Consider the following 57,671-nt stretch of genomic DNA (forward strand, 5'->3'; position numbering starts at 1 on the left):
CATAAATTTCTATAACTGCTCTTGGTTTTGTACCAATGGTAGGATTTTCGAAGTAGAATGAACTAAAAGTTGTACGAATGGTTGTGTTTCAAGAAAGTTTTAAAAAGCGGACAATGGATAAGTTTTAGACTTTTTTTTACCAGAAATACACAATTTTCTACCAACGATACAATTGCAAATAAACCACACTATTTCTATGATTATTTTTAATGTAAAATCAACAAACAATCATATTGAAAATCAGCATCATGAAAAAGACTACTATTTTTCTATTACTATTTTTCACCACAATCACAATGCGAGCGCAAGTCGGAATTAACACCACAATTCCGAATGCTCAATTGGATATTCGTTCGAGTAATCAAGCAACACCTACCAATACCGATGGAATTTTAATACCGAAAGTGGATACTTTTCCCGCTACTAATCCAACAGCAGCACAGCAAGGAATGTTAGTGTATTTAACCACTACATCAGGAACAGATTTACCTGGGTTTTATTATTGGAATAATGCAACGGTTGATTGGATTCCGTTAGGAAACGGAATCAATAACTGGACTACTACTGGAAATACAGGAACCAACCCAACAACCAATTTTATTGGAACCGTAGATAATGTCGATTTGATTTTTAAACGGTTTAATGTGCAGGCAGGGAAAATAGCAAACAGCAATACTTTTTTTGGACGTTTAAGCGGAAGCGTGGCAACAGGAAACAACAATACCTACATCGGAACCGAAGCAGGTAGAGATAATCTGGCTGGTCAACAAAACGTATTCATCGGACGACGCGCGGGAACATTCGGAACTACTGGCTCCGATAATATTTTAATAGGAAATGGGGCCGGAATTTTAAATGAAGCCAATCAAAATTCTTTTATTGGCTCTTTTTCAGGAAACGGAACGTCTACTGGAGCAAACAACACTTTTATGGGCTATTCTTCTGGAGCTGGCAATGGAACAGGTAGTCAGAATGCTTTTTTTGGCAGTTTTGCTGGAAATGCAAATTCGATAGGAGTGGGAAATACTTTGTTAGGAACCAATTCAAATGTAGGTTCCAATAATCTTAACAATGCTTCTGCTATTGGTTATAACGCAATGGTAGCAGCCAATAATTCAATGGTTTTGGGAAGTATCAATGGTGTTAATTCGGCTACGGCTTCCACTTCTGTCGGAATCGGAACTACAATTCCAAGAGGTGTTTTAGATGTAACGTCTTCCGTTAATGGAGTATTAATTCCACGTGTAGCTCTAACTAGTACTCTTGTTCAAGCACCAATTGCTAATCCGCAAGGCGGACCTTTAGAAGTAAGTACGCTAGTTTATAATACAGCAACTTTAGGAGTAAGTCCAAATAATGTGTATCCAGGTTTTTATTATTGGAACGGTACCAAATGGATTCGTTTTGATGTAGATGGTGAAAACAATCCCAAATATTACGCAGCAGTTGGAGTAACACCAATACCAGCAATTCCAAATATTTATACACCATCACCACAAATGTCAATCACATTTACTCCAAAAGATGATGTTGTAATAGTACATTTTTCAGCCAATGGGTTTGCCTCATTTAGTGGGTGTCAAGAAAACCTTATTTTTTTTCAATTACTACTCAATGGAGTACCCGTTACGGGTTGGCAATCCACAGCGGAAAACCCATTGGGTGTTACCAATATTAGACCTGTATGGATGTCAAATATGCACATTCCAGTTACAGTTACTATTGGTGTTCCACAAACGATTTCCATCAATTGGATGACTCCTTGTAATGGTTTAGGAAGTGCTGTTGGAACGCCATTAGCTGCGGGTTCAGGTGGGGCTTATTATGCCAACAGAGTTTTAACGGTTGTCGACCCGAATGGCGGAGGCGGAATAGTAGGAACTCCACCAGTAACTACCAATATGTGGGCGTTAAATGGAAACTCAGGAACTAATCCTGCTTCGCAATTTATAGGAACTGTAGATAATCAACCACTTGTATTTAAAACAGGTTCTCTTGAAGCCATGCGTATTGACATTTTTGGGAATTTAGGTATAGGAACAGCACTTCCCACTTCGCCTCTTCATGTAGCTGGAAAAATTAGAATGGTAGACGGAACTCAAGCTAATGGGCGCGTGTTAACTAGTGATGTCAACGGAACTGCCACTTGGCGGAATGCTTCTGATAATGCTTGGGGTTTGACAGGCAATACAGCTACAAATCCTGCAACCCAGTTTGTAGGAACAGTAGATAATCAACCTTTAGTGCTTAGAACCAATAATTTGGAACAATTTAGACTAACCGAAACGGGTGATGTAGGAATAGGAACCACTACTCCGGTAGGTAATTTAGAACTGAGAAAACCCAATCCTATTTTTAGGGTGGCGGCAGATGATTTTAGTTCTAGTTTTTTACAACTTTATGAAATAACAGGCGGAAATCCTTTTGGATATCAGTTTCAATACGATGGCAATTTAGATAAATTGCATCTATGGAGTAAAGGTTTTGCAGGTAACGATGCCATTCGAATGACTTGGTTAAAAGATGGTAAAGTCGGAATTGGAACTGTCAATCCACAAGCACAACTAGAACTTTTAGATGATAACATCACTACCACTTCCACAACTCGAGGAAACCTACATGTGATGACAACCAATCCACAAGGGATTGACGTTGGTGCATCCATTACACTTGGTGGATACTATGATGATTTGGCCACCACTATGCGAGTTTTTGGTTCTGTTGAAGCTAAGAAAGCAAATGCTTCAAGTACCAGTAGTTCGGGATATTTGATGTTTAAAACCAATAATACTGGAATTCTAAGCGAGCGTATGCGGATTACCAATGCAGGTGATGTTGGTATTGGAACTGTTGCTCCAGGCGGACAATTTCAACTATCATTAGACGAGGGCAGAAAACCAGGCACCAATACGTGGACGATTGTTTCAGATCAACGACTCAAAACCATCAACGGGAATTATACTAAAGGATTGAACGAAATTCTGCAACTCAATCCAATTCGTTTTAATTATAAGAATGTAGGTGAGCGCACCTTTGAAAAAGAAGTTTTAGATACTGAATTTGCTGGATTTATTGCTCAAGAAGTGCAACCGCTTTTCCCAGATGCTGTAGGAACAGATGCGGATGGATTTTTGAACTTTAATATTCATCCTATTTTAATTGCATCAGTAAATGCGATTAAAGAATTGAACGCCAAAAATCAAAGATTAGAAGAAGAGAATCAACAATTAAAACAACAGTTGGAATTACTTTTAGCACAACAAAAAAATCAAGAATCACTCAATAAAACCATAGTCGAACGCTTATCAGCATTAGAAATTAAAAACTAAAATGAAAAAGATTTTTTACCTACTTATTTTTCTATTTTTTGCCAATACAATAGAGGCTCAAGTTGGAATTAACACCACAAATCCTGATGCACAACTCGATATTCGTTCGAGTAACCAAGCAACACCCACCAATACCGATGGAATTTTAATTCCAAAAGTAGATGCCTTTCCCGCCACGAATCCAACTGCGGCGCAACAAGGAATGTTAGTGTATTTAACTACAACATCAGGAACCGATTTACCCGGATTTTACTATTGGGATAATGTCACTGTCGATTGGAAACCAATAATTGGGAATAGCGTTGGTACACTCGACCAAGCCTATGATTTTGGTGGAGCGGGAAATGGAAGAACCATCACAGCTGATGCAGGCGCTGTAATCATTAATGGTACAGACGGTTTGGTTTCAACAGGAACAGATGGTAGTGGTGCTGTCGCTCCTTCAGGCGGCGGAGCAAAAATGATTTGGAATCCTAGAAAGTCGGCTTTTCGAGCGGGTCGTGTTACCACAAATCAATGGGATGATGTCAATATTGGTAGTTATTCGGTAGCTTTTGGTGACCGTAGCATTGCAAGTGGTTCTTATTCGTCTGCTTTTGGTTTGCTTTCAATAGCTAGCGGACCCAATGCAACTGCTTTTGGTTTAGGAACTAGTTCTGCAAGCGGAAGTACTTTTGCAGCGGGTTTTAATACTGATGCAGACGGCTATCTTTCAACCGTTTTTGGGGATAGTAATGCCGCTTCAAGTTATGGGGAAACGGTATTTGGTATTGGAGCGACAACCTATACACCTTCAGTTAATGGTGCTTTAAATTTTCGTGCCGCCAACGCCACCGACCGACTTTTCGTTATTGGAAATGCAATTGATGCAAATTCAAACGGTTTTGTTGAAAATCCAGAACGTAGCGATGCAATCATTGTATTAAAAAACGGACTCACTCGTTTACCTTCAACCACCAATGCAATGATTACGGCAGCTGATGGGAAGGCAGTAGTTACAAAGGAATATTTGCAAAGTTCGACTTCGGGTACACTCGACCAAGCCTACGATTTTGGTGGAGCAGGAAACGGAAGAACTATTACGGCTGATACTGGTCCGGTTTTGATAAGTGGAACAGATGGTTTAGTTTCAACTGGAACTTTTGGTACTGGAGCTTTAGCGCCTATTGGAGCAGGAGATAGAATGGTGTGGAATCCGAGAAAAGGAGCATTCAGAGCCGGAAATGCCGCAGGAAATGAATGGGACGATGCTAATTTAGGTCAATATTCTGCTGCGTTTGGTGCAAATCCAACTGCCAGTGGTACTTATTCATTTGCGATTGGAATTGGAAATACAGCCAGCGGAATTGGTTCTTTTTCTGCCGGGTTTAATGCTTTAGCGAGTGGCGACATGTCAACTACTTTTGGTTATGAAACAGTCGCCAGCGGAGAAGGAGCCGTTGCTTTTGGTAACAGTACTGATGCAACAGGTTTTTATTCTACAGCTTTTGGCTTTGGAACAACAGCAAGTGGAGTTAATTCTGCTGCTTTTGGTGTAAATTCAGTTGCTTCGGGTCAGAACAGTATTGCATTCGGACAATCAGCAATAGCAAGCGGTCAATCCTCAACTGCATTCGGGCAATCCACAAGTGCAAGTGGTCTTTACGCAACAGTGTTTGGTCAATCCAACGGAGCGAGTGGAAATATTTCAACGGCTTTTGGCCTTGGGAATTCAGCAAGTGGAACTTTATCCACCGTTTTTGGGGATTTTAATTCTTCATCGGGTAATTTTTCGACCTCTTTTGGTAGTTCAAACAACGCGACGGGCATGTATTCAACCGTTTTTGGGCAAGGCAATGAATCATTTGGTGAAGTTTCTACCGCATTTGGGCAAGGTACAGTAGCTATTGGAGAAAATTCTTTGGTTGCTGGAAGAAATAATCAAGCAGTTAGTTTTGCCGAAACTGTTATTGGAATTGGAGCAACCTTTTATTCACCTTCATTAAACGGAAATACACAATTCAGAGCCGCTAATGCAACTGATCGTTTGTTTGTGATTGGAAATGCAATTGATGCCAATAACAATGATTTAGTTGACTTTGCTGAGCGTAGAGATGCTATGGTCGTTTTAAAAAATGGTAATACAGGTTTAGGTACATCAACACCACTGAACCGTTTGCATGTAGTAGGTAATATTAGAATGGTAGATGGCAATCAGGCAGCTGGACGGGTTTTAACGTCTGATGTTAATGGAGTTGCGACTTGGCAAAACGCCTCAGCCAATGCTTGGGGATTGCTAGGAAATGCTGGTACTAATGCCACCACCAATTTCCTAGGAACTACCGATAATATTGATTTAGTTTTTAGAAGAGGTAATATTATTTCGGGTAGACTCGGCGATAGCAATACTTTTTTTGGCAGAAACAGTGGAGTTGTTAATACAGGCACTTCCAATACTTTTATCGGAGAACGTGCAGGTATTGCAAATGCTTCGGGTAGTTCAAATACCTTTCTTGGTCGACTAGCTGGAGCCAATGGTGCATCAGGAAATGACAATACCTATTTAGGATATGCTTCGGGACTGAATAATACGGGTAATAGTAATCTAATGCTTGGATCTTTTGCCAGTCAAAACACATCTGGAAGTTTTAATGTTTTTCTAGGTTCTAGCGCGGGTTCCAATAATACAACAGGGTCAAGAAATACAACCATTGGATTCCAGTCCGATGTAGGTGCTGGAAATCTTACCAATGCAACTGCCATCGGGAACTTAGCCCAAGTAGACGCAAGTAATTCTTTGGTGTTGGGAAGTATTAATGGTGTTAACGGATCTTTGGTATCAACTAATGTGGGTATAGGAACAACCTCTCCCTTGACAAGACTGGATGTTGTTGATGAAAATACTACCACTACTAATTTAACTTACGGGAATTTACATGTTCGGTCGAATAATGCTCAAAATATTGATGTAGGCGGCGCTATAACTTTAGGAGGATATAACGATGACACTATGTTACAACCACGTGTTTTTGGATCTGTAGAAGGTAGAAAATCAAATGCAACCACAAACAGTAGCTCAGGTTATTTAATCTTCAAAACAAATAATGCTGGAACTTTAGCAGAAAGAATGCGTATAACCAATACTGGAAATATTGGTATAGGTACAACTGTTCCGGGCGGATTATTTGAATTGGCACTTGATCAAGGTAGAAAACCCGGAACCAATACGTGGACGATTGTTTCGGATCAACGACTCAAAACCATCAACGGAACTTACACCAAAGGATTGAACGAAATCCTACAGCTTAATCCCATTCGTTTTAATTATAAAAATATAGGCGAACGTACTTTCGATAAAGAAGTGTTGGATACCGAATATCCTGGTTTTATCGCTCAAGAAGTGCAACCGCTTTTCCCAGATGCTGTCGGAACAGACGCTGATGGATTTTTGAACTTTAATATTCATCCGATATTGATTGCATCAGTCAATGCAATTAAAGAGTTGAATGCCCAAAATGAAAGTTTACAAACGGAAAACGAATCACTCAAAACCGAACTCAATAAGCAAAAAGCCCTTCTCGAGTCAGTGTTACAACGCTTAACGCTATTAGAGCAAAAATAAAGTAGTTAGTAGTAGTTTTTAAAGTGATTAAATCCTCTTTCATAAAATTGAAAGGGGATTTTTTCATCTGTACAAAATAGTTAAAATTAAGGAAGATGGAATGCCCATTTTGTCCATTTCTGATGAATTTACAATTTTTGTTAATGGTCATTTCATACGCTTTTGATCACATACGTCACAATTCCCCAAATGATGAGGTTGTTGTCTTCAGTCACTTTAATGGGTTGGAAAGCACTATTTTCGGGCATTAAATACACACCGTCTTTTTCTATTTTGATGCGTTTTACGGTAAATTCACCATCAATAAAACAAACGGCAATTTTGTTGTTCTGCGGTTCAATACTTCGGTCAATGACCAAAACATCGCCATCGTCAATTCCGGCACCAATCATCGAAGTTCCCGAAGCTTTCGCATAAAAAGTAGCTTCTCGATTTTTGACTAAAACGTTATCCAAACTGATTTTGGTTTCATCAAAATCGGCCGCTGGCGATGGAAATCCCGCTTTGATTCCGCCCGCAATAAACGGCAGCTCGTTGCTGTTTTCAAAATCAGGAAGGAAGAATGTTATTTTATTTTTTGACATAATTTAACCGCAAAGGTGCAATGAAGCGCAAAGTTCACTAAGTTTTTTGGATTTTATGATGGTAAGACTGTACGATTTTAGGATTTTAAAAATTGAGATTTGAAGCTTATTTGTAATTTGTGTTTTTGTTTTTTGGAATTTTAACCTTAGCATTTCACCCTAAGTATATCGTTAATATTCGTGGTGTATTTAGGAGATAAATGCTCTTGTTTCATTGTCCAAGTACGTTCTAAATCTTGACTGGCCAATTTTATTTTGCGTTCGCCCGTGCGTTTGTGAAAATCGTCAATCACTTGCATTAATTTTTGGTGCTTCGGATTTTCTTCTTCAAACAAATGAAATTGCTTGGCGTTCTCCGGAATAATATCGGTCACAATCACGCCCGCTTTTTTATATATTTCACCTTCTTCAAACACTTTCTTCAGCATTTTTACAGCGACCGAACTAATCGTAATGTTCGAATTACTCGCAAACGGCAAGGTTTCCAATACATAAAAGTTATACCGATCGCGCTGCGTTTTGTATTTGTCTTTGCGCAAATACAAAATCACTCCGTTACAACATGATTTTTGTTTGCGTAATTTTTCGGCACAAACGGTTGCAAAAGTTGAAACGCGTTCTTTCATTTGGTCAAAAGTGGTGATGTTTCCAGCAAAACTGCGCGTAATGGCAATGTTTTTCTTGTCTTTCGGTTCTTCCATTTCCAACACCGATTTGCCTTCCAATTCGTATTTCAAACGCAAACCCACAACTCCCATTTCTTTTTTAATAAAGGCTTCGTTGTGCGGCTGAATAAAATCATATGCTGTTAATATACGCTGCATTTTCATTTTCTTAGTCAGTCGAAAACCAATTCCCCAAACGTCTTCAATTTTCGTCCATTTCAAGGCTTTGATTCGTTTTTCTTCCGTATCAATGACATAAATGCCTTGCGTGCGTTCTTGGTATTTTTTGGCAATTTTATTGGCTACTTTTGATAGCGCTTTCGTCTCAGCAAAACCTACACAAATCGGCAAACTCAACCATTTTTGCACCCGACTTTTCATCTGCAAACCGTAGTCGTGAAAATCGTCAATTTTCATTCCGTTAAAATTCAGAAATGCCTCGTCAATGCTGTACACTTCTACATTCGGAGTGAATCCTTCTAAAATTTTCATCACCCGATTACTCAAATCGCCGTACAAGGCGTAATTTGACGAAAAGACGTGTATATTTTTCTGCTTTAATTCATTTCTAACTTTAAACTCAGGCGCGCCCATCGGAATGCCCAAATCTTTGGCTTCATAACTGCGTGAAATGATACAACCGTCGTTATTAGACAATATAACAATGGGTTTTCCAATCAGTTGTGGCTGGAAAACGCGTTCGCACGAGGCGTAAAAATTATTGCAATCGACTAAAGCATACATAGTGTAAAAGTACAAAATTTGTAAGCGAGACAATTGTTAAAAATAGCAGTTGTTGATATGTTTTTAGGAGCAATAAGCTTGGGCTTTCTTGTAGTCGTCGTTCCCGCTTTCCCTCCAAGTTGTTCGTTCCTCACAAGCTTTCCGTCCAATCGGGGCTAGGGAAGAATCGTCTTTTGTGAAAATAGTAGTTCAAACAAAAAAACCACTCAAATTGCTTCAAGTGGTTTTTCTTATATAATTAAGGTGAATTAAATTCAGTTCAATAACGAAGTAACTAAAGTTGGATACAAACCAATTACTACATTCAATAAAATGGCTACTAAGGCAATCACATTGTATACAAAAGCATTACTGTGATTATCATCGGAAGCTTCTTTGGTATACATGGCCAAAATCAGTTTGAAATAATAGCCAATACTGATGATTGAGTTGATTACACCCACAATAACAACTACCAAATAACCCGCTTCAATCGTTTGGGTAAACAACATGAATTTGGCAAAGAATCCAGAGAAAATCGGAATTCCCGCCATCGATAATAACGATGCTGTTAAAATTCCCGCCATTATCGGATTGGTTTTTCCTAAGCCGTTAAAATTGGCAATGTCTTCGTTGTTTTTGCTTTTCGATACAAAAATAATTACAGAGAAAGCGGCAATTCCGGCCAAAGCATACGCAAAAGTGTAGTACAATAATGAACCCGCCGAATTGGAAATGCTCAACAACGTCATCAACATGAATCCGGCGTGCGATATTCCCGAAAAGGCCAACATCCGTTTTACATTTTTCTGACGCAATGCCATGATGTTTCCAACGGTCATCGAAAGTATCGAAACAATTAGAATCACAATTTGCATCTCATAAGTGATTTCGTGATTCAAAGAAACCATTAATTTGTACATGGCAGCAATAGCAACTACTTTTGCTAACGTGCTCATGGTTGCAGTAACTAACGCTGGCGCACCTTCGTATACATCTGGAGCCCAAAAATGAAATGGAACAGCTGCCACTTTAAACAACATTCCAATTAACAATAAAGCAATACCGATGTAAAACCAGCTTGGTAAACCAGCGCCACTTGATATATCGTAAATCTCTACGATATCAAAATAACCGGTTGCTCCGTAAATCAAACAGATACCAAATAAAATGATTCCAGAGGCAAATGAACCCATTAAGAAGTATTTCATTCCAGCTTCGTTGCTTCTTAAATCCAAACGACTGCTTCCTGCAAGAACATAAAGCGCAATCGAAAGCACTTCAATTCCCAAGAAAAACATCGCTAAATTTCCAAACGATACCATACAAATCGCACCCGAAAGCAAGAAGATTTTGATGGCGATATAATCGGAGAATTTGGTCGGATGATCTTTGTAAAAATCACTTCCCAACGCAATGATGAAAACGGTCAATAAAATGAATAAGGTAGAAAATGCAAGTGAAAATTTATTCACCACGATCATGTTGTTGTAATACGAAGCATCGCCAGTAAAACTGTACCATGAATATCCTAAAACAGCTAATAAACCTACAATAGATACAGGGATAATTGCTTTTCTAAAATTAAAAATTTCAGCTATTAGACAAAAAACGCCAAGTGCTATGATTGCTATTAAACTATCCATTATGATATACTGTTAATTTGTTGTAAAGTAGTTTCTATCGCAGGCGAAACCAAATCTGTAAACGGTTTTGGATACAATCCGAAGAACAACAGGAAACCAATAATTACTACTAGAGTAATGGCTTCATTAGTAGTTACATCAGCAAATATCTTTTCATTCGTGGCTCCTAACATTACTTTTTGGAACATTCGTAACATATAGTACGCACCTAAAATAATGGTCGTTCCACCAATCACGGCAAACCAAATATTCACCTGACTTAAACTGTACAATACGGTAAATTCTCCTACAAAGTTGTACGTTCCAGGTAAGGCTACAGAAGCCAAAACTAGAATCATAAACATGGAGGTGAATTTTGGGGTTTGTGAACGAATTCCGCTCATGTCAACAATTTCGCGTGTTTCATAACGACGGTAGATGATTTCAGCACAGAAGAATAACCCAACAATTACAAATCCATGTGCAATCATTTGATATACTGCACCGTTCAATCCGTCGAGTGTTAATGTGTAACATCCAGCAGCAATTAAACCAACGTGAGCTAGCGATGAATACGCCAATAATCTTTTGATGTCTTTCTGGCGTAAGGCAACAATCGAACCGTAAATTACACCTGCAATACTCAACCCAATTAAAATTGGCATATAGGTTTTAGCGGCGTTTGGCGCAATCGGTAACTGCCAACGAATAACACTGTACAATCCCATTTTTAGCATGATTCCCGATAAAAGCATAGTTCCAACGGTTGGTGCTTTTTGGTATACTTTTGCCTGCCAAGTGTGAAATGGAATAATCGGAATTTTGATCGCATAAGCTGCAAAAAACGCTAAGAATATCCAAGTTTGTTCGGTGTCGGATAAGTTTAATTTGTATAAATCGTCTAATAAGAAACTTCCAGAAAGTGTATATAAATAAGCAAATGCGATCAACATGAACAACGAACCTGCCAAAGTATAAATAAAGAATTTCAATACCGCTTTTTTGCGCTCATCAGCATCACCATTACCCCAAATTAATGCGATAAAATAAATAGGTAATAAGGCTAATTCCCAATAGATATAGTATAACAAACCATCTGCAGCCAAGAATGTACCTGTCATAGCAAAAGCCATGAATAATACTAAAGCGTAGAAGTTTTTAGATTTGGTAAACTGATTTCCAAAGGATGAAAATACAATTAGTGGAGTCAATGCAGTGGTTAACAATACCATTGCCAACGAAAGTCCATCTGCTTTGTAGGCAAAAATCACTTTCGGTACATCAATCCATTGAGTAAAATGGTTAATGTTGGTTCCGTTTTGGTATAAGTTCAATAGGTATAAAGTCACTCCAAATGCGCCTAGACTAAAAAGCAAAGCAATTTTTGAAGCCCATTTATCACCAGAAAAATAAGTTGCTATTGAACCAATAAAGAGTACTAATAATAAAGTAGTTACATCCATTGAGAGACTATTTTAACTAAAAATGTATATAAAAATAAATAAAAGATGATGGCAAAGAAACCGATTACAAAGGCAAACAAATAGAAACCGATACTTCCGTTTTGCAATTTTTTTCCTTTGTTTGCAATACCTACAGCCAATGTTCCTAATCCGTAAACCGATTTTGAAAGAGCAGGTTCTAATGTCGTTCTGAAGAAATTAGAAAGACTGTTCAATGGTTTTACGATTAAGAACGTATAGAATTCATCTACATAGTATTTGTTGTAAATTGTTTTTGAAAACCCTTGAATTTGGGCATCTTCAACAGGAACCGATTTTTGTTTCATGAATTTTGAATACGCCATACCAATTCCGATTAACGCTCCAGCCAATGCAACTCCCATCAATATGTATTCTTGCTGACCTAAAGCGTGGTGTTCGTGTTTGGTTTTTAAAATAGGCTCGATAAAATGATTCAACCACATACTTCCTGGTAAATTGATCAATCCGCCAACAGCAGCTAAAGCACCTAAAATGATTAACGGTAATGTGATTAAACTCGGACTTTCATGTAAATGATGTTTTTGTTCTTCGGTTCCTCTAAAGTCGTTGAAGAACGTCAAGTACATCAAACGGAACATATAAAACGCTGTCATAATTGATGCAACAGTACCAACAAACCAAAGAACTTTATTGTGTTCAAAAGCGACCATCAAAATTTCGTCTTTTGACCAGAAACCTGCAAAAGGGAAGATTCCAGCTATAGCCAAAGTAGAAATCAACATAGTTGCAAATGTAATGGGCATCGCTTTGCGCAAACCACCCATTTTTCGCATGTCTTGTTCGCCGTGTAAAGCGTGAATCACCGAACCCGAACCTAAGAACAAACACGCTTTGAAGAACGCATGTGTAATTACGTGGAAAACAGCTACAGTGTATGCGCCCATACCCAAAGCCAAGAACATTAATCCCAATTGAGAAACGGTTGAATAGGCAAGAACTTTTTTAATGTCATTTTGATATATTCCTATCGATGCAGCAACTAAAGCAGTGGTTGCCCCAACTACAGCAATAATGGTTTGTACATACGGAGCCAAATCAAACAAGAAGTTCATTCGCGTAATCATAAAGATTCCAGCAGTTACCATGGTCGCCGCGTGAATTAACGCCGATACTGGAGTTGGACCTGCCATTGCATCAGGTAACCAAGTGTATAAAGGTAATTGTGCCGATTTTCCGGTTGCACCAATGAACAAACACAAAGCAGCAATCGAAATTAAATGGTCAGCATTTACTGGACCTTTTACCATGATTCCTGATTGAATTAATGAATAATCCAATGAATTGAAGCAATACGCCAAAATGAACATTCCGATTAAGAAACCTAAGTCACCAATACGGTTCATGATGAAGGCTTTTTTAGCGGCGTTGTTATAGTCTTGATTTTTATACCAGAATCCGATGAGTAAGTACGAACACAATCCAACACCTTCCCAACCGATGAACATTACTAATAAGTTACTTCCAACCACCAACGTAATCATAAAGAAAACGAATAAGTTGAGGTAAGCAAAAAATTTGTGCATGTTCTCGTCATCGTGCATGTAGCTGATGGAGTATAAATGTATAAGTGAACCAATTCCAGTAACAAACAACAACCATAAAAGCGATAACTGATCAAGAAGAATTCCGAAATCCAATTTAAAATTGCTTACGGTTATCCAATCAAATAAAGAAACTTTAATAGCTTGATGCGATTCGTTTACTTGTAAAAAATAGATGATGCTGATGATGAAAGAAACCACAACAGCTCCAGTTCCGATGAAACCTGAAACCGATTTGGAAACTGATTTTCCGAAGAAAACATTGAATAAAAACCCAAAAAATGGGGTTAATAATAAAAGTAGAATTAAACTGTTTTCCATTTTGGGTTATCCTTTTAAATTTTTCAATTTCGAAATATCAATTGAACCAATATTTCTAAATACGGCTACTAAAATTGCTAATCCTACAGCAACTTCGGCTGCAGCAACTGCCATCGAAAAGAATACAAAAACTTGTCCTTCTGAATCTTGATGATAGGTAGAAAAGGCTACAAATAAAAGATTGACAGCATTCAACATGATTTCGATAGACATGAAAACAATGATTGAATTTCTACGGTACAACACTCCCAATACTCCGATACAGAACAGCAGAACTGAAAGGAATAAGTAGTTTTCGATGCCCACTTCATTTAAAATATTATTCATTTTATTCTTGTGATTTTTCTTTTTTAGACAATAACACAGCTCCAATCATCGCCACTAAAAGTAGGATGGAAGCATATTCAAACGGAACCATGTATTCGTTCAACAATACTTTTCCGAGTACTTTTATCGATTGGTAATCTTGACCTGAGATATCATATTCATCTACTGGAATTGGTTTAGAATTGACAAAAATGCCAATCAAAGCCAAACACAAAAGACAGAAAATAGTTATCGCCCCAATTCGCTTGATTCTTGGTTTGTGAACTTCGTCTTCTTTGTTCAAATTCATCAACATGATGGTAAATAAGAAGAGAATCATTATCGCACCCGAATACACAATTACGTGAACTATCGCTAAAAACTGAGCGTTAAAAAGTAAATAATGCCCCGCAATGGAGAAGAAACAAATTACTAAATAAATCGCACTGTGAATTGGTCTTCTAGTATAGATGGTTAAAAAAGCAGTCGACAAGGTTACCGCAGATAGAATGTAAAAAAGGATAAGAGCTGTTGACATAATTAATTCAGTTTTTTAGTATTTGCCATTGCCATTTCGAGTGGCATTACTAATTTATCTTTTCCGAAAATGAAATCTTCACGGTCGTAATTTGCAGGAACTAATTCTTTTGAAATGGTTAAATAAATAGCATCTTTTGGACATGCTTCTTCACACAATCCGCAGAAAATACAACGCAACATATTGATTTCATAAATTGAAGCGTATTTTTCTTCTCTGTACAAATGTTCTTCTCCTTTTTTGCGCTCTTCAGCTTTCATGGTGATGGCTTCTGCCGGGCACGAAAGCGCACACAAACCACAAGCAGTACAGTTTTCTCTTCCTTGTTCATCGCGCTTCAACATGTGTCTTCCGCGGTAAACCGGACTGAATGGGCGTACTTGCTCAGGATAATGAATGGTTGCTTTTTTTCTGAAAAAGTGCTTGATGGTAATCCACAAACCTTTAACAATTGCAATCAGGTACATTCTTTCTAAAAAAGTCATTTCCTTGTTAGAAACCTGCTTTTTTCTACCTGATAATGATATGTTTTGTATCGATGTTGACATAATTTCTTTCCTTAATTAAAAGCTAAAATGCAAATTCCAGTTATTACTATATTGATGATGGAAAGCGGAATTAATATCTTCCAACCTAAATTCATCAATTGATCGTATCTAAAACGTGGTATCGTCCAACGAATCCACATGTAGAAGAAAATGAATCCGCATATTTTAATAAACAATACAACAATTCCAAGCACATTTGCGATGTTGACACTCCAATTTTCAACTGCCCAACTCATTCCAGGATAGTTATAACCACCAAAATAAAGGATGGCTAAAATGGCTGAAGAGATGAACATATTAGCGTATTCAGCAAATAAATAGAATCCCATTTTCATGGATGAATATTCGGTATGATAACCACCAATAAGTTCTGATTCACACTCAGCTAAATCAAAAGGTGTTCGGTTGGTTTCTGCGAAAGCACAAATCAAGAAGATTAAAAATCCTACAGGTTGGTAGAATACGTTCCAATTCATTCCTGCTTGTTGTTCGGAAATTTCTTTTAAACTCAATGTTCCTGTCATCATTAACAAAGCAATAATGGATAATCCCATGGCCACTTCGTAAGACACCATTTGTGAGGCAGCACGAACCGCTCCCATTAACGAGAACTTATTATTGGATGCCCAACCACCAATCATGATTCCATATACACCAACAGAAACTACTCCGAAAATATACAATAACGAAACATCAATATCTGTGGCTTGAAGCGTCACAGTTCTACCAAACATCTCTAATTTGTCGCCCCACGGAATCACAGCGCTCGTCATCAAAGCCGTACTCATCGCAATTGCTGGTCCAACAAAAAACAAAAATCGATTAGGTGTATTGGGTTCGAATTCTTCTTTAGCAAACAATTTCATACCATCGGCTAGCGGTTGCAATAATCCGCCCCAACCGGCACGATTCGGACCTACACGATCTTGTAAAAAAGCAGCCACTTTGCGTTCTGCCCAAGTAGAATACATCGCCATGATCATTGTGATAGCGAAAACTGCTACTATAAAAATACTTTTCTCTATAATAAATCCACTATCCATTGTTGTTGCTTTCTAGTTTACTACCGTCAATTTTTTCGTTGTAATCGATTTCAGCCATACTGATTTTTTTACGATCAATGTCTCTACCTTGAAGAATTCCTTTTTCGGTTTCGATGACGACTTTATCTAATTTTCTAGTATAATTATTTTGATTGATAACCGAGTCTTTTTCGAATTTACGCGGACCTTCAATTACCCAATCCGAAACGTCTTTTTTGTCGAAGCGACACGTGTTACAAATGAAATCTTCTACTTCATGATACTCGTCTTTACGAGCGGTTACACGTTGAATTTCGTTACCAAACATCCAAAGTGTTGTTTTTCCGCAACAGCCTGGAGTAGTACATTCTCTGTGTGCATTGAACGGTTTGTTGAACCACACTCTCGATTTGAATCGGAAGGTTTTGTCCGTCAAAGCACCAACCGGACACACATCAATCATGTTCCCAGAGAATTCATTGTCAATTGCAGCCGAAACACAAGTCGAGATTTGTGAATGATCGCCACGATTCAATACTCCGTGAACACGGCCATCAGTCAACTGATCAGCCACTTCCACACAACGTTGACAAACGATGCAACGGTTCATGTGCAATTGAATGTACGGACCAATATCTTCGGGTTCGAAGGTTCTTTTTTCTTCAATGAAACGCGTTTCTGATTTTCCGTGTTCGAAACTTAAATTTTGCAAATCACATTCACCGGCTTGATCACAAACTGGGCAATCCAAAGGGTGATTGATTAACAAAAATTCGGTTACGGCTTTACGTGCTTCCGTTACTCTTTCCGACGATTTGCTCGCCACTTCCATTCCGTCTTGACAACCAGTTACACATGAAGCAACTAGTTTTGGCATCGGACGTGGATCGGCTTCGCTACCTTTAGTAACATCCACCAAACAACAACGGCATTTTCCGCCTGTTCCTTTTAGTTTCGAATAATAACACATGGCTGGCGGAACCGATTCTCCACCAATCATACGAGCTGCTTGCAGGATGGTTGTTCCTGGAGCTACTTCAATTTCTTGACCGTCAATGGTTACTTTCATATTTTTTTTGCTCTAAGCTCTAAGCTTTAAGCTCCAAGCATAAGCTTACAATGGCTTATGGCTTACAGCTTATGGCTTACAGCTATTTTATACTGTTTGCTTTGCTACTAAATGCTTTACTTTTTCAAAAGGTTCAGCCACAAAGTGATCTCTATTTTTTATTTTTTCTGGGAAACGAATGTGGTATTCAAACTCATCTCTAAAATGACGAATGGCTGCAGCAACTGGCCATGAAGCCGCGTCGCCTAATGGACAAATCGTATTTCCTTCGATTTTCGATTGGATGCTCCACAACAATTCAATGTCTTCTTCGCGACCTTGACCGTTTTCGATTCTCCACAATACTTTTTCTAACCAACCTGTTCCTTCTCTACACGGAGTACATTGTCCGCAACTTTCGTGGTGATAGAAGCGTGAGAAATTCCATGTGTTTCGTACGATACAAGCACGATCATCATAAACGATGAATCCGCCTGAACCCAACATTGAACCGGTTGCGAATCCGCCATCGGATAAACTTTCGTACGTCATCAAACGATCTTCTCCAGCAGCTGTTTTGTAAATTAAATTGGCAGGTAAAATCGGCACCGAACTTCCTCCAGGCACTAAAGCTTTTAAAGGACGATCCGTTTGCATTCCACCACAATATTCATCTGAATTCATGAATTCGTAAACCGAAACACCCAATTCAATTTCGAAAACACCTTGATTTTTGATGTTACCCGAAGCTGAAATTAATTTGGTTCCAGTAGAACGTCCAATCCCGATTCCGGCATAATCTGCGCCCGAATTGTTGATGATCCAAGGCACCGCCGAAATGGTTTCCACATTATTAACTACAGTTGGATTTTGCCACAAACCTTGTACAGCAGGAAATGGTGGTTTCAAACGAGGATTTCCACGATTTCCTTCTAAACTTTCGATAAGTGCCGTTTCTTCTCCGCAGATGTATGCTCCACCACCAATTTGAACGTACAAATCCAAATCGTAGCCTGAACCTAATATATTTTTGCCCAACCAACCGGCAGCTTTAGCTTCGGCGATGGCTCTTTCTAAAATTTTATACACCCACATGTATTCTCCACGAATGTAGATGTAGGATAAATTAGCGCCAAGAGCGTAACTTGAGGTAATCATTCCTTCAATTAATAAGTGAGGAATGTACTCCATTAAGTAACGGTCTTTGAATGTTCCTGGTTCCGATTCGTCAGCATTACATACCAAATGACGTGGCTTTCCTGATTTTTTATCGATGAAACTCCATTTCATTCCGGCTGGAAATCCTGCGCCACCACGACCGCGAAGTCCAGAAGTTTTTACTTCTTCAACCACTTCGTCTGGCGTCATTTTTTTCAAGGCTTTTTCTACTGATGCATATCCGCCTTCACGACGGTACACTTCATAGGTTTTGATGCCTGGAACATTGATTTTTTCTAATAATATTTTTCTTCCCATGATACTATTTATCGTGTAAAGTGATTTTTCCGTCTTTGCAATCGTCAATCAATTGATCAATTTTTTCTGGCGTTAGATGTTCTTGGTAGAAATCACCCAACTGCATCATAGGTGCATAACCGCAAGCGCCTAAACATTCTACTCCGCGCACTTCAAAAAGTCCGTCAGCCGTTGGTTCGCCAACTTTTACTCCTAATTTGTTACATGTATAATCCATCAAATCTTCCACACCGTTTTGGCAACAAGGAGAAGTTTGACAGAATTCAAACATGTATTTTCCGATTGGACGCTGATTGAACATGGTGTAAAAAGTCACTACTTCGTACACTTCAATCGGTTGAATTTCGAGAATTTCGGCAACTTTATTTTGCAATTCAATACTCAACCAGTTGTCGTGAGCATCTTGCACTTCGTGTAAAACAGGCAATAAAGCCGATTTCTTTTTATCTGCAGGATAATGACTGAGCAATTCATTGATGCGAGCCATCAACGGTTCAGTTATGTTTATCTCTTGTTTGATGTGTGATCTTTCCATTTTTAATTTTAGATTTTAGATTTCAGACTCCAGATTTTGCAATCTGCATTCTAAAATCTGCATTCTTAATTTGTTATGCGTCCAATTCGCCTGCAATTACATTTAAACTCGACAGTATTACGATAGCATCCGATAGCATTGCTCCTTTAATCATCTCAGGATACGCTTGGTAATAGATGTAACAAGGTCTTCTGAATTTCAAACGATACGGAGTTCTGCTTCCGTCGGTTACTAAATAAAATCCTAATTCACCATTTCCACCTTCAACAGCGTGATAAATTTCATCGACTGGAACAGGAACTTCTCCCATCACAATTTTAAAGTGATAGATTAAGCTTTCCATATTGTGGTAAACGTCTTCTTTTGGAGGTAAATAATAATCGGGAACATCAGCGTGAATTGGTCCTTCTGGCAATTTAGCTAATGCTTGTTTGATGATGCTGATGCTTTCCCAAACTTCGGCATTACGTACACAAAAACGATCGTACGTATCACCTGATTTTCCTACAGGAATAATAAATTCAAAATCATCATACGATGAATAAGGTTGTGCAACACGAACATCGTAATCCACTCCAGCAGCACGTAAATTTGGACCTGTAAATCCGTAAGCCATAGCTTGTTCAGCTGAAATCGCACCCACATTTACAGTTCTATCAATAAAAATTCTATTGCGTTCGAACAAGTTTTCAAATTCTTTCCAAGCAATTGGGAAATCCGTCAAGAAAACATCTAATTTTTTGAAGGCTTCTTCCGACCATTCTCTTTCAAAACCTCCAATTCTTCCCATATTAGTTGTCAAACGAGCACCACAAATTTCTTCGTAGATTTCGTAGATTTTTTCTCTGAATTGGAACACGTACAAGAAACCGGTATATGCACCGGTATCAACACCTAAAATCGAATTACAGATTAAGTGATCGGCAATACGAGCCAACTCCATCACAATAACTCTTAAGTATTGAGCGCGTTTCGGAACTTCAATTTTTAGTAACTTTTCTACAGTCATCCACCAAGCCATGTTGTTGATAGGCGACGAACAATAGTTCATACGATCGGTCAACACATTGATTTGATAAAATGGACGATTCTCAGCAATTTTTTCAAAAGCACGGTGAATATATCCCACGGTTGGTTCAGCATCCAAAATACGCTCTCCATCCATCAACAAGATATTTTGGAAAATTCCGTGTGTGGCTGGGTGTGTTGGGCCTAAGTTCAATATAGAAAGTTCGCTACCGTCTTCGTTGCGCGTTTGTTCTATGATTTTAGCATATCGATGCTCTGGTGGTAATAATAAATCGGACATGTATAATGTTGAATTAATTATTTAAGAGTTAACTGGTGTTCTTCCGAAGAAGCGATCGTCTTTGTCGGTTCTTCCGCTGTCTTCCATTGGGAATTCTTTTCGCATCGGATGAGAAACCATTTCATCCATGTTCAAAATACGTTTCAATTGCGGATGTCCGTTGAATTGGATTCCGTAGAAATCCCATGCTTCTCTTTCCATCCAATTGGCGCATAAAAACAAGTCGGTTACGGTCGGCAATTCTGGATGTTCAGGCAAATATACTTTCACTCTAATACGAACATTTTCCACCCAATTATGCAATTGATAGACAACGGCAAACTGGTGTTCGTCGTCGTTATCAGGGAAATGAATTCCGGTTAAATCAGTAAGAAAATGGAAGTTTAAGTCCTCTTGTTCTTTTAAAAAGCGAATGACTTCGTGAATGGTATTTGGAGTTGCTTCAAGAGTGAAAATATCTCTTTTCATTTCAAAATTCAACACATTATTGCCGAATTCTTGAGCTAATTTTTCTTGTATAAAAGCGGTTTCTAATGCCATATTATAGGTTGTAAGAAGCTAATAATTCTTTGTATTCGGGTGAGTTTCTGCGACGAACGGATTCGTTTTTCACCAATTCTTGTAGTTGCATTACACCATCAACAATTTGCTCAGGACGTGGTGGACAACCCGGAACGTATACGTCAACCGGAATTACTTTGTCAATTCCTTGAAGAACAGAATAGGTGTCAAAAACACCACCTGAACTGGCACAAGCACCAACAGCAATTACCCAACGTGGTTCTGACATTTGCTCGTATACTTGACGCAAAATGGGAGCCATTTTTTTAGAAATAGTTCCCATTACCATTAGCATATCAGCTTGACGAGGAGAAAAACTCACACGCTCAGAACCGAAACGAGCTAAATCGTAATGCGATGCCATTGTGGCCATGAATTCGATTCCACAACAAGAAGTAGCAAAAGGCAAAGGCCAAAGTGAGTTGGCACGAGCTAATCCTACTACATCGTTTAGTTTGGTTGCGAAAAACCCTTCACCTGTTACTCCTTCTGGCGGAGCTACCATATTTGGTTTTGAATCACTCATTTTGAATTCGTAATTAATATTATTCCCATTCGAGTGCTTTCTTCTTAATAATATAGAAGAAGCCAATTAAAAGCAATGCCATGAAAATGACCATTTTGATCATTCCTTCCATCCCTAATTCTTTGAAATTGATTGCCCATGGATACAAGAAAATTACCTCTACGTCAAAAAGAACGAAAAGAATGGCAACCAAGAAATATTTTACAGAAAATGGAATACGTGCGTTTCCGACTGATTCGATTCCACATTCAAAGTTTTTGTCTTTGTTTTTTGAATGACGTTTCGGACCTAAAAAGCTAGAGCCGATAATGGTTAAAACAACAAATCCAATGGCTAAACCAGCTTGCATTAGGATTGGTAAAAAGTCGGATTGAGTAGATTGCATAGCTCTAATAAATTAGACGTAATTAAAATAGCTACAAATATACATCGCTTAATTTAATTCGCAAAAATCCATCGCTAAACGTTTGTTATTTATAAGCCAAAAACGCTTATTTAAACTAATTCTAAATAATTGATTTTGTGCATAAAAAAACGCCCCGAGTGAATCGGGACGTTAAACCATTGAGGTAACCAAAAAATAATATATATTAGTCTTCGATAACTACTACTTGAGCAGCTACTTTACCTTTTCTTCCTTCTTCTTCTTCGTAAGAAACTTTGTCTCCTTCGTTTAAGTTTTCGGCCTTAATACCTGTAGCGTGAACGAAAATGTCTTTTCCATTTTCATCATCTGTAATGAATCCGTAACCTTTAGACTCATTGAAAAATTTTACTGTTCCTGTGCGCATTTTGTAATGTAAAAAAAATTAATAATGGTCAAAGATATACTTATTTCTGACATAGCAAACAAATCAGAGGTAAAAAGTTAAAAAAATTACAATAATTTAAAGTTATAATTAGATGATTTTCAATCTTGTATTTGAAATATTAAAAAAAATTAAACAAAAAAAGCAACTATTTATTAATTTTTAAATAGTTGCTTAATTGATATTTGAGAATTTGATAGTTTTTTACTTTACATCCAATTTGATGTGCAATTCGTTCAATTGTAAGTCGTCAATTACAGAAGGAGCATCGATCATCACATCTCTTCCTGAATTATTTTTTGGGAAAGCAATAAAATCACGAATTGTTTCTTGTCCGCCTAAAATAGCCACCAATCGATCCAATCCAAAGGCCAAACCGCCGTGTGGTGGCGCACCAAACTGGAAGGCATTCATCAAGAAACCAAATTGTGCTTCTGCTTGTTCGGGTGAAAATCCAAGTAGTGAAAACATTCTGCTTTGTAGGTCTTTATCGTGAATACGAATCGAACCACCACCAATTTCATTTCCGTTCAATACCATATCATAAGCATTGGCACGTACTTTTCCGGGTTCGGTTTCGATTAATTTCATGTCTTCTGGCTTTGGAGAAGTGAATGGATGGTGCATGGCGTGGTAACGACCGCTTTCTTCGTCCCATTCCAATAATGGAAAGTCCACAACCCAAAGAGGAGCAAACTCATCAGGTTTTCTCAAACCTAAACGCGTTGCCACTTCCATACGCAAAGCCGAAAGCTGTGTTCTGGTTTTATGGGCATTTCCTGATAAAACTAAAATCAAATCGCCTGCCTTGGCATTAGTGATTTCAGCCCATTTTTTCAAATCGTCTTGGTCGTAGAATTTATCTACCGACGATTTGAATGTTCCGTCTTCTTCGCATTTTACATAAACCAACCCAGAAGCACCGATTTGCGGACGTTTTACCCAATCAATCAATGCGTCGATTTCTTTTCTTGAATAATTTCCACAACCTGGAGCGGCAATTCCGACCACTAGTTCTGCCGAATTGAATACACCAAAATCTTTGTGTTGTGCTACAGCATTCAATTCGCCAAATTTCATTTCAAAACGAATGTCCGGTTTGTCGTTTCCGTAGGTTTTCATAGCGTAATCGTAGGTCATTCTTGGGAATTCAGCAACATCAATTCCTTTTAATTCTTTTAATAAATGACGCGTCAATCCTTCAAAAACATTCAAAATGTCTTCTTGTTCCACAAAAGCCATTTCACAATCTATTTGAGTAAACTCTGGTTGTCTGTCGGCACGTAAATCTTCATCCCGGAAGCATTTTACAATCTGAAAATATTTGTCCATTCCGCCTACCATCAACAATTGTTTGAAGGTTTGTGGCGATTGCGGTAAGGCGTAAAATTGTCCTTCGTTCATTCTACTCGGAACAACGAAATCACGTGCGCCTTCGGGAGTTGATTTGATTAAATACGGAGTTTCCACTTCGCAAAAATCCAAATCAGATAAATATTTACGTACTTCCATCGCTACTTTGTGACGAAAAAGCAGGCTGTTTTTTACCGGATTTCTACGAATATCCAAGTAACGGTATTTCATTCGAATGTCTTCGCCACCATCCGTTTCGTCTTCGATAGTAAATGGAGGAAGTAATGCGTTATTTAAAATGTTCAATTCAGATACTAAAATTTCAATAGCACCAGTAGTCATGTTAGGGTTTTTGGATTCGCGTTCAATCACGGTTCCTTTCACCTGAATCACAAATTCTCTTCCTAATGATTTAGCTTTTTCAAAAACGGCTTTATCAGTTCGTTGTTCGTCGAAAATTAATTGTGTAATTCCGTAACGATCGCGCAAATCCACCCAAATCATGAATCCTTTGTCGCGCGATTTTTGAACCCAACCGGCAAGAGTTACTTCTTTGTTGATATGATTAGCGTTTAATTCGCCACAATTATGACTTCTGTACATTGGAATAAAATTTTTGGCAAAAGTAAAAAACAAAAATCAATTACGTAGTGTAAAGTTGAATTGAAATTTTTTGTTAAACAATCCGTTAGTACTACAATTTGTAATATATTTGAATTTGAAACTAAAAAAATAGATATGAAAAAAGTAATGATAGTGTTATTTCTGATAACCAATGCTATTGTGAGCACTGCTCAAGAGACTGTTTCGTTTGTGGCAGAAATAGCCAATAGAAACGGTGATGTAATTTACATCAAAGACGTTAGAAATAAGCCTGTAAAAGAAATTAAGGTAGATGAAAAGGGAGTTTTTTCGGCTACTTTTCCTGTGGAGGATAATTTTTATTTGATGTTTGATGGAGTAGAGTATGCTCAGTTATTTCTGAAAAATGGTTATGATTTAAAATTGACAATGGACGCCAAAAACTTTGATGAGTCGATTAAATTTACAGGAAAAGGTGCCGGTGAAAATAATTATTTAGCCGAAGCTACTATTTTAGATCAAAAATACGATTACGAAGGTTTGTTGGCTTTGAATGAAACTGAATTCAATACCAAAGTGGAGCAAAAGGCTACAGCTGAGCGTACTAAATTGGATCAGTCAAAATTGGATGCTAAATTCGTTGAATTGCAGAAAACCAACATCAATATGGGTGTTCAAGGTATTAAGCAGTATTACAGCGAATCTCAAAAAAACAAAAAATTCAACAATACCAAAGCACCATCTTTTGAATACCTGAACCATGCTGGCGGAAAACTTAAATTAGAAGACCTAAAAGGAAAATACGTTTATATTGATGTTTGGGCCACTTGGTGCGGTCCGTGCAGAGCGGAAATTCCGAGTTTGAAAATGGTAGAAGAAAAATACCACGATAAAAAAATTGCTTTTGTGAGCATTTCTGTTGATGCTGAAAAAGACTTTGAAAAATGGAAATCGTTTGTTACAGATAAAAGTTTAGGCGGAATTCAATTGTATGCTGATAAAAGTTGGAATTCAGATTTTATCAAATCGTTTGCCATTAACTCGATTCCGAGATTCATTTTGTTAGATCCGAATGGAGTAGTGGTTGATGCTGATGCAGCGCGTCCTTCCAATCCGAAGTTACAGGAACAATTGGATAAATTGCTTCAGTAGAATTTGATTTATTTAACACAGATTCCACAGATTTTCACAAAATTAATTGTGAAAATCTGTGGAATCTGTGTTTCAATTAATTCACAATAAGTTTCTTAGTGGAACTGATGTTTTCGCCGTTCAATTTTAACAAATACACACCTGATGAAAGACCTTTTACTGACAGTTGTTCTTCCATAGAAAAAGAGTCAATCGTTTTTTCTAAAATCATTCTACCATTTAAATCAAATAATTGGATTTCTAAAGAACCAGTATAGTTATTGATTTTGATGGTAACATCATCTGATGTTGGGTTGGGATACACCGAAACCACATCGTTTTGAAAATAATCAACTTTTAAAGTACAATTGGGTCCAGGAGCAGGAACAGTAAAGTCTTCCACTTGGTCAGTAGAATCGTCGTTATTTCCAGATGAAGCGTTCAAACCCAATCCACGTCGAGCAAAAACCTCCCAAATCATACAAAAATCTTGTCCACCAGTGGTGGCTTGATCGGCGGCAATCAATGCATCGCGACCGTCTACAAATGAAGGTTCACAAGGTTGCAATTTCAAACCGTCGATAACCAATTGAAGTACTCTGTTGTTTCCGCCGTTACCGTTGTACACATTAGGATCGAAACCGTATTTATCTACATACGCCCAACTCAAATCCCACAACATACTAGCCCAAACCGAACCAACGCCGTGAGGTCGTGCTAAGGTATTGCTGTCTTCAAATGTTAATGAGTTGATATTCATATCAGTAGAATACGGATAGGTGCGAATTCCGTCATCATCAGTGGGTTGATTGATTACAAAAGTTCCGATGCCTCTGCGTTCGCTTCCATTGTCAGTCGCTTTCATCTGAAGCATCAATCCGAACCAGTCCGACCAACCTTCACCCATTTGATCTTGGTTGAACAGACAAAAAGTGTCGTCTGGACCGCCGGTCAATCGGTTGGAAATTCCGTGACCGTATTCGTGTGCAATTACTAGGTTGTCAAAGTCACCATCTACATTGACAAAATCTGAAAAAGGTTCGCTTAAACTCGCGTTTAAAGTTGCATTTTCAATTTGACTAATCAAATAATCACCCACATCTTTTTTCACACTAATAACAGGAATGGTAATTAATTCATTTCCAAAACCACCCAAAAAGAAATTTCCTGGAGAGTTGTTGACCATAATCACAGCTATGGCTCCGGCATCTTGAGCAAATAGAATTTTATCGACAACTCCGCAAAGTCCTCTTCGAATTACAGCTATTTTTCCGCCTACTTCTGCCGGATTAATTAACGGAGAACATCCATCGGCACTATCGCCTTCACCATCATCAACTAAAACCAAATCGGCATTCAAACTTGCAGGCGGATTGGGTAAATCAACATGTCCAAATACAAAACCGTTATCAAAAGCAGTATAACCTCCAGCTGCTATTTCGGGCGAATTTATAGTGATCAAATTAGCGCCTGCTTCCCGTGTCCACAAATACATTTGCATTCTGCCGTTTCCTCCATCAGGCGGCGTTCCGAAATTGGCATTGTTGATTCCGCCACCGTCTTGTGATTGTGCTAAAACGTAATCGTCTCCTTGACCTAAATCTCCGTAATTTGTCATTTGGAAGTTGCCGTTTTCTTCGTCAAAACCATATTGATAAAACACATCGTGCATGATGTTGTTCATGTAAAACAAATTAGTTGTAGCGGCATCGAGATACTCAATCGCTGGTGTATTGATTCCGAGATACGGATAATCGAAAGTAAGAGTTGGTCCGCCATCTGGACTCAAACCTAATTCAGGATCGTCGCTGTCATCTAAGTCGCCAAAAGCATTAACATTGTTGCCTCTAGTAGTAGTAAATTCTGCTCCAGTAACGCCATCGGTATCGTGCCAACCAAAAGGAGAAGCCGAAGCGTTGTGTGGATTGACAACTAATTCTCTCGGACCGTGATTTGGGCTTTCTGTAGTGAATGGAAGCACTCTATACGAACCCGATTGCGTTTCGACTATTGAAGTAGCATTTTGTTTGAATCCTATTTTGTTAAAATGAAATTCGGAGCATTTTTGGTGGTCAATTTCGCCAAAATTACAGGAAATAATTAGATCATTATGTTCTAAAATTTGCCCGTTGCTAGCATTAATTCGAGCGCTCCACATGTGATTTTGGTTGGGAACATCGATGAAAAAATCCCAAGCCAACACCAATTGGTTGTTTTGTTTTTGATACACTAATTGTGCTTTGATGGGTTCAGCTTTGGGTTCGTTAGAAATGATAAAGGTGTGATTGTTTATAGCTTGAACAATCCGGAAATCGTGCGTTGAATTGATTTGTAATTGATTTTTTGCTGAAGATAATGCCTCTAAAACCGACAATTGCGAAACCGAAGTGTTAGTTTTTTGTTGTGCATTTTTGATGAAACGATTGCCAATGTTTATTACTTCGTTTTCTTTCATCCAAACGTTGGATAATGCATTAAAAACGGCAATTCCGTTGCATCTTTGTTGGATGTGGTAATTGGTAATTTTGGTCGATTTGGAAGATGTTTTACTCTTAATTGTCCAATCGGAAACGTCTTGTTGGGTCAGATTCAATTCCGATAAATGACTGTTTAGGTACGACTGAATCTTTTCCTTTTCGTTTTGACCAATCGATAACAGAGGAAATAGTAAGGCGATGAAAAAGTAAGTTTTCTTCATTGATAAGCAATTTTTAAACAAACTTAACTTTTTTTACTTAAATAAAATGATAAACAACCTATAAAAAAGTATACATTAGGTGACTATTTTGCTATAAATCAATGCCTTTCCATCGGTTAGCATCGAAACAAAGTGGCAAATATGGAGTAATCGTTCGTACAAATTGTCTTTTTCCAAATGGTGCTTTTCAGGAAGAATTTTAAGCAATAATTTATCGTAATTCGTGGCTTTTCCTTCGTGGTTGTTGTTGAAAGCAGTAATGAATTTATCCAATAAATTATTGATGATTTGATAACCCGAAAGCTCTTTTTCGATGACTTCGTGACTTTGATAAATGTTTTTGATGCTCAATTTAATAATGTCATCAATTTGGGCTTTGTATTTGCTTTTGTCGGTAAGCGCATACGGAAATTCGCCTTTGAGAATCGCTTCTTCGTTTTCAACAAATACTTTTACGGCATCGTTAATGAGGTTGCCAATGGCCAAGGCGCGTAAATAACTGATTCGATCTTCTTTGGTCGTAAGTGTTTGGTATTTGGCAGTATCGATGGTGTCTTTGACTAATTTTATTAGATATTCTAAGGCATAATCTTCCGAAACTAAACCGAGATTGATTCCGTCTTCAAAATCAATGATTGTGTAGCAAATATCATCGGCAGCTTCTACTAGATAAGCAAGTGGATGGCGTTCGTAACCGATATCATCGCCTGATTTATTTGGAATTAAACCCAATTCATCGGCAACTTCTTTAAAAAATGCCGCATCCGATTGGAAGAAACCGTATTTTTTATCACAAATTTTCGAAGTTGGTTTTTTGGGTAAACTTTCCTTCGGGTATTTCATAAATGCGCCCAAAACGGCGTAAGTCAAACGAATGCTGCCTTCAATTCCGGGACGCGAACTCGTTAAAACAGAAAATCCATTGGCATTTCCTTCAAAATCGATTAGATCTTGCCATTGTTTGGGAGTGAGTTGGTCTTTGAATTTGGAGCCTTTCCCGATGGAAAAATATTCGCCAATGGCTTTTTCACCCGAATGCCCAAATGGTGGATTTCCGATATCGTGTGCCAATGCAGCTGCAGCAACAATCGCACCAAAATCGTTGGCTTGATACCCGTGAACTTCTTGTAAATGCGGGTATTTTTCGATGATTTTTTTTCCGACTAAACGGCCAATGGAACGTCCAACAACCGAAACTTCTAAGCTGTGCGTGAGTCGTGTGTGAACGAAATCGGTTTTGGAAAGTGGAATCACTTGGGTTTTGTCTTGCAAACTGCGAAACGCCGAAGAAAAAATGATACGGTCGTAATCGACTTCGAAGCCCAAACGCGTGTCGTCTTGCTCGATGCGTAGTCGTTTGCCTTTGTCGCCTTGGCGTTTGAGTGATAAGAGTTGTTCCCAGTTCATCATTGTGATTTTAGATTTCAGCTACCAGCTTTTAGCTTTTAGCTTTTAGCTTTTAGCTTTTAGCTTTTAAATTAGTGATAAAGATATGTTATTTTAGTGTTTTTTTCATGCAAATACTGTTGTCAACACCTACGTATTGCCCGAAGTTTTCGATTCTTTGATAACCTAGTTTGGTGTAAAGTGCAATGGCGTCTTTTTGCATGAAACCTGTTTCAAGTAGACTAATTGTGTAACCTTCTTCTTTAGCCCACGTTTCGAGTTCGATTAGAATTTGGGTTGCGATTCCTTTTCCGCGGTGTTCTGGAAGGACGTACATGCGTTTCATTTCAGAAGCATTTTCAAATTCTTTGTAAGCTCCAATTCCCACAGGAGTTTCATTTTCATAGGCAATTAACGCGTTTTTTAACGCACTCGATTTATTGAACTGCGCATAAAATTCGTGGTCGTCACCATCTAAAATACGTAAATAGGCATCGAGTTGAACGACTAATTTTTCAAAGTCAGGATTATCGGACGTGGTGCGTTTGAGCGTAATCATTTTGTATTATTTATCGTTGGTCAAAAAGAAATTTCTAGATTTCTCTGGATATTGATTGTAGCTTTTGTCGCTTGGGTTGGCAATTACGGTTTTGATGTTGATTTCGTCGCCAATTTTAAAACTCGCCACGGTGTATTGGTAATCCAATAAGTATTTTCCGCAGAAAAAATTGCCGTTTTCGTCTTGTTCGATAATGCCGGTGTATACTCCTTTTTTGTCTTTCATAAGTTGTTTTTTTAGCCCCGATTGCAACGGATCCCGATTTATCGGGAGAAGTGGAAAGCGGGAAATAGCTTCAAAAAATCAAAAACAGCCATCTTAATGACAGCTGTTTTCTATTTTCTATTCTCTTTGTTCTATTCTCTAATTAAGAACCACACATTTCACAATCGTCTGGGCCAGCGTTTCGGGCTCTTTCGATCATGGCTGCAAAATCTTCAGCGGTCATTTCGCCGGTTTCATTTGGCGCTTCCACTTCTACGGCAACCGCTTCAGTGATTACAGTTGGTTCTGCTTTTTTATCGTTGTTCAATGTAAACTTAATCGCATCTACTGCCGCTTTGGTTCTCAAATAGTACATTCCGGTTTTTAAGCCGCTTTTCCAAGCGTAGAAATGCATTGAAGTTAATTTAGCGTAGTTCGCATCTTGCATGAACAAGTTGAGCGATTGCGATTGATCGATGAAATAACCTCTGTGACGCGACATGTCGATGATGTCTTTCATAGACATTTCCCATACGGTTTTGTACAATTCTTTCAAGTCTTGCGGAATGCCATCGATGTTTTGTACCGAACCATTGTGACGCATGATTTCTTGTTTCAACGTTTCGTTCCACAAACCTCTTTCTACTAAATCGTTCAATAAGTGTTTGTTTACTACGATGAATTCGCCAGATAATACACGACGCGTATAAATATTAGAAGTGTACGGTTCGAATGCTTCGTTGTTGCCTAAAATTTGCGAAGTAGAAGCAGTTGGCATCGGCGCTACTAACAAAGAGTTGCGTACACCGTGTTCCATTACTTCTTTTCGTAAACCTGCCCAATCCCAACGACCTGAAAGTTCTTCGTCTTTGATGTTCCACAAGTTGTGTTGGAATTCACCTTGTGAAATTGGTGAACCTTTGAACGATGAATACGGACCTTCTTCTTTGGCCATTTCCATGGATGCGGTTACGGCAGCAAAGTATAAAGTTTCGAAAATATCTTGGTTCAATTGTTTGGCTTCGTCGCTAGTAAATGGCATGCGCAACATGATGAACGCATCGGCCAAACCTTGAACACCTAACCCAACTGGACGGTGACGCATGTTAGAGTTTTCGGCTTCTTTTACTGGATAGTAGTTTCGGTCGATTACCTTATTTAAGTTGCGTGTTACGCGTTTGGTAACGTTGAATAACAATTCGTGGTTGAATTTACCATTTTCCACAAACATTGGTAATGAAATCGAAGCCAAGTTACACACTGCAATTTCGTCTTCTGAAGTGTATTCCATGATTTCGGTACATAAGTTAGACGAACGGATTGTACCCAAATTCTTTTGGTTTGATTTTCTATTTGCTGCGTCTTTGTACAACATGTACGGCGTACCTGTTTCAATTTGTGATTCAAGGATTTTTTCCCATAATTCGCGTGCTTTTACGGTTTTCCTTCCTTTTCCAGCGGCTTCGTATGAAGTGTACAATGCTTCAAATTCGTCACCGTAAACATCGCACAATTTCGGACATTCATTCGGACACATTAGCGTCCAATTGGCATCTTCTTCCACGCGTTTCATGAATAAATCGGATGTCCACATTGCGAAAAATAAGTCGCGAGCACGCATTTCTTCTTTACCTGTATTTTTTTTCAAATCGAGGAATTCGAAGATATCAGCATGCCAAGTTTCTAAATAAATAGCGAAACTTCCTTTGCGCTTTCCACCACCTTGATCTACATAACGAGCAGTGTCGTTGAACACACGCAGCATCGGAACAATTCCGTTAGAAGTTCCGTTGGTTCCACGAATGTACGAACCTGTAGCACGAACATTGTGAATAGACAAACCAATTCCACCTGCCGATTGCGAGATTTTAGCCGTTTGTTTTAATGTATCGTAAATTCCGTCGATGCTGTCGTCTTTCATAGTTAATAAAAAGCACGAAGACATCTGTGGTTTTGGAGTTCCGGCGTTGAATAAAGTAGGCGTAGCGTGTGTGAAGAATTTCTTCGACATTAAATCGTAAGTTTCAATTACCGATTCTAAGTCGTTCAAGTGAATTCCCACCGAAACACGCATTAACATGTGTTGCGGACGCTCTACAATTTTACCGTTGATGCGTAATAAATACGAACGCTCTAAGGTTTTAAAACCGAAATAATCGTAATTGAAATCGCGGTTGTATATGATGTGTGAGTTTAAAAACTCGGCATTTTCTTGGATTACTTTGTGTACTTCTTCAGAAAGCAATGGCGCTTCTTGATTGGTACGTGGGTTTACATAGTGGTACATTTCATTCATCGTTTCAGAGAATGATTTGTTGGTGTTTTTGTGTAAGTTAGAAATGGCGATACGCGCTGCTAATTGAGCATAATCAGGATGCGTAACGGTCATAGAAGCCGCAGTTTCTGCCGCTAAATTATCGAGTTCAGATGTAGTTACTCCGTCATACAATCCTTCAATCACTCGCATGGCCACTTTTACAGCGTCGACCATGTCATTCAATCCATAGCATAATTTTTTAATTCTGTCGGTGATTTTGTCAAACATTACGGGTTCTTTGTGCCCGTCTCTTTTTACTACATACATAGGGTTTCGTTTTTTGTGAAATAGAAAATCCCTTCTCTATTTCGGGTTATTTGTTAATAGCTATTAGCTGTCAGGCATCAGCATTTAGCCTTTTTTTTAATAAAGCCTGAATGGATTGTTTAGAGTTTTTTCTTTTAAGCAAGTTCAGCTAATTGCTGATGACTAAAAGCTGTAACTTAGAAATCGGCGTCGAAACTGATTTTACTCGACTCAGAATCGCTGTTCATTACGCCGGCTTTTTGGTATTCGGCCACGCGTTTTTCAAAGAAATTGGTTTTCCCTTGAAGCGAAATCATGTCCATAAAATCAAATGGATTGGATGAGTTGTACACCCGGTCGCAACCTAATTCTACTAATAAGCGGTCGGTTACGAATTCTAAATATTGTGTCATCAAGTTGGCGTTCATTCCGATTAAACTCACAGGAAGTGATTCGGTAATGAATTTGCGTTCGATGTTTAAGGCGTCGGTCAAAATTTCGGTGATGCGTTCTTTCGGAACTTTATTTACGATGTGATTGCGGTGTAAGTGAACGGCAAAGTCGCAGTGCATTCCTTCATCACGAGAAATTAATTCGTTAGAGAAGGTCAATCCAGGCATTAATCCGCGTTTTTTCAACCAGAAAATCGAGCAGAATGATCCTGAAAAGAAAATACCTTCTACCGCAGCAAAAGCAATTAGGCGTTCGGCAAAACTTGGTGATTCAATCCAACGCAATGCCCATTCTGCTTTTTCTTTGATAGCAGGAAACACTTCGATGGCGTGGAATAATTGGTTTTTTTCGGCCTCGTCTTTTACGTACGTGTCAATCAACAGCGAATAGGTTTCGCTGTGGATGTTTTCCATCATTAATTGAAATCCGTAGAAAAATTTAGCTTCCGGATATTGTACTTCGCTTACAAAGTTTTCGGCTAAGTTTTCGTTTACAATTCCGTCAGAAGCTGCGAAAAAAGCAAGAATGTGCTTAATGAAGTACTTTTCATCGGCATTTAATTTGTTGTTCCAATCGTTTAAATCGGTGTGCAAATCAATTTCTTCAGCAGTCCAAATACAGGCTTCTTGTTTTTTGTACCATTCCCAAATATCTTGATGCTTAATCGGGAATATCACGAAGCGATCTTTGTTCTCTTTAAGAATAGGTTCTACGAATGACATAATTCAGGGATTTTTTTAAGGTTTTTTTAACTCTTTTGATGTGTTACAAAGATTGTCATTTGAAAGCAAAAAAGAAAGTCAAACTTATCCACAATTGACTTTAGTTTTTAACAATGCGTAGGAAAAATACTATTTTGCAGGTTGAATGTAAATTATTGGTTAACAAATAGTTATAAATCAAAAAATCGACAAAACCCACTAAAAACAAGGGATTTATCGATTTTGAAAATTAATTTTCGTGAAGTTTTCGCAACGTCGTGTTACGGAATTGTAAATAAAAAAAACCACAGTTTTTCAATTGTGAAAACTGCGGTTTTTAAAATTTGTTTTTGAATCAGATATTACTCTTCTTGCTCAGCATCAATATACGTTTTGTTTCCGTTTTTGTTGATGTAGTATTTTCCGCCACGTGGACCAGTATATACTTTTCTTCCTTTGTATTTTCCGGTTACTTTGTCGGCTACTTTTTTCTCAGCAGCTTTAGAAGCAGCGGTTTCTTTTATGTCTTCTTTTTCTTCAGCTGGAGACAGTTTTTTTACTTTAGCTTTGGCTTTGTTGGTTTCTGCCTTTGCTTTTCCTTCAGCTGATTTGGCTTTACCAGTTGCAGAAGCTTTAGTTTCTTTAGCTTTGGTTTCAGCAGCATCTTTGAAACGTTTGTCTGGAGTACCGTCTTTTTTAAGTTTAGTAGCTTTTGATTCGGCCTCTTTTTTTGTTTTAGTTGCTTTGTCTTTTACTTCAGCTTTTGCTTTAGTAGCTTTTTCTTTTGTTTCTTTTTTCGCTTTCGAAGTTTTCTCTTCGGCTTCTTTTTTTGCTTTTGAAGTGGCTGATTTGGTTTCTTTTTTGGCTTTATCAGCTTTTTCTTTTACTGTTTTTTCAGTTTTAGCTTTGGCTTTTTTAGCTTTAGTTGCAGTTTCTTGTGCATAAAACGTGTTTGAGAAAATAAACACCAAGCACAACAGAATTAGTTTTTTCATTGTAAATTGTAAATTAGGTTATTAAAGATTAAAATTAACAAATTTTTTTAAACAACAACCATTCCAAAACAATAAGTTGTAAAAATCATTCTACAAAAATTAAAGATGCTTTTTTGGGTTCAGACTTTTGCAGCGATAGAAAATGGATGACTTCTAAAAATAAGCTCTCAACTGAACACTTCCGGTATGAATCGCTTGACTGGTTTCGCTTTTTCTACCTTGGTAATTGATGTTGATGTCTAAATACTGCGTCAGGTTTTTCTGGATTAAGAGTCGCCACGTTTGATTTTTCCCAGGTTGCAATCCTTCGAGCATTTGAAAACCAACTGCGGAAAGTGCATTTCCTTCGTACTTATTGTTGTACAGTGAAAATTCTCCGCTGGCTGTGAATTGTTTTTTGCCTGAATACGTAAACGATGTTCCAAACCGATTTTGTTGTAATTTTTCGAAATTGGCGATTTGGTTTTCTTTGATTTGGTATTCGTAAAAAACGTCCCAACTATTGTTTTTATTGAACACGTACGATAATTTCGGATTGTATTGATAGCCAGTAATTTCAAAATTACGCGACGAATACGTATCCGATTCGGTGGTAGAAAAAAGCGTTTTTCCAAGTAAATTAATGAGCCAGTTCTCTTTGTACAAATGCGTATATTGAAATTGATGTGAGTTGTTTTCGCTTTTGAGCAAACCAATGGATAACAAATTTTGGGTCTTACTACTTAAATAGGTGTACGTAACCGAATGTTTTTGCCTTCCTTTATTGTAGTAGAAACTATTTCGGAAAGCCGAACTTAAACCGAGTAACTCGTCTTCGTTGTTGGAAAACGGATTCAAATCAAAATTGCCGCTGTTGCGAATGATTTTTCGATCAATATTGAACGCCGTTTGATTGTAAAAATGCGAAAGAAGTTTTTTGAAACCTGTTGCGTTTTGCCAATTTGCCGGATTAAATGTCAACGATTGTGCAAACTTATTCTGATGGGTTTTGATGAAAATCTGATTGGGTAAAAACACGCGAACGTATTTGGCTTGATCGGGAAAAGGCGCGACTTCAAATTCTTGCAATTCTTGAATTCCGTTGCTGTTGTAGTCGTTCCACATATAAACACCTTGTCCGGGTTCGACTTCTAAATAGGTGAACTCTTGTTGTGGAATGGTTCCCGAAGAAGTTTCATACGAGGTTGATACTTGAATGAAATTTTTGAAATAACTGTCGTTATACAAAAGACGTGAGTTCAGCGAAGGTTCGTCTTTTCGAGTTGCCTCTTCAAACTTTAAATTTCGATAATTGACAAAAAGAGCCAATTCACTTTTATCGGTTTTAAGTAAGCGCGACTTTAAATAATACGAATTTGAAGTGTTGACGCGTTGTACAAATCCGTTTTGTAAACTGTCATTTTTACGGAGCAAATAACCTAATTCTACATATACTTTGGTCGAATCACCGCGACCCACAAAAGTTCCGTATTCTGAAAAACGCTGACTTAAAGCAGAAAGTTGTTGTGTTGCCATCAAGCGTTCGTTGTTGTCTTCCATACGGAAACTACCGCCAACCCAATTTTTTTTGAAATGGAATTTAGTTCGGGTGTCGCTTCGGATGAATTCGGATTTGGAATAATTTCCGTCGCTTTTCAACGCACTCGATTGGTTTTGAAACGTCCAGTTTTTGCTTTTGTAAAAACCATTGATCAGATGACGATTGCCAGAAAAACTATCGGAGAAATCCAGTTTTTCAAATTGATATTTAGCATTTCCAAAGCTGAAATCGTCTTTTTTATAGTTCCAATCCAAACCCGAAATCAATAAACTTTGATTCCCAATTGGAGCGGTAATGTTCCAATCACGGTTGAATTCGATAGTAAACAAACGTTCAATGGTTTTGAAATCTTTTTGAATGAGTTGGTAGTTTCCAAAGGCATCCAAAGTAAACTTTTTGGTCAGCAATCGTTGTTTGAAATTGATTTTCCCAGCTACACCTTTATTATTTTCATCATCGATGGAAGAATACAAATTGACATCATTATTGCTTACTCCAATCTCAAAATCGACAGCAGTTTTTTCAGACGGATTGTATTTTCCTAGAAGTGTGGCAATTTGGATTTTAGTGGGCGCGATGAGTCGAATAATCGGTTCGTAATTTCCTTGTGGAATGCCGCCTATGGGCGCAACGTACTCATAAATTTTGCCAATTGCTTGATTATTGGCAAGAACGTAATTTCCTAAATTATTGCCTACAAGTGAAAATCGAACGCTGTACAAAACATCGTTTGGATTGTTGGAATATTCAAATACTTCTGTGCTGCCAACAAGTATTTTTCGGTAGAGAATTTTGTTTTCAGAATAGCCATCTTCAAAAGCAGAAGGCGCGGTCATCAAATCAGAATTATCGCCTGCGTTCTGTAAAATCGCGACCTGTTCTTCGGAGAGATTCTGCTGTAAAGGTTGGTTTTTTACATCATTTTCCGAATACAAATAACCGCCCAAATTCCATTTTTTAGCGTAATGATGTGCTCCGCCATAGGTTACAAATCGGGTGAAATTACGATCCGAATATTGGTATTCTATTTCGATACGCATTTCGGAAGTAATAGGGAAAAGCGAGGTAAATGTGATTTCGCCTGCGTTGTAATCGATCGTGTATTGTTTGTTTTCGCCACGCTCTTGTAAAATTCCGTTAACAAAAACACGTTCCGAACCCGAGATGATTAAAACGTACAATTCGCCGTTGCTGCCGCGCAGTTTATACGGACCTTGATTTCCTTCTTGACCAACGATCGAACTACGAGCATATTGACCTCGAACGATTGCTCCAGAAGCAAAAACTTCGGTTTTAGTTTCAGGTTTTCCGAAGGTAAATCGGGTGGAAAGGCCTTGTACTTTTTTGTTGAAATTGAGGAATTTTGATTGACGGTTTTCTAGGAATAAATCGCCGCCGCGAACGTTCCATCGCTCGGAAAAAAGTTCGATAAAAATCTGGTCAAATTCGTCCAATCGCTGCGAATAACCACTGTCTTGAAGCGGAATATTACTGTCTTGAATGGAAGCACGCAAACTTACTTTATCCGAAATTTTTCCCGAAATTTGTAAATCGAGATTGGAATTTACGGTTGCATTTTGGTTGTTGCCAAAGGTGATTCCTCGCGTAATGCTTCCCGAAGTGGTCAATCCGTCAAAGGGTTTAAAAAGTGCCGCTTTATTTTGTTTGATGGCGTACAATTGTCCGGAATCATTTGGAACAATAACTGCATCGTCATAAGCAGAGTAAATTTTGGTCAAAAAATCCGGAAAGTTGAGGTAATTGATGGTTAATGAATCGTTTGAGGTGAAGTTTTCATTGAAAAGCAGTGTTCCTTTTTTAAAATCCACTTTGTAATTGGTTGAATCAATTTCAACTCCTTCTTTAGTTACAATTTTAAACGAAGTAGAGTTGATGCTTTTTTTTTCGATGGAAATCGTGTCTTTGGTGAAAGCGATTTTTTTGGTAGCATAGGATGATTTGATTTCCTGAGCCACAGCTCCAGAAATGCAAAACAAAAACACTAATAAAAACCACTTTTTCAGCATAATTAGTATAACTCTAAAAAGTCAAAAGTAGTATTTATAATTGGAAAAATCGGATGGCTTTTGTGATAAAACCTCAAACTTGACTTCCTGACAAAGGAAGTATCTCTTTATGAGATTCCTCACTTTTCGAAAACTCGGAACAGGCTTTCGGAATGACAAGATTGTCTAAAAAAGGTATAGAAAGTATGGAGAAAATTACTCCTTAGTCACAATCTGCATTGTTTCTCTTGAAATTTGTTTTGCTAAATTCGGTTTATTCTTTTAGACCAATTTTTGGGTGATCTTGAAGTGTGAAAAATACCCAAAACCAAAATTTTATCTTCCTTTACAATATAATGAATTCCATAAGGGAAACGCTGAATAAATCGAATCTTCACTGATTTATATCTCTTTTGAAAAGCAGATGGATTTCTTTGAATTTCATTTATTCCCACTTCCAGGCAAAGTTCAAAGTCGTAGGAAAGACCTTCTCGTTGTTCTTCATACCATATCACTATTTCTTCAATATCAAATAATGCTTCTTTTATGAAAACAACAGGAATCATTAACGCACTTTTTTCAAATGGTTTTTCACTTCATTCCAAGTGTAGTATTCTGTCTTTTCTTCTGCTACTTGCTTTAATCTGTGGTCTAACTCTTTTTTGATGTCAGTTGTAAGTTCAATATCCTTTTTAGAAACACTGTCCCACAATTCTTCTGCAAGAGCTATTTTTTCAGCGTCAGAAAATTTTTCTAAATCTTTGATTTTCATTTAAAAAACTTTTTATAAAGATACTAAATTTCTTTACATTATTCTTTAGTTACAATCTGCATTGTTTCTCTTGAAATTTGTTTGACCAAAACTGTTTTGTCTTTTTCAACCATTTCGGCGGCTTCTTTGGTGAAGTGGCGAATGGTGTACAGCGACACATTTTCGTTGAACGATACTTTGAATTTTTTAGAAAGAATGGTTTTCAGTTCATTGAAATTGCCAAATTTATCTTCGATGCAAATGGAGAAACTGATGGCGGTGTTTTGAATCAAACTTACTTTGATTTTGTATTTGTGGAGTAAACCAAATATTTCGCTGATGTTTTCTTCCATGATGAAGGAGAAGTCGATGGACGAAAGTGAGATTAATAATTGGTTTTTCTTAACGATGAAACACGAGGTTTTGGGTTCTAAATCCTGACCTTTAGAAACCGAAGTTCCCGGTAAAAGCGGATTAATGAACGATTTTACAAAAAGCGGAATTTCCTTTTTCTGTAACGGTTGTAAGGTTTTTGGGTGAATGACAGAAGCGCCATAAAATGCCAATTCGATGGCTTCGCGGTAGGAAATTTGATTCAGCAAAACCGCATTTTCAAAATAACGCGGATCGGCATTAAGTACTCCGGGAACATCTTTCCAAATCGTCACACTTTCGGCACTCAAACAATAAGCAAAAATGGCTGCGGTATAATCCGAACCTTCACGACCTAAAGTAGTGGTAAAATTGTTTTCGTCCGAACCAATAAAACCTTGAGTGATGTTGAGTGCTTTTTTCTTAACACCTTTTGAAATTAATTTTTGAGTTTGTTCCCAATCTACATTGGCATCGCGATAGGTTGCGTCGGTTTTAATGAAATTGCGAACGTCAATCCAGTTGTTTTTTAATCCTTGTTCGTTGAAATAATGACTCACAATCGTAGTCGAAACAATTTCACCGAAACTAATCACTTGATCGTAAACAAAATTATAATTGGGCGATTTATTACTGCGTAAAAAATACTCTAAATCGGCAAAATGACTGTTGACAGCGAAGAAAACATCGTGTTCTTCATCGTCGAACAAATCAAGTAAAATTTGGTTGTGGTATTTGCGAACCTCTTGCAGTGAAGCGTGGAATTCATTCGATTTTTCAAAATAATTTTTGATGACAACTTCCAAAGCGTTAGTTGTTTTTCCCATAGCTGAGATCACCACCAATACATCTTCATGACCTACTTTTTGAAGTACATCGTATACGTTTTTTACACCATCGGCGTCTTTTACAGAAGCGCCACCAAATTTGAATATTCTCATATTATGTTTTCAATTTCAAATAAGTTCCAAAGGTAAAAAATTCAAGTTCCAAAAAACAAAAAACAAATCCCAAAAAAGTACAAAAAAAGTGAAAATCCAAAAAAGTAAATTTCAAATCCGAAAGTTTCAGAATTTAGGATTTAGAGTTTGGGATTTATTTGTCATTTGGAGCTTGTCATTTGGTATTTCTGGAAAGAAACTCATTAATTCCTTCTTCGTCCATTTGTGCTACTCGCCAATCGTCGAGAATTTTTGCGCCTGTTTTTTTATAAAACTCAATAGCAGGTGTATTCCAATCGAGTACGTTCCACTCAATTCTTCGAACGTTGTCGCGTTTGCCTTGAGCGATGATTTCGCTGTAAAGAGCAAATCCAGCGCCAGTTCCACGTTGGTTTTCCTTTACAATTAAATCTTCCAAATGAATGGTTTTTCCTTTCCAAGTGGAGTAGCGGTAATAATACAGCGCGATTCCAATGATTGAACCATTAGTTTCAGCAACAAAAGTGTGAAACAATGGGTTTTCGCCAAAACCATCCCGAATCAAATCATCCACAGTTACGACGACCGCATCGGGTTCTTTTTCAAAAATGGCCAATTCTTTTATCAAGTCCAAAACCGCTGGCATGTCGTTTGGAGTTCCTTTTCGTATGATCATAAACGTTTCTTTTTTTGAAGGTTGTAAATGTACTAAAATGAAAATTCCAAATCCCAAGAGTACAATTGGAATTTGGAATTTGTGTTTTTAATTGAAAATATTTAACAGAAGCTAAAATGGTTTTAAGCCGATTTTGGCTTCGAACCTGCCTGTCGGTAGTCAGGTTCACAAATTAAGTAATGCCTTGTGTTTAAATTTGTTCATCTGCGATGAAAATTCGAATAAAATCAAATAGTTTGATTGTTAAATTCGTGAATTCGTGGTCAAGTTTAAAAAACAAAATAAATTGAACCTTTTATTTTTTCTTCTTTTTAGTTGTGGTTTTTTTAACCGGAGTTGTAGTTGCTTTGTTGTTGATTGGTTTTTGAATGTAGGCTTTGTACAATCCATCGGCAATCGCTCTTTTTTTGGCGGTTTCAGCTCTGTTGTTCGGGTCGGGATGCGAACTCATCATTTTGTTGAAAAAGTTGGCTTCGGCATTGCCACTTAATCTGGCTAAAATAGCAAAAGCCGATTCAACTGCATTCACATCATAACCGTTTCGTTTCATAAAATCATACGAAAACGTATCGGCTTCTGATTCTTGTTTACGGCTGTATTTACTGTCTAAAATAGCACTGGCAATCTGACCAATTTGTCCTTCAGTGACATTGGCTACTTTAGTAGAAGTGGAAGAAACTGCGCCCATCAAAGCCGCTTTTCTATAGGCGGTTTTAATTGCATCTTTTGAATCCTGATTGACAACGTGACCAATTTCGTGACCAATTACGGCCAACAATTGATTATCATCCATAATGTCCATCAAACCTGAGAATACACGAATGCTTCCATCGGCAGTAGCAAAAGCATTTACTTCTTTTGAAATGTATACCTTATAATTCAGGGTTAATCCGTTTTCATTGGCGTGTTTTCTAAAAACTCTATTCAATCGTAACGTATAACCGTCTTTTGGTCCGGCAACCACATTCATTGAGTCCATTTTACGCACTGCTTCTTTTGAAAGTGCCGCAGCATCGTCATTGCTAAACGTAAAACTAGCAACGCCATTTTGAAGTGCACCTAAAGTTTTATCAACATCGATTTGGCTCATCATTTTTACACTTGAAAAAGCCGTCAATAGTACTATAAACAAAAATTTAAATTTCATAGATTTTGATTTAAAATTCAGACACAAAGATAAAATAAGTTTGATAAAAAAATGTAGTATAAATTTTACCTGATCTAGGATAAAATTTAATAAAAAAAGCGATATTTGCACAAACAACTACAACGATTTCGTAATGGAAGAACGCAACAAAACCTTAGGTGAATTTATCATCGAAAACCAGAATGCTTTTCAATATTCGTCGGGCGAATTATCCCGAATTATCAACTCCATTCGTTTAGCAGCAAAAGTGGTCAACTACAAGGTAAACAAAGCCGGTTTGGTCGATATTGTAGGCGCAGCTGGAGAGCAAAATGTTCAAGGCGAAGACCAACAAAAACTTGATGTTTACGCGAATGAGGTTTTTATTCAAACCCTGATCAATCGCGAAATTGTATGCGGAATTGCCTCGGAAGAAAACGACGATTTTATTACCGTTGCCGGAAGTGATAACAGTCACAGCAATAAATATGTAGTTTTGATGGATCCGTTGGACGGTTCGTCGAATATTGATGTGAATGTTTCTGTGGGAACTATTTTTTCGGTATTTAGAAGAAAAACACCCATTGGAACACCCGTAACTTCAGAAGATTTTTTACAACCTGGAACCCAACAAGTAGCTGCTGGATACGTGATTTACGGAACGTCAACTATGTTGGTCTATACAACTGGACATGGAGTAAATGGATTTACCTTGAATCCAGCGATTGGTACATTTTACTTATCGCATCCGAATATGAAATACCCAAAAGACGGAACCATTTATTCGATTAACGAAGGAAATTATGTGCATTTTCCGCAAGGAGTAAAAAATTACATTAAATACTGTCAGTTGGAAGAAGGTGATCGTCCGTATACTTCCCGTTACATTGGTAGTTTGGTTTCAGACATTCACAGAAATATGATTAAAGGCGGAATTTACATTTACCCAACCAGTTTTAAAGCACCGAAAGGGAAATTGCGTTTGCTCTACGAATGTAATCCGATGGCTTTTATTGCAGAACAAGCGGGCGGAAAAGCCTCTGATGGCTATCGGAGAATTATGGAAATTCAACCTACCGAATTGCACGAACGCGTTCCGTTTTTCTGTGGAAGCTACAACATGGTTGCCAAAGCCGAAGAATTTATGAAAGAAGCGAAAGAATAAATTTACAATTAGAAATAAATAAAAAAACCTCTGATTTCTCGGAGGTTTTTTATTGTTTGAAAGATATTTTTATTTATTCATGTGCATCATTTCAAAAGTAAATGTGTCTAAATCTACACCCATTACTAATAACGATAATGCTTTGTCAACAATGTAATTTACATTTCCCGGTGTAAAACCTAATGCCAATGCAAATTTGGTCAAAACGTCTTTTTGTTTTGGTCCTAAAACGTGATCTACGTATACCATTCTCGACAAATCATACAAACGCTCCAAACGATGAGCATAAGAATACGGTGGATTAATCGGGTATTTTAATGGATTTTCTAAAATTTCTTCGTATTCTTCTTTTGAAATTTCTAAACGAACCGCAAGTTTGTCTAAAAATGTTTTTTCTTCTGGGCTTAATTCACCATCTGAAGTAGCAACACGAACAATTGCTGAGAAATGACCTTTATTTCTAGTTTTAAATTCGCTATCAAATAAATCTGAAAATGACATAATTATATTGGTTTTATGATGCAAATATAATTCTAATTCCTCAAAAATGGAAATTGTTTTTAAACGATTTTAAGAGTCTTTTTTTGAAGTGATTTAAAATAAATTGTAAGTTTACATTCCAAAATTGCTAAAAAAATCACCTACTATGACAGATTTTTGGATTTATTTCAAAATTGGTCTCAGCCATGTTTTAGATATTAATGGTTACGATCATGTACTTTTTTTAATTGCTCTCACTGTTCCATATGCTTTTAAAGATTGGAAGCGAATACTATTGTTAGTTACATTGTTTACTATTGGTCACACTTTTGCCCTTTTGTTATCGGTTTTTAATATTGTAACGGTAAAAGCAACTTTAGTAGAATTTCTCATACCAATTACCATTCTAGTTACCGCTTTTTTTAATTTATTTACCGCTGGAAAATCATCAAAGCAAGAAAGTATCACTTTTATTGGAGCAATTACGGTTTTCTTTGGAGTGATTCACGGATTAGGGTTTTCGAATTATTTTAAAAGTATTTTACCCGGAAATCCTTCAGAAAAAGTAGTTCCGTTGTTTGAGTTTGCACTTGGAATTGAAGCAGCGCAAATACTTGTAGTTATAGCAGTTTTACTACTTTCCTTTATTGTTCAGACACTTTTTCGATTCAACAAACGCGATTTTACTTTGGTCATGTCGGCCTTTGTCATTGGAGTTGTCGTTCCGCTTATTATCGAAAATCCAATTTGGAAAAGATAATGTTGATTAGATGCAAATCAGTAGTTATATTTGTAAACGCATTTTCTTTTCTAGAGCAGAAAAGACACAGTATGTATTAAATTAACCATAGTGCCTTCGCGCCTTTGCGGCAAAAAATGAAAGAACAAAAACAAAACAAATACGATAAAGCTTATCTCAGAATTGCTGCCGAATGGAGTAAACTTTCTTATTGTCAACGCAAGCAAGTAGGCGCCATCATCGTTCGCGATCGAATGATTATTTCTGATGGTTACAACGGAACGCCTTCTGGGTTTGAAAACTGCTGTGAAGACGATGAAGGGTTAACGCATTGGTACGTTTTACATGCCGAAGCCAATGCCATTTCCAAAGTAGCGCGTTCTACTCAATCGTGCGAAAATTCTACCTTATATATTACACTTTCTCCTTGCAAAGAATGTAGTAAATTGATTCATCAATCGGGAATCAAACGCGTGGTATACAAAAACGGTTACCGCGACACTTCGGGTATTGATTTTTTAGTTAAAGCTGGAATTGAGGTATTGCAAATAGAAGAGTTAGATTAAATTTACGAAATGGAAATAACCAAAAGTATCTTTAACTTCTTCATGATTGCTGGAGTAATTCAGGGTTTTTTGTTTATTTTCATCACTTCTTTTGGCAAACGCAGTCGCGAGAAATCATTGGTTTTTCTGAATTTGGTAGTGTTGTTTTTGTCATTAAATAATCTGCAGATTGCATTGATTGACAATGTTTTTACCGCATCCAATTTTTTTGTTCGAAATCTGCTGATTCCTTTTTATGTTCTAATTGTTCCTTCTTTCTACCTTTTTTTAATTCATTATCTGAAAATTGAAAAAAAGATAACCTCATTTTTCTATTGGACAATCGTGCTTTTTTCACTTGAGATTTTGGCGCGCTTACTTTTGCTTCCTCATTATTACAATCAAGATAAAAATTCGATTATTGCTCGATATGCCCAAATTGAAGAAATAGTAAATGCAGTTTATTCGCTATTTATTTTTGCAAAAGCGATTGAGTTGCTTTTTAAAAGATCGCATTTGTATCAAAATATCTTGCGTTATGATGATATGAAATGGCTCAAAAATTTTTCTTTTTTCGGAAGTTTATTGTTGTTGTTATGGGTTCTTGCGATAGTTTTAAATCTGGATGCATTTTTAAACCCTAAAATAGTAATTTATTATCCGCTGCGATTATTCAGTTCGTTCTTGTTGTATTGGATTGGCTACCAAGGTTTTTTCCGCTATTATTTGACTTCTGAACGTATAGAAATCAGAAGCGTGATTGAACAAGCATCTTCAAAAAATAAACAAGTTAAGTCGTTTGAAGAAAATACTAAGAAAATCGAAAAATTCAATCAAATTGAGAATTACATTACAGAATCCGATTGTTATCTTGATCCCAATTTGTCGTTGAAAAGTCTTTCCGAAGAACTGAATATAAGTGTAAGTTTATTGTCGCAAATCATCAATCAAGGAAGTCAGTATAATTTTTCGGATTACATCAATCAATTTCGGGTGAATAAAGCCAAAGAGTTTTTGAAAGATAAATCGTTTGAAAACTACACCATTGAATCCATCGGATTGGAATGTGGATTCAATTCTAAATCAACTTTTTATGCGGCGTTTAAAAAATTCACGTCACTAACTCCAATTGCCTTTAGAAACCAGTAGGTTAAGTTTGTCCTGAATCATCCAAATCTGTTTTTTTAGGACTTTACTGTTTTTCAAGCACGTTATTTTTGATATCAAATTTAAAAATAATGGATATGAAATTTAAAGTTGTAGTTCTGTGTTTTCTGTTCTCAATGAGTGTTTTTTCACAAGATGAAGTTCAAAAAGTAGAGCCAGAGTGGGATGAATCTATTGCTTTTCATGGTGGGTTTGGGGTTCAAAAATCACTTTTTGCTGAATTGGGAATTTCAAAATTTTCTTTAATGGAAGTAGGTTATTTTCCCATAAGTAAAAGTATGTACTCATCGATAGAATTTTCTCCAACAATCCAACCTCAAGAAGAGAATCACATTTACGGATGGAAAGTAGGATATGAATTCAGTTTGCTTTTTGTTTCTGCAGCTCTCGAAGCAAAATGCCAAACCGATTTTAAAAACAATGATTTTGTAATTACACCAAAATTGGGTTTGGGTGCATTTGGTGTGGTTACTTTCTACTACGGATTCAATATTTCTACCCAGAACAAGCCTTTTTCCCGCATTGGGAATCACCAGTTTTCAATAGTTTGTAACTTGAACAAGAAAATACTGTCTATGTAATAAATTCGAATCAGAAGCTTTAAATTTATTAAAATATTAAGAGGCGTTTTGGTCAAAAACTCAACCTCAATTCATACTTTTGCTTTTATATCTTCGTTATCAAGATATAGTAGTATTCCATGAAAATCAACAAAATATATTTACCTCTATTGTTTTTCTCTTGCGTGGCAATTGGCATCGTCATTGGCGGGTTAATTAATTATCCGATGGACAAACCTTCATTCGGGACTAATAATTACAAAACCAAACTCAATACGTTGATTAATTTCATCGATAATGAATACGTTGATGAGGTACAAACCGATTCGATTGTTGATTTGACGGTGAATAATATTTTGGCCAATTTAGATCCGCATTCGGTATACATCCCAAAAGAAGAGCAAAAGCAAGAAGCCGAAAGTATGCGCGGTGATTTTGTTGGAATTGGAGTTAATTTTTACATGTATAAAGATTCGGTTGCTGTTGTAAAGCCAATTGAAAACGGTCCGGCAGCGCGCGCCGGGATTCGTTCAGGCGATCGATTGTTGTATGCCAATAACTTTAAATTATTTGGAAAGAAAATCCACAACGATACTTTGTTTAAAAAATTAAGAGGTGAAGAAGGTTCAAAATTGACTTTAACTGTCTATCGAAAATCAGAGAATAAAACATTTAAAGTGCAGTTAGAGCGTGGAGTAGTGCCGATAAAAAGTGTGGATACTTATGTGATGTTGAATAAAACGGTCGGTTACATCAAAATCAATCGTTTTGCTGAAACTACAGGGAATGAATTTCATTCGGCATTACTCAATTTGAAACAAAAAGGGTTGAAAGAATTGGTAATTGATGTTAGAGATAATGGTGGCGGATTTTTAGAAATGGCGGTTCAATTGGCCGATGAATTACTAAAAGATGATCAACTTATTGTATTTACCAAAAACAAAAAAGGTAAAATTGACAAAACGTATGCAACGGATGGTGGAAATTTTGAAACGGGTAAAGTCTATGTTTTGATTAATGAAAATTCGGCTTCGGCAAGTGAAATTCTGGCTGGAGCTATTCAGGATAATGACCGCGGAATAGTAGTTGGGCGACGTTCATTTGGGAAAGGATTGGTGCAAAGAGAAATTGATTTTGAAGACGGTTCGGCAGTTCGCTTGACAACTTCACGCTATTATACACCAAGTGGTCGTTCGATACAAAAGCCTTACACAAAAGGCGACAAAGAAAAATACATTAACGAATTTGAATCGCGTTTTGAAAGCGGCGAATTGTACGAAAAAGACAAAATGAAAATTGCCGATTCATTGAAATTCAAAACAAAAAACGGTCGAATTGTTTATGGCGGCGGCGGAATCGTACCTGATGTTTTTGTAGGTTTAGAAGCCAATCACGGACAAGAAAGCGTGGAATACATTTTGAATACGGGCGTTTTAGGACATTTTGTTTTTGAACAATTGGATAAAAATCGAAGCGAATTCAAAGGATTACAAGTACAACAATTGGTTGCAAAAGTGAATAGTAATCCAAATTACATCAAAAACTTCACCACGTATTTAACCAATTTAGGTTTGGAAATCAATTTAGAAAAAAACAGCGCGCTAGTCAATCGCTACATTGCAGCCGAATTTGCACGTCAATTGTTGGGTGAAAGTTATTATTATCAGATTGTTTTAAAAGAAGACAAAATGATCAAAGCAATTGTAAAGTAATTATTTCTTGATGCTATCGTGCACTTGAACATGCACACCGTTATTCCAAAGAGTTAGAATGTCAGTTGCAACTGCAGCACCACTTCCAGCAGCAATAGAGAGTTGACTTCTCCAACCAGCCAAAGTTCCGGTTACATAAATGCCATTGGTTACTTTATGGTCTGTGTTTTTAAGTTGAATTCGATTTTTTTCTGGAATTACTTTTTGATGCGGTATCACATATTCTTCTAAGCCATCAATAGTAAAAGGATTTCCAGCACCAATTCCGATGACAACCAATTTGGATTGGTACGAATTTTTATTAGTGGTAATGGTAAAATTTCCTTCTTCGCCATCAATTCGCATTACTTTTTCACCTTGTATTTGAATAATGTGAGGATACGAATTTTGAAGATGCTCAACACTTTCAACCAAAAGATCAGAACCTAATTTTCCTGCCGAAATTCCGTAAGCATTATTGAACAATGCATCTTGCAAAGAAGAAGCTTTTTGATGTGTGATGATTCCGATTTTTTTATCAGTAACAAACGGTTTGTTTTTGGCTGATCCTAAAATCAAGGCACAAGAAACACCCGAAACGCCACCGCCAATAATTAAAACGTCAAACATAAATAGGTAAATTGAAGCTAGATTTAAAGTACTTATTGCTGTTAGGAAAACTGAAGTTAGTTTTTAAGTTGTTCTTCAATTTTTTTAGACATTCTAAAAATAAGAAGAATAAAAACGGCACAGAAAGAAGCAACAATTCCTATTAAAGCAACAAGGCTGTTTCCTTCGAAAGGTTTTTCAAAATCCAATAAGGTTAAATTAAAACCGATTAAGCCAACTGCAATAAGAATCAATATGATGGTAAAAATTTTCATGGTATAAATTTGGAACAAAAATAACAATTTTTGAATTAAACGAACAAGCCTTTAACATTAGCGGCAAATAATTTAACAGCAATTGCTAGCAAGACAACTCCAAAGGTTTTTCGGATGACTCCTAATCCATTTTTACCTAATACTTTTTCGATTTTAGCAGACGATTTTAAAACGGCATACACTACAAAAATGTTCAGAATTATAGCAATTATGATGTTGATTGTTTCGTATTGAGAGCGCAAAGAAAGTAATGTTGTCATCGTACCAGCGCCAGCAATCAAAGGGAAAGCCAAAGGCACAATGGAAGCTGAAGAATTGGTTTCTTCTTTGTAAATTCGAATTCCGAGGATCATTTCTAAAGCTAAAAAGAAAAGTACAAACGAACCCGCTACTGCAAATGAATGTACGTCAATTCCGATTAGCTTTAACAATTCTTCACCAACAAAAAGAAAAACAATCATAATAACTCCTGCTACAAGAGAAGCTTTTTCTGATTCGATATGACCAAATTTCTGGCGTAATTCAACTATAATCGGAATTGTTCCAACGATATCAATTACTGCAAAAAGCACCATTCCTATGGTTATAATTTCTTTAAAATCCAATCCTAACATAAACGATACATTTAAGTTGCAAAATTAATGCTTTCTTGATTGTTGTAGAGCAAATAGTGAAGTAATTTTCAATTCGAGACTAAGTGCACAAAAAAAGTAAAACCTTTGTACCTTTGGCCAAAAAAAGTCAATTGTTATGTTTCAGTTAGGGAAGACTATAGTTTCGGAAGATATATTAGAAAAAGATTTTGTGTGTAATCTTTCGGCATGTCACGGTGCATGTTGCGTTGATGGTGACGCTGGTGCTCCTTTGAGTGCCGAAGAAACTAAGATTTTAGAAGAAATTTATCCAAAAGTAAAACCTTTTCTACGCAAAGAAGGCATTGAAGCCATTGAGCGATTAGGGACTTGGGTAAAAGGAACTGACCAAGATTTAGAAACACCATTGATTGACAACAAAGATTGTGCGTATGTAATTTTTGATGGGAAAACAGCTTTATGCGGAATCGAGCAAGCGTACAACCAAGGTGTTGTGAGTTGGAAAAAACCTGTTTCATGTCATTTGTATCCCATTCGCGTAAAAGATTTTACCGAGTTTGCTGCTGTGAACTATGATCGATGGGATATTTGTGATGATGCTTGTTCATTGGGTAAAGAATTACAAGTTCCGATATATAAATTTGTCAAAGAAGCTCTAATCAGAAGATTTGGTGACGATTGGTACATGGAATTAGAAAAAGTAGCCGAAGATTTGAATAATGGAAAATAAAATAACGCCTTGAATTACAAGGCGTTATTTGTTTTTAAAAGTGGAGAAGATGGGGCTCGAACCCACGACCTCTTGACTGCCAGTCAAGCACTCTAGCCAACTGAGCTACATCCCCAAAATTTTTACAAATATAAAGTAAAATTGAAAAATCAATTATTTTTAATGTAAAATATTACAAACAATTTAATATTAACTTATTATGAAGAAAAAATGTCTAAATTGTTTTTTTGATTTGAAAAAAAAGCATAATATTGCTTCACTTAAAAAAAACAAATACAAACTATTAACTTTAAACCACTTATGAAAAAAACTACTCTTTCATTATTTTTTGTTGCTTTTATGGGAGTGAGTGCTTTTGCTCAGACTATTGTGAGTACAGCGCCACAAAACAAAAAAGTAATTCTTGAAGAATTTACAGGGGTGAATTGCGTTTATTGTCCACAAGGGCATGCAATTGCAAACACTATTAAAAATTCCAATCCAAACAATGTTTTCTTGATTAACGTACACGTTGGAGGTTTTGCTACACCAGGACCAGGTCAGCCTGATTTTAGAACTCCATTTGGAACAGCTATTGCTAACCAAACTGGTTTGACAGGATATCCTGCTGCTACGGTTAATCGTACTGCTTTTGCAGGCTTGTCTCAAAATGGTGGAACAGGAACTGCAATGAATAGAAACAATTGGACTAATGCATCAAACCAAACATTGGCACAAGCTTCTTATGTGAATGTAGCTACAACAGCTACGATTGATGTGAATACTAGAGTTTTGACTGTTTTGGTTGAGGCTTATTACACAGGTGCCAGCCCAGTTTCTACAAACCGATTGAATGTTGCGTTTTTACAAAACAATACATTAGGACCACAGACAGGTGGAAATATGGGTAGCAATTACAACCACCAACACAGATTGATTCATATGTTGACAGGTCAATGGGGAGAAACTATTAACACTACTACTGCTGGTACTTTTGTGACTAGAACTTACACTTATACAATTCCTGCAGCATACAATAGTATTGTTGCTGAAATGGGAGAGTTTGAAGTAGTTGCTTTTATGGCAGAAACTCAACAAAAAATTATTTCTGGTAACGGAACCACTCCAACTTACACAGGTTTAACTAGTAATGATGCGAAAATCAAAGAAGTTAAAGGTATTGATGCTCAATGTGTGACTTCTCTTCAACCAAAAGTTGAAATTCAAAACTATGGTCAAACACAATTGACTAGTTTGCCAATATCATACTCAATTAATGGAGGAACTCCACAAGTATACAATTGGACTGGAAATTTAAATCCACTTGCTCGTACAACAGTTACATTACCAGCAACAACCTATACTTTACAACCAACAAACACTTTAGATGTTTCTATACCTGCTGATGATAATAATGGAAATAATTCTGGTACAGTTTCATTTGATAAAGCTGGTGAAACAGACAGCTCTGATATTACCATCAAAATCACTTTAGATGCTTATGGATCTGAAACTTCTTGGATGTTAAGAAATTCTGCTGGTGCAATTGTTGCAATTAGCCCTACTTATACTGATGCTGCTGCTGCTGGTGCTTATCCTCAACCTGATATTGACTTAACGTTACCTAACGATTGTTATACTTTTACTATTGAAGACTCTTACGGTGATGGTATGAATAGTGGTTACGGAGTTGGAAGCTACCAAATATTAGGAAATGGTGTTTTAATTTCAGGTGCAGAAGGTGGAACTTTTGGAAGCTCAGAAGCAAAACCATTTAGTGTTGCAAATCCGTTAAGTAATAATGAATTTTCAACCGTGAAAGCTTCTGTTTATCCAAACCCATCTACAGGAATCTTTACATTCACTACTGCATCTAATTTTGATTTAGTAGTTACAGATATTACTGGTAAAGTAGTATTTACAAAAAACAATATGTCTAATAACGATTCTGTAAATTTATCAAACCTTCAAAGAGGTGTGTATTTAGCTAAATTAACATCAGAATCAGTTGAAGAGACAATCAAAATCGTATTAAACTAAAAATAGAAAATGACTGCTATACTCTAAACTCATCTTTAGAGTATGGTAGTTAAAATAAAGAAAAAATGAAAAAGATAATTACTCTTTTAGCTTTGTTAACGTTGCAATTTGGTTTTTCTCAAATCACTCTTGCACGATTAAATTTCACTCCGATTCCAAGTGGATCTGTTATTGCGAATAACCAAACTGGTTATCCTCAAGCTGAAGTTGGGTTTAAAGTAAGAAACACTGGTTCAACAACAACGAACGTTTGGGTAAAGTGTGAGGATTTAATAAATAATGATGGAACAAATTTCCAGTTGTGTTTTGGAGAAGAATGTCTTCCTGAAGTTGCAGAAGGAATAACTTATCCAAGTGTAGGTGTTACTTTAGCTCCAAATGCATCAAATGGTAATTTTGATCACTTTCTAAATGATAACGTAGGAAGTGGAGTTTATCCGCTTGATTTTGTATTCCGTTTTTATCAAACGAATCAAGCGACACAAGGCGGAACAGAAGTGGGTAATTCAATCACAGTTACCTACCGCTATGATCCTAATTTAACAATTGATGAGGTGAATCAATTAGAAACTTCAGGTGTAATTGTTAAATCTACTTTAATTGATAATGAATTGATTTTAGACGTTCTTAAAAGTACTTCTATGGCAGTTTATGATTTGAATGGTAAAGTGGTTTACAATTCTGAGTTGAACTATGGAGTTCAATCCATTGACTTTTCAAATATAAGTTCTGGAGTATATGTAATTAATTTTACAAATGATGAAGGAAATTCATCTACTAAAAAGATAATCAAAAAGTAATAGTTTTTGAAATAAAAAAAAGGCTCGCAATTTGCGGGCCTTTTTTATAATGAGTTGATCCAATTTTCAATGAGTTGTACAGCTTCAGTGTGCCGTTTGGTTCTTCCTAATGGAGGCATAATGTATAACAAGTCGTTTTCGGTATTTACACGATAATGTAGAATCGATTGACCAACATTTCCTGGTGTTACTGTTATGCTGTTATAACCTTCCAAATAATGCGCAGCATGAGCCATTACGCCCATTTTCATAGGGTTAACAGTTTCGTTGAAAGCAAAACGTAAGTTCATCCACGATGGTTCTCCTCCATCAATATGGCAGTGTGCACAGTTCGCGTCAAAATAAGAACGTACTCTTAAATCCAGTGATTTTGAAGTGTCTTTGAAATTAACAGTAGAATTGATGTTAGAAGGCAAATTATTATCCAAATAACCTGTTTCAATCAGTTTGGTTAATTGATTTTTAGAACCTTCAGCGTAGGTCAAATTGTAGTTGATGTTTTGTGGTTTAATTCCAATCGGACTGATAATGGTGTTGTTAAATTTTGCATGACATCGCAAGCATTCAAAATCTACTTCGGGAGTTCTGTAATCAATAGTATGAATCACATTATTGCTGTCTTTCCAACTGATTACTCTTGTTGTGCTTTGGGTTTCTATATAAGCCTCAGTTTGCTCGTCATTCCAAATGTACTCTGCAAATATCCAACCCGTAGATTTTCGTATCATCATACGAGTTTCAATAATTTTTGTGGTATTTGCTGGTTGTACGTTAGTATAATAAAACATTTTAATCACAACAGCTCCAACGGGTAAATCCAAAACCGAATGATCGTTAACGTACGTTGCTTTGGCTCCATTTGGCATCCAAACAAAACGCTTTTTCTCGGCATAATCAGTAAAAAGTTCAGTGGCTGGTTGGTACAAGATAACTCCATTGTTTGGAGTTAAGTTTTTTAATTCGCCTGTAAAAAAATGATAATCGGATAATTTCGGATAAGGAACTTGAGTCAAGTCTACCGAAACATTTGGTAGGTCAATATATTCTTCATCAGAAGAGCTACACGATAGTAAAAAGAACAAAAATCCAAATACTAAACCAATTGTTATTTTCTGAATTTTTATCATTGTGATTACTATTTAGAAAGCCGTATTGAGTGATAATGAAAATCCTGAACTTTCTGGAACAAATCGGCAAACTCCACCCACACATACTAAACCTCCTCTTTGTCTTCCAAAATTCATTGCAATTCGAGTCGATTTTTTTCTGAATGCTCCACCCAAGTTATAATAATGGTTTCTGGCGTATTCTAAGTCATTGCCGTAGTTGTATAAATCAGAAACATAAACAGAGAATTTAGAATTTAGGTTCATCTCTATCGTTGCTCCAGCCCAGTTTTTCTTGTCACTGTCTGCCCACATATGTTCTCCCATAATTCTCATAGAGCGAGTTGGTGTAAATTTGTATGTAGCTTCGGCAGCAACAATGTTTGAATTTACTTCTCCTGATCTACCATCTATGAATTTTTTGTTGTAGTATTGGTTGATGTAACTGAAGACAGATTGCCATTTTGAATCCCATTTTTTGGTAATTTCAATATTGGCGTCTGTAAACATTCTTTTACCAAATCTAAAGAAATCAGTTTCGTAATTTTGAGGATTGAAAATGTAAAAAGTACCACCCAAAGCGTTCCAATTGGAAACGTTTAAGGCTACTTTCATCCCGTTTTTTCCTCCTAATTTACTTCCTTTTTTAAAATCATAGAAAACATCAATTTGTCCGCCAATTTCACCTGCTTTAACAAAATCTACATCTTCTAAAAGTACGCTTGGTTGTGCCTGATAAACGTAAATGTTTGCTAAATTGTAGTGGTGTTGCTTGGTTAAACTCGGAATGAAATTCATCAATCGGTCGTTGAATGTATTTCCTTTAGCATCTCTTTCCGAAAAGAAACTCATGTTTTCTAATCGTCTGAAAGAGGCATCAATACCAAATCCTTTTTTAGAATAACCCGTATTAACTAATAATGCGCTACCCGGTTTTATCAAACGATTGTCAATTTGGCCTGGAGCTTGGACAACAGCATCATGTGTTTTGTAATCAAATTCACTTGAAAAATAAACCGAGTTATGATTCACGTTTATTCTTGCGGCATAACCGTTAGTGACATCATCAAAATTTTGATTTACGATGTCAGTTTTTTCATCTCTTGCAATGTAAGTCAATCCCAGAGAAACATCCGTAGTTTCCATTTTGAAAATTGGTGACAATCCTATTTCAACATCGGCACCATATATTTTTCCTCTACTTACGTCAAATCCGGTTCTTTGTTGACCATAAATGGATTTTAGTGTTAAGTAATCCGTTGGTTTAAAAATGATTCGTCCACCACGTAAGGCATTATTGATACCCAAAGCGCGGTCTTCCCAACTTCTGTACAATAATCCGCTACCAAATTGCTCGTAAAAATAACCAGCGGTAACATCAATTTTTTTATTCTTGTACTGTAAGAAATAAGTCGCTACATTGGTTCCGCTGAATTTCGGATTGTAAATAGCCAACGATTCATCTTCGTTTTTATAATTTTCGCCTTGAATACCAGCCGACCAATTCTTGTATTTAAAATTTAAAAAAAGATAATTATTAGAACGCAGTGGTTGAGCTGGAGCAACAGTTGGATTGTTGAATTCGTCTTTTAAACATTTATCATCCAAAAACCATTGTGAATTGGATTCAAATCCGCCGTTAAATTGAATTTTTTCTTTAGGTTGTTCTTGAGAAAATACGGTAGTAGTTATGAAACTTAAAAATAGTAGTTGAGTTAGTTGTTGTAATTTCATTTTTTATAAAGTCTTCAGTTTTTCAAATAATTCAACTTCACTTCCCGGAACATAACCGTTTTGAATGTGAACTATTTGATTGTTTTTTACTACAATTGTATAAGGAATGTTTACAATTGAAAGTGCTCTTTTTAAATCTTGGTTAGTGTCTAATAAAATTTTATAAGTCCATTCTTTTCCGTTTACCAAAGGTTTTACTCTTTTTTGCGTTCTAGAATCATCGGTTGAAACGGCAATAACTTCAAAATTGGCCTCTTTCTTCCAATCTTCTTGAAGATCGTTCATTTCATCAAGTTCATTAATACACGGTGCACACCAAGTTGCCCAAAAAGAAAAAACATATAATTTGTCTTTTTCATTGAACTCATTTTTCAACGAAACCGACTTACCTTCAAGTGTCGTCAAATTCAAATCGGGAAGGTTATTTTGAGCGAATAAATTAAATCCTACAAAAAGCAATAAAAGAGATAAATTTTTCATAAAATGTTCAATTAGAGTTGCAAATAAATAAATAATATTATTAAGATTAAAGTTTTTTTTGTTTTATTTGCAATCAATAATCATGCAAATTTTTTTTAATATGAAAAAGATACAACTTTTAGCTTTGTTTGCTAGTACAGCTTTGTTTTTCTCTTGTAGTGATACAGTTGTAGTTGAAAATCGTCCAGATCAAAGTGCTACCGCTCCAGCTATTTCTGGCTATTTTAAAAAGAATGTTTTAATTGAGGATTATACAGGTACATGGTGCGGAAATTGTACTCGTGTTGCTTATGCAATTGAACAAGTAAAAGAACAAACCGATAATGTGGTTACTGTAGCGATACACAATGGTAATGATCCGTATCATTTTCCTGGAATTGCTCCATTAAA

51 protein-coding genes and 1 tRNA gene (1 of these 52 running past the window's edge) are annotated in these 57,671 nt (G+C 36.9%); 13 read left to right on the forward strand and 39 right to left on the reverse strand.

The genetic code is table 11. From position 1 onward, the window contains the following. Positions 1 to 248 precede the first annotated feature (248 nt). Both VK161_RS07180 and VK161_RS07185 read left to right on the forward strand, forming a co-directional pair. Complete coding sequence (locus VK161_RS07180; protein ID WP_324214088.1) at positions 249 to 3,329, forward strand: tail fiber domain-containing protein; 3,081 nt, start codon at positions 249 to 251, stop codon at positions 3,327 to 3,329. A 1-nt stretch (position 3,330) separates the two neighbouring features. Further along, the gene (locus VK161_RS07185) at positions 3,331 to 6,930 is read left to right on the forward strand and encodes a tail fiber domain-containing protein (protein WP_324214089.1); all 3,600 of its coding nucleotides are present in this window, start codon (positions 3,331 to 3,333) and stop codon (positions 6,928 to 6,930) included. A gap of 152 nt (positions 6,931 to 7,082) precedes the next feature. Here the strand turns inward: VK161_RS07185 and VK161_RS07190 are convergent, their stop codons facing one another. The 18 genes from VK161_RS07190 to aspS form a co-directional block, all read right to left on the reverse strand. Beyond that, a complete protein-coding gene (locus VK161_RS07190; RefSeq protein ID WP_324214090.1) occupies positions 7,083 to 7,514 on the reverse strand; it encodes a translesion error-prone DNA polymerase V autoproteolytic subunit in 432 nt (143 codons plus the stop codon). 146 nt (positions 7,515 to 7,660) lie between these two features. Further along, complete coding sequence (locus VK161_RS07195) at positions 7,661 to 8,923, reverse strand: Y-family DNA polymerase (RefSeq protein ID WP_324214091.1); 1,263 nt, start codon at positions 8,921 to 8,923, stop codon at positions 7,661 to 7,663. A gap of 254 nt (positions 8,924 to 9,177) precedes the next feature. Then, entirely contained in the window at positions 9,178 to 10,548 is a 1,371-nt protein-coding gene (locus tag VK161_RS07200) for an NADH-quinone oxidoreductase subunit N (protein WP_324214092.1), read from the reverse strand. After that, complete coding sequence (locus VK161_RS07205) at positions 10,548 to 11,990, reverse strand: NADH-quinone oxidoreductase subunit M (RefSeq protein WP_324214093.1); 1,443 nt, start codon at positions 11,988 to 11,990, stop codon at positions 10,548 to 10,550. Before VK161_RS07205 ends, VK161_RS07200 begins: the two co-directional genes overlap by 1 nt. After that, positions 11,981 to 13,894 (reverse strand): NADH-quinone oxidoreductase subunit L, encoded by a 1,914-nt coding sequence (gene nuoL / locus VK161_RS07210; RefSeq protein WP_324214094.1) that lies wholly within the window; start codon positions 13,892 to 13,894, stop codon positions 11,981 to 11,983. The genes VK161_RS07205 and nuoL overlap by 10 nt, the downstream gene beginning before the upstream one ends. Positions 13,895 to 13,900: 6 nt before the next feature. Beyond that, complete coding sequence (nuoK, locus tag VK161_RS07215; RefSeq protein WP_324214095.1) at positions 13,901 to 14,221, reverse strand: NADH-quinone oxidoreductase subunit NuoK; 321 nt, start codon at positions 14,219 to 14,221, stop codon at positions 13,901 to 13,903. Position 14,222: 1 nt separating this feature from the next. Continuing rightward, on the reverse strand, positions 14,223 to 14,738 hold the full coding sequence (locus VK161_RS07220; protein WP_324214096.1) for an NADH-quinone oxidoreductase subunit J: 516 nt from the start codon (positions 14,736 to 14,738) through the stop codon (positions 14,223 to 14,225). 2 nt (positions 14,739 to 14,740) lie between these two features. Continuing rightward, complete coding sequence (locus VK161_RS07225; RefSeq protein WP_324214097.1) at positions 14,741 to 15,286, reverse strand: NADH-quinone oxidoreductase subunit I; 546 nt, start codon at positions 15,284 to 15,286, stop codon at positions 14,741 to 14,743. 11 nt (positions 15,287 to 15,297) lie between these two features. Then, complete coding sequence (gene nuoH, locus VK161_RS07230) at positions 15,298 to 16,329, reverse strand: NADH-quinone oxidoreductase subunit NuoH (RefSeq protein WP_324214098.1); 1,032 nt, start codon at positions 16,327 to 16,329, stop codon at positions 15,298 to 15,300. Further along, positions 16,322 to 17,377 (reverse strand): 2Fe-2S iron-sulfur cluster-binding protein, encoded by a 1,056-nt coding sequence (locus tag VK161_RS07235; protein WP_324214099.1) that lies wholly within the window; start codon positions 17,375 to 17,377, stop codon positions 16,322 to 16,324. The genes nuoH and VK161_RS07235 overlap by 8 nt, the downstream gene beginning before the upstream one ends. Positions 17,378 to 17,464: 87 nt before the next feature. Next, positions 17,465 to 18,832: an NADH-quinone oxidoreductase subunit NuoF gene (gene nuoF / locus VK161_RS07240; protein WP_324214100.1), complete on the reverse strand. Its 1,368-nt coding sequence runs from the start codon at positions 18,830 to 18,832 to the stop codon at positions 17,465 to 17,467. Positions 18,833 to 18,836: 4 nt separating this feature from the next. Then, positions 18,837 to 19,367, reverse strand: a complete 531-nt coding sequence (locus tag VK161_RS07245; protein ID WP_324214101.1) for an NAD(P)H-dependent oxidoreductase subunit E — start codon at positions 19,365 to 19,367, stop codon at positions 18,837 to 18,839. Between the two features lie 73 nt (positions 19,368 to 19,440). Continuing rightward, a complete protein-coding gene (locus tag VK161_RS07250) occupies positions 19,441 to 20,676 on the reverse strand; it encodes an NADH-quinone oxidoreductase subunit D (RefSeq protein ID WP_324214102.1) in 1,236 nt (411 codons plus the stop codon). Positions 20,677 to 20,697: 21 nt separating this feature from the next. Beyond that, on the reverse strand, positions 20,698 to 21,216 hold the full coding sequence (locus VK161_RS07255) for an NADH-quinone oxidoreductase subunit C (protein WP_324214103.1): 519 nt from the start codon (positions 21,214 to 21,216) through the stop codon (positions 20,698 to 20,700). A 1-nt stretch (position 21,217) separates the two neighbouring features. After that, the gene (locus VK161_RS07260; RefSeq protein WP_324214104.1) at positions 21,218 to 21,763 is read right to left on the reverse strand and encodes an NADH-quinone oxidoreductase subunit B; all 546 of its coding nucleotides are present in this window, start codon (positions 21,761 to 21,763) and stop codon (positions 21,218 to 21,220) included. Positions 21,764 to 21,782: 19 nt separating this feature from the next. Beyond that, on the reverse strand, positions 21,783 to 22,148 hold the full coding sequence (locus tag VK161_RS07265; protein WP_324214105.1) for an NADH-quinone oxidoreductase subunit A: 366 nt from the start codon (positions 22,146 to 22,148) through the stop codon (positions 21,783 to 21,785). Positions 22,149 to 22,353: 205 nt separating this feature from the next. Next, entirely contained in the window at positions 22,354 to 22,554 is a 201-nt protein-coding gene (locus VK161_RS07270; RefSeq protein WP_298116537.1) for a cold-shock protein, read from the reverse strand. Between the two features lie 222 nt (positions 22,555 to 22,776). Next, positions 22,777 to 24,528 carry an aspartate--tRNA ligase gene (gene aspS, locus VK161_RS07275; protein ID WP_324214106.1) on the reverse strand — a complete coding sequence of 584 codons (1,752 nt, stop codon included), beginning with the start codon at positions 24,526 to 24,528 and terminating at the stop codon, positions 22,777 to 22,779. A gap of 135 nt (positions 24,529 to 24,663) precedes the next feature. Between aspS and VK161_RS07280 the strand changes: the two genes are divergently transcribed. Further along, positions 24,664 to 25,659, forward strand: coding sequence for a TlpA disulfide reductase family protein (locus tag VK161_RS07280; protein WP_324214107.1), 996 nt, complete (start codon positions 24,664 to 24,666; stop codon positions 25,657 to 25,659). A gap of 76 nt (positions 25,660 to 25,735) precedes the next feature. Here VK161_RS07280 and VK161_RS07285 read toward each other — a convergent pair whose 3' ends face one another. The 13 genes from VK161_RS07285 to VK161_RS07345 form a co-directional block, all read right to left on the reverse strand. After that, a complete protein-coding gene (locus VK161_RS07285; protein WP_324214108.1) occupies positions 25,736 to 28,336 on the reverse strand; it encodes a T9SS-dependent M36 family metallopeptidase in 2,601 nt (866 codons plus the stop codon). Between the two features lie 75 nt (positions 28,337 to 28,411). After that, positions 28,412 to 29,743 (reverse strand): deoxyguanosinetriphosphate triphosphohydrolase, encoded by a 1,332-nt coding sequence (locus tag VK161_RS07290; RefSeq protein ID WP_324214144.1) that lies wholly within the window; start codon positions 29,741 to 29,743, stop codon positions 28,412 to 28,414. A gap of 88 nt (positions 29,744 to 29,831) precedes the next feature. After that, positions 29,832 to 30,281 carry a GNAT family N-acetyltransferase gene (locus tag VK161_RS07295; protein WP_324214109.1) on the reverse strand — a complete coding sequence of 150 codons (450 nt, stop codon included), beginning with the start codon at positions 30,279 to 30,281 and terminating at the stop codon, positions 29,832 to 29,834. Positions 30,282 to 30,287: 6 nt separating this feature from the next. Next, positions 30,288 to 30,506, reverse strand: a complete 219-nt coding sequence (locus tag VK161_RS07300) for a hypothetical protein (protein ID WP_324214110.1) — start codon at positions 30,504 to 30,506, stop codon at positions 30,288 to 30,290. Positions 30,507 to 30,648: 142 nt separating this feature from the next. Further along, positions 30,649 to 33,069, reverse strand: coding sequence for a ribonucleoside-diphosphate reductase subunit alpha (locus VK161_RS07305; RefSeq protein WP_324214111.1), 2,421 nt, complete (start codon positions 33,067 to 33,069; stop codon positions 30,649 to 30,651). A 176-nt stretch (positions 33,070 to 33,245) separates the two neighbouring features. After that, complete coding sequence (locus VK161_RS07310) at positions 33,246 to 34,223, reverse strand: ribonucleotide-diphosphate reductase subunit beta (RefSeq protein WP_324214112.1); 978 nt, start codon at positions 34,221 to 34,223, stop codon at positions 33,246 to 33,248. A gap of 341 nt (positions 34,224 to 34,564) precedes the next feature. Then, entirely contained in the window at positions 34,565 to 35,197 is a 633-nt protein-coding gene (locus VK161_RS07315; protein WP_324214113.1) for a hypothetical protein, read from the reverse strand. A gap of 153 nt (positions 35,198 to 35,350) precedes the next feature. Beyond that, positions 35,351 to 38,764: a hypothetical protein gene (locus tag VK161_RS07320; protein ID WP_324214114.1), complete on the reverse strand. Its 3,414-nt coding sequence runs from the start codon at positions 38,762 to 38,764 to the stop codon at positions 35,351 to 35,353. Positions 38,765 to 39,006: 242 nt separating this feature from the next. Further along, positions 39,007 to 39,309 carry a type II toxin-antitoxin system RelE/ParE family toxin gene (locus VK161_RS07325; RefSeq protein WP_324214115.1) on the reverse strand — a complete coding sequence of 101 codons (303 nt, stop codon included), beginning with the start codon at positions 39,307 to 39,309 and terminating at the stop codon, positions 39,007 to 39,009. Continuing rightward, positions 39,309 to 39,515, reverse strand: a complete 207-nt coding sequence (locus VK161_RS07330; RefSeq protein WP_324214116.1) for an addiction module protein — start codon at positions 39,513 to 39,515, stop codon at positions 39,309 to 39,311. The genes VK161_RS07325 and VK161_RS07330 overlap by 1 nt, the downstream gene beginning before the upstream one ends. A 38-nt stretch (positions 39,516 to 39,553) precedes the next feature. Beyond that, a complete protein-coding gene (locus VK161_RS07335; protein WP_324214117.1) occupies positions 39,554 to 40,807 on the reverse strand; it encodes an aspartate kinase in 1,254 nt (417 codons plus the stop codon). A gap of 175 nt (positions 40,808 to 40,982) precedes the next feature. Further along, on the reverse strand, positions 40,983 to 41,462 hold the full coding sequence (locus VK161_RS07340) for a GNAT family N-acetyltransferase (protein WP_324214118.1): 480 nt from the start codon (positions 41,460 to 41,462) through the stop codon (positions 40,983 to 40,985). A 295-nt stretch (positions 41,463 to 41,757) separates the two neighbouring features. After that, positions 41,758 to 42,609: a M48 family metalloprotease gene (locus tag VK161_RS07345; RefSeq protein WP_324214119.1), complete on the reverse strand. Its 852-nt coding sequence runs from the start codon at positions 42,607 to 42,609 to the stop codon at positions 41,758 to 41,760. Positions 42,610 to 42,742: 133 nt separating this feature from the next. On the opposite strand from VK161_RS07345, the gene fbp reads away from it, so the two are divergent. Beyond that, positions 42,743 to 43,753 (forward strand): class 1 fructose-bisphosphatase, encoded by a 1,011-nt coding sequence (fbp, locus tag VK161_RS07350; RefSeq protein WP_324214120.1) that lies wholly within the window; start codon positions 42,743 to 42,745, stop codon positions 43,751 to 43,753. A 69-nt stretch (positions 43,754 to 43,822) separates the two neighbouring features. Here fbp and VK161_RS07355 read toward each other — a convergent pair whose 3' ends face one another. Continuing rightward, entirely contained in the window at positions 43,823 to 44,254 is a 432-nt protein-coding gene (locus VK161_RS07355; protein WP_324214121.1) for a TerB family tellurite resistance protein, read from the reverse strand. Between the two features lie 145 nt (positions 44,255 to 44,399). Between VK161_RS07355 and VK161_RS07360 the strand changes: the two genes are divergently transcribed. The 5 genes from VK161_RS07360 to VK161_RS07380 all read left to right on the forward strand — a co-directional run bounded on the left by VK161_RS07360 (position 44,400) and on the right by VK161_RS07380 (position 48,956). Beyond that, complete coding sequence (locus VK161_RS07360) at positions 44,400 to 44,993, forward strand: HupE/UreJ family protein (protein ID WP_324214122.1); 594 nt, start codon at positions 44,400 to 44,402, stop codon at positions 44,991 to 44,993. Positions 44,994 to 45,109: 116 nt separating this feature from the next. Further along, a complete protein-coding gene (locus tag VK161_RS07365; RefSeq protein ID WP_324214123.1) occupies positions 45,110 to 45,538 on the forward strand; it encodes a dCMP deaminase family protein in 429 nt (142 codons plus the stop codon). Positions 45,539 to 45,547: 9 nt separating this feature from the next. Then, entirely contained in the window at positions 45,548 to 46,666 is a 1,119-nt protein-coding gene (locus tag VK161_RS07370; RefSeq protein WP_324214124.1) for a helix-turn-helix domain-containing protein, read from the forward strand. Between the two features lie 95 nt (positions 46,667 to 46,761). Further along, positions 46,762 to 47,265 (forward strand): hypothetical protein, encoded by a 504-nt coding sequence (locus VK161_RS07375; protein ID WP_324214125.1) that lies wholly within the window; start codon positions 46,762 to 46,764, stop codon positions 47,263 to 47,265. 119 nt (positions 47,266 to 47,384) lie between these two features. Then, entirely contained in the window at positions 47,385 to 48,956 is a 1,572-nt protein-coding gene (locus VK161_RS07380) for a S41 family peptidase (protein WP_324214126.1), read from the forward strand. On the opposite strand, the gene VK161_RS07385 is transcribed toward VK161_RS07380, so the two are convergent. Genes VK161_RS07385 through VK161_RS07395 form a run of 3 tightly spaced genes read right to left on the reverse strand, consistent with a single transcriptional unit; the run spans position 48,957 to position 50,433 of the window. Continuing rightward, complete coding sequence (locus VK161_RS07385) at positions 48,957 to 49,565, reverse strand: FAD-dependent oxidoreductase (RefSeq protein WP_324214127.1); 609 nt, start codon at positions 49,563 to 49,565, stop codon at positions 48,957 to 48,959. Positions 49,566 to 49,621: 56 nt separating this feature from the next. After that, complete coding sequence (locus VK161_RS07390; RefSeq protein ID WP_324214128.1) at positions 49,622 to 49,819, reverse strand: hypothetical protein; 198 nt, start codon at positions 49,817 to 49,819, stop codon at positions 49,622 to 49,624. A 35-nt stretch (positions 49,820 to 49,854) separates the two neighbouring features. After that, on the reverse strand, positions 49,855 to 50,433 hold the full coding sequence (locus VK161_RS07395; protein WP_324214129.1) for a MarC family protein: 579 nt from the start codon (positions 50,431 to 50,433) through the stop codon (positions 49,855 to 49,857). A 136-nt stretch (positions 50,434 to 50,569) separates the two neighbouring features. On the opposite strand from VK161_RS07395, the gene VK161_RS07400 reads away from it, so the two are divergent. Continuing rightward, a complete protein-coding gene (locus VK161_RS07400) occupies positions 50,570 to 51,142 on the forward strand; it encodes a DUF3109 family protein (protein WP_324214130.1) in 573 nt (190 codons plus the stop codon). A gap of 41 nt (positions 51,143 to 51,183) precedes the next feature. On the opposite strand, the gene VK161_RS07405 is transcribed toward VK161_RS07400, so the two are convergent. Further along, positions 51,184 to 51,257: transfer RNA gene (locus tag VK161_RS07405), tRNA-Ala, on the reverse strand. A 185-nt stretch (positions 51,258 to 51,442) separates the two neighbouring features. Between VK161_RS07405 and VK161_RS07410 the strand changes: the two genes are divergently transcribed. Both VK161_RS07410 and VK161_RS07415 read left to right on the forward strand, forming a co-directional pair. Further along, entirely contained in the window at positions 51,443 to 53,161 is a 1,719-nt protein-coding gene (locus VK161_RS07410; protein ID WP_324214131.1) for an Omp28-related outer membrane protein, read from the forward strand. A 65-nt stretch (positions 53,162 to 53,226) separates the two neighbouring features. Continuing rightward, complete coding sequence (locus VK161_RS07415; protein WP_324214132.1) at positions 53,227 to 53,961, forward strand: T9SS type A sorting domain-containing protein; 735 nt, start codon at positions 53,227 to 53,229, stop codon at positions 53,959 to 53,961. 44 nt (positions 53,962 to 54,005) lie between these two features. Here VK161_RS07415 and VK161_RS07420 read toward each other — a convergent pair whose 3' ends face one another. From VK161_RS07420 to VK161_RS07430, 3 genes are read right to left on the reverse strand one after another with little or no spacing between them, the layout of a single operon-like run. Then, positions 54,006 to 55,088: a hypothetical protein gene (locus VK161_RS07420; RefSeq protein WP_324214133.1), complete on the reverse strand. Its 1,083-nt coding sequence runs from the start codon at positions 55,086 to 55,088 to the stop codon at positions 54,006 to 54,008. A gap of 12 nt (positions 55,089 to 55,100) precedes the next feature. Next, entirely contained in the window at positions 55,101 to 56,801 is a 1,701-nt protein-coding gene (locus tag VK161_RS07425) for a DUF6029 family protein (RefSeq protein ID WP_324214134.1), read from the reverse strand. Between the two features lie 3 nt (positions 56,802 to 56,804). Next, positions 56,805 to 57,281 (reverse strand): TlpA disulfide reductase family protein, encoded by a 477-nt coding sequence (locus tag VK161_RS07430; RefSeq protein ID WP_324214135.1) that lies wholly within the window; start codon positions 57,279 to 57,281, stop codon positions 56,805 to 56,807. 100 nt (positions 57,282 to 57,381) lie between these two features. Here VK161_RS07430 and VK161_RS07435 point away from each other — a divergent pair, with 100 nt between their 5' ends. Further along, positions 57,382 to 57,671, forward strand: partial view of an Omp28-related outer membrane protein gene (locus VK161_RS07435; protein ID WP_324214136.1) — the beginning only. The gene runs 535 nt beyond the window's last position; 290 of the gene's 825 nt are visible here — the first part of the coding sequence; it begins with the start codon at positions 57,382 to 57,384; its stop codon lies off the right edge, out of view.

Origin of the sequence: Flavobacterium sp., assembly GCF_035299245.1 — a bacterium.
In the GTDB taxonomy this organism is placed as follows: domain Bacteria; phylum Bacteroidota; class Bacteroidia; order Flavobacteriales; family Flavobacteriaceae; genus Flavobacterium.

Coding starts and splice junctions, on each gene's coding strand:
- VK161_RS07180 (WP_324214088.1), top strand. CDS start 249: ATGAAAAAGACTACTATTTTTCTATTACTATTTTTCACCACAATCACA.
- VK161_RS07185 (WP_324214089.1), top strand. CDS start 3,331: ATGAAAAAGATTTTTTACCTACTTATTTTTCTATTTTTTGCCAATACA.
- VK161_RS07190 (WP_324214090.1), bottom strand. CDS start 7,514: ATGTCAAAAAATAAAATAACATTCTTCCTTCCTGATTTTGAAAACAGC.
- VK161_RS07195 (WP_324214091.1), bottom strand. CDS start 8,923: ATGTATGCTTTAGTCGATTGCAATAATTTTTACGCCTCGTGCGAACGC.
- VK161_RS07200 (WP_324214092.1), bottom strand. CDS start 10,548: ATGGATAGTTTAATAGCAATCATAGCACTTGGCGTTTTTTGTCTAATA.
- VK161_RS07205 (WP_324214093.1), bottom strand. CDS start 11,990: ATGGATGTAACTACTTTATTATTAGTACTCTTTATTGGTTCAATAGCA.
- nuoL (WP_324214094.1), bottom strand. CDS start 13,894: ATGGAAAACAGTTTAATTCTACTTTTATTATTAACCCCATTTTTTGGG.
- nuoK (WP_324214095.1), bottom strand. CDS start 14,221: ATGAATAATATTTTAAATGAAGTGGGCATCGAAAACTACTTATTCCTT.
- VK161_RS07220 (WP_324214096.1), bottom strand. CDS start 14,738: ATGTCAACAGCTCTTATCCTTTTTTACATTCTATCTGCGGTAACCTTG.
- VK161_RS07225 (WP_324214097.1), bottom strand. CDS start 15,286: ATGTCAACATCGATACAAAACATATCATTATCAGGTAGAAAAAAGCAG.
- nuoH (WP_324214098.1), bottom strand. CDS start 16,329: ATGGATAGTGGATTTATTATAGAGAAAAGTATTTTTATAGTAGCAGTT.
- VK161_RS07235 (WP_324214099.1), bottom strand. CDS start 17,377: ATGAAAGTAACCATTGACGGTCAAGAAATTGAAGTAGCTCCAGGAACA.
- nuoF (WP_324214100.1), bottom strand. CDS start 18,832: ATGGGAAGAAAAATATTATTAGAAAAAATCAATGTTCCAGGCATCAAA.
- VK161_RS07245 (WP_324214101.1), bottom strand. CDS start 19,367: ATGGAAAGATCACACATCAAACAAGAGATAAACATAACTGAACCGTTG.
- VK161_RS07250 (WP_324214102.1), bottom strand. CDS start 20,676: ATGTCCGATTTATTATTACCACCAGAGCATCGATATGCTAAAATCATA.
- VK161_RS07255 (WP_324214103.1), bottom strand. CDS start 21,216: ATGGCATTAGAAACCGCTTTTATACAAGAAAAATTAGCTCAAGAATTC.
- VK161_RS07260 (WP_324214104.1), bottom strand. CDS start 21,763: ATGAGTGATTCAAAACCAAATATGGTAGCTCCGCCAGAAGGAGTAACA.
- VK161_RS07265 (WP_324214105.1), bottom strand. CDS start 22,148: ATGCAATCTACTCAATCCGACTTTTTACCAATCCTAATGCAAGCTGGT.
- VK161_RS07270 (WP_298116537.1), bottom strand. CDS start 22,554: ATGCGCACAGGAACAGTAAAATTTTTCAATGAGTCTAAAGGTTACGGA.
- aspS (WP_324214106.1), bottom strand. CDS start 24,528: ATGTACAGAAGTCATAATTGTGGCGAATTAAACGCTAATCATATCAAC.
- VK161_RS07280 (WP_324214107.1), top strand. CDS start 24,664: ATGAAAAAAGTAATGATAGTGTTATTTCTGATAACCAATGCTATTGTG.
- VK161_RS07285 (WP_324214108.1), bottom strand. CDS start 28,336: ATGAAGAAAACTTACTTTTTCATCGCCTTACTATTTCCTCTGTTATCG.
- VK161_RS07290 (WP_324214144.1), bottom strand. CDS start 29,743: ATGAACTGGGAACAACTCTTATCACTCAAACGCCAAGGCGACAAAGGC.
- VK161_RS07295 (WP_324214109.1), bottom strand. CDS start 30,281: ATGATTACGCTCAAACGCACCACGTCCGATAATCCTGACTTTGAAAAA.
- VK161_RS07300 (WP_324214110.1), bottom strand. CDS start 30,506: ATGAAAGACAAAAAAGGAGTATACACCGGCATTATCGAACAAGACGAA.
- VK161_RS07305 (WP_324214111.1), bottom strand. CDS start 33,069: ATGTATGTAGTAAAAAGAGACGGGCACAAAGAACCCGTAATGTTTGAC.
- VK161_RS07310 (WP_324214112.1), bottom strand. CDS start 34,223: ATGTCATTCGTAGAACCTATTCTTAAAGAGAACAAAGATCGCTTCGTG.
- VK161_RS07315 (WP_324214113.1), bottom strand. CDS start 35,197: ATGAAAAAACTAATTCTGTTGTGCTTGGTGTTTATTTTCTCAAACACG.
- VK161_RS07320 (WP_324214114.1), bottom strand. CDS start 38,764: ATGCTGAAAAAGTGGTTTTTATTAGTGTTTTTGTTTTGCATTTCTGGA.
- VK161_RS07325 (WP_324214115.1), bottom strand. CDS start 39,309: ATGATTCCTGTTGTTTTCATAAAAGAAGCATTATTTGATATTGAAGAA.
- VK161_RS07330 (WP_324214116.1), bottom strand. CDS start 39,515: ATGAAAATCAAAGATTTAGAAAAATTTTCTGACGCTGAAAAAATAGCT.
- VK161_RS07335 (WP_324214117.1), bottom strand. CDS start 40,807: ATGAGAATATTCAAATTTGGTGGCGCTTCTGTAAAAGACGCCGATGGT.
- VK161_RS07340 (WP_324214118.1), bottom strand. CDS start 41,462: ATGATCATACGAAAAGGAACTCCAAACGACATGCCAGCGGTTTTGGAC.
- VK161_RS07345 (WP_324214119.1), bottom strand. CDS start 42,609: ATGAAATTTAAATTTTTGTTTATAGTACTATTGACGGCTTTTTCAAGT.
- fbp (WP_324214120.1), top strand. CDS start 42,743: ATGGAAGAACGCAACAAAACCTTAGGTGAATTTATCATCGAAAACCAG.
- VK161_RS07355 (WP_324214121.1), bottom strand. CDS start 44,254: ATGTCATTTTCAGATTTATTTGATAGCGAATTTAAAACTAGAAATAAA.
- VK161_RS07360 (WP_324214122.1), top strand. CDS start 44,400: ATGACAGATTTTTGGATTTATTTCAAAATTGGTCTCAGCCATGTTTTA.
- VK161_RS07365 (WP_324214123.1), top strand. CDS start 45,110: ATGAAAGAACAAAAACAAAACAAATACGATAAAGCTTATCTCAGAATT.
- VK161_RS07370 (WP_324214124.1), top strand. CDS start 45,548: ATGGAAATAACCAAAAGTATCTTTAACTTCTTCATGATTGCTGGAGTA.
- VK161_RS07375 (WP_324214125.1), top strand. CDS start 46,762: ATGAAATTTAAAGTTGTAGTTCTGTGTTTTCTGTTCTCAATGAGTGTT.
- VK161_RS07380 (WP_324214126.1), top strand. CDS start 47,385: ATGAAAATCAACAAAATATATTTACCTCTATTGTTTTTCTCTTGCGTG.
- VK161_RS07385 (WP_324214127.1), bottom strand. CDS start 49,565: ATGTTTGACGTTTTAATTATTGGCGGTGGCGTTTCGGGTGTTTCTTGT.
- VK161_RS07390 (WP_324214128.1), bottom strand. CDS start 49,819: ATGAAAATTTTTACCATCATATTGATTCTTATTGCAGTTGGCTTAATC.
- VK161_RS07395 (WP_324214129.1), bottom strand. CDS start 50,433: ATGTTAGGATTGGATTTTAAAGAAATTATAACCATAGGAATGGTGCTT.
- VK161_RS07400 (WP_324214130.1), top strand. CDS start 50,570: ATGTTTCAGTTAGGGAAGACTATAGTTTCGGAAGATATATTAGAAAAA.
- VK161_RS07410 (WP_324214131.1), top strand. CDS start 51,443: ATGAAAAAAACTACTCTTTCATTATTTTTTGTTGCTTTTATGGGAGTG.
- VK161_RS07415 (WP_324214132.1), top strand. CDS start 53,227: ATGAAAAAGATAATTACTCTTTTAGCTTTGTTAACGTTGCAATTTGGT.
- VK161_RS07420 (WP_324214133.1), bottom strand. CDS start 55,088: ATGATAAAAATTCAGAAAATAACAATTGGTTTAGTATTTGGATTTTTG.
- VK161_RS07425 (WP_324214134.1), bottom strand. CDS start 56,801: ATGAAATTACAACAACTAACTCAACTACTATTTTTAAGTTTCATAACT.
- VK161_RS07430 (WP_324214135.1), bottom strand. CDS start 57,281: ATGAAAAATTTATCTCTTTTATTGCTTTTTGTAGGATTTAATTTATTC.